Source organism: Granulicella mallensis, from assembly GCF_014203225.1.
GTDB classification, from domain to species: domain Bacteria; phylum Acidobacteriota; class Terriglobia; order Terriglobales; family Acidobacteriaceae; genus Granulicella; species Granulicella mallensis_A.
Genome location: NZ_JACHIO010000011.1, coordinates 173,014 through 220,547, shown reverse-complemented (window position 1 = coordinate 220,547; position 47,534 = coordinate 173,014). Strand labels below are relative to the sequence as shown.

Sequence of the window (47,534 nt, the reverse complement as noted above, 5' to 3'; positions counted from 1 at the left end):
TACGTGGGTCTGCATGGCGTATCTTCCTCCGGATGGATTATCTGTGCCTCGAGCACGTACCAGGAAGGTACGCCGCTCTTCATACCATCTGAGCGGAGCGTCCCGCATTTGGGGACGCGTAGTCGAAGGACCCCCAGAGACTTGATATCACCCAAGATGTCGGGACCTTTCCCGCACGAGAGCTCAGGCTCGAGCGCTTGAGGTAGAAAAGGTGCAAAAGGCTCGGGCAAGATGGCAACTCTCGGGGTCCTTCGACTTCGCGTCCCCAAAAGCTGGGACGCTTCGCTCAGGATGACGATTCTGTGGTGAAACATAACAAAGAGCTATGAGTGCATCGATTTTGGCTGCGATCTAAAACAGGATCTCCGATTCGGCCTTCAGCATATTCCAAGAGGCAATCCTACTTCGCGCTGTCTCCTTCTAACGCTGCTTCGGGCCACCCGTCTTTCCAACCCAGAGTTGAGATGTGCAAGGCGGGATGGCCATCCGTTGCGCTATAGGCGTGAAAGACGATTAGGTCTTCATGATCGAGATGCAGCAGAGACTCACCACCTGGTCCAAGCCATTGTCCGTTAGCCTGCAGCAGCGGCGATCCTCCGCCTTCCAGCATCGGCTTTCCGTCGCGATCTACGTAAGGCCCGGTAACCGAAGTAGATCGCCCGACCATCGTGCGGTAGGTGCTCTTCAGGCCTCGGCAGCATAGATCCCAGGAGACGAAGAGGTAGTAATACCCTCCGTGCTGAAAGACAAACGGTGCTTCGATCGCTTCCGTGTCAGGAGGGAGGTTGGGGTTGCGGGGTTGAGCCAGAGAGCCTGGCCGGCGCGAAGCCAATGAGTAGAGCTTCTCATCTGTCTTTGAGAGCAGTCCGGTATGGCGGTCCAGGTGGCGCATCTTTATGCCGGTCCAGAAGCTGCCGAACGAGAGGTACGCCTCACCCTTGCTATCAAGAATGAGATTGGGATCGATAGCGTTGAAGTCATCCGTCGCGAGCGAACGGAGTACCAATCCGCGATCTACCCACTTGTACTTAGGGCTTGAGGGATCAAGCGTTTCATTGGTCGCCAGCGCAATGCCGGAGGTGTTTTTCCCGAAGGCCGAAAACGCGTAGTAGAGGTGATACAGGCCATCGAAGTAGGAGACATCCGGAGCCCATAGCTCCTGCGTCTCCGGGCTCATCTGCTGAATCCATGTGGGAATCGAAGGAAAGATCGCGCCACATCGCTTCCATACCTTCAGATCCGGCGAGCAACGAATCGCTAGTTGCGGCAGTTGGGCTGTCGAGGGGCGTGCGGCTCCGGGAACCGGCGGTGTCGGAGGAGCGCTCTCGACACGAGGTGGCCGCACTGCGCCCGTCGCAAAGACATAGTACTTTCCATGATCGACGGCGATCGATGGATCATGCGTTCCCGCGTACTCTCCCGAAAGAGTCAGCGCCTGCGGAGCACTCCCCTTCTCTTGTGCGAGTGCTCCCTGCAGTGCAAGCGAGGCGCTCGCAAAAACGATCAAGGTACCAAGAATTCTGTTCATGCTCATTCCTTTTCAACGAGGTAATCCAAAGAAGAAAAACAGTACGAGCAGGCTGAACAACAGCCTGCTCGTACTACCCTGTTAGTAACGGATCTTCAGCACAACCTGCATGCTTCTTGGCGCATCGTTCAGGCTGGTGACCTGCCCGAAGTTGATATCGTTGATGCCCGAATCAGGCTTCCCCCATCCATGCCGATTGAAGACGTTGAAAGCCTCCAACCGCAGGTCGGCACTGATCTGATTATGGATCGGAATGTGCTTATTGAGGTTTAGATCTTCATTGAAGAAGGCCGGTGTGCGCACCTCCGCCGTATTGCGAGGCAGGTCGCCGAAGTGGAAGGGACCGGTTCCGCGGTGCGCTGCATCGTTGACGTCGATGAACGCATTGCGGTTCCAGAAACCGGTGGGGTTGTAGAGGTTCGTATTATTTCCGGCCGGAGACACATAGGCCAGTGGGTTATAGCGTCCGCTTGCTGCTGCTGGCGTCTCGATATCGGTGCCTACCGCGCGGCTGAACCGGATTGCGCCATCGAAGTACGGGACTCCCAGCGCACCGAAGAAACCGATGGGCTGCCCGCTCAAGTAACGCTGAACTCCGCCGACACGGTATCCGCCGATCAAAGCATTGACCAATGGGTTTGAGGTTCCAAGAAACCGTTTGCCCTTGCCGACCGGCAGCTCATACAGGTAGCTGATTACGAAGTTCGTAGGCACATCCTGCGTGCTGAGTGCCCGCTCGGCCTTGAGGTTATAGGGGTTTTGCGTTCCACTCTGTCCCAGCACCGTGGCCTGGTAGGGCTGAATGGAATCGGCGTCTGTATAGGTCTTGGACCACGTGTAGGACATCAGCAAATTGAGACCATCACGGAACCGGCGCTCCAGTTTTACTTCCATAGCGTTGTAGGTCGACTGCCCACGGTCCTGCAGGTAGCTATCGTTATTGAGATAGCCATACTGCGGGAACGGCAGCAGTGCCTGGCCTACCACCCCATTCGTGATGTTGAAGAAGTTAGCGTAGGGTGCGGTAATTCCAGCCGCAACCCCTGCAGCGGATTGCACCGGCGCGGTGATGGTATCTCCCAGGCCAAAGTTCGACGGGTTGATCGAGTTGGCCCAGTAGACCAGCGACCGAAGCCGCGTTCCACGTTCTCCGAGATAGCCAATCGTCAGGATGAGGTCGGGAGCGAGCTGGGCTTGTGTCTCGAGTGTCCAGTTCTGCACCATCGCCGGCTTGCCATCGGTCTTCGCCACATAGTCAGCAACGGAGGCACCGCCAACCAGGAGCGCTGGATCAATCGTCGGCGTCAGTGACAGTGGAGGAGGACCCGCATCCAGCGCGCCGGAAGGAACAAAACCATCCGTAGTTTCACCAGGAGTTACGGTCGTAAAGCCCGCGCTCAGGCCCTGCCCGTAGTCGGCATAGATCAAAGGACCGTACATGATCGAGTAAGCTGAGCGGATCACAAAGCTATCGTGCAACCAGCCCGGAGCATAGGAGAAGCCGACGCGGGGCTCGAAATTCTTATAGTAGGTAGAGGCAAACTGCTCATTTTTGTTGCCATCGCGTCCCGGGCCAACACCGCCGAACCTCATCGCACCGAGAATGCCGTTTGCCGCAGGGTTAGGGATCGTCGGATCGAAGCTGGAGATATCGCCGTCGGCCTCGTGCCGTGGAGTGTCGATGCTGTAGCGGAAGCCGAGGTTGACTGTCAGGTTCCTCCGCGCCTTCCAGTCGTCCTGCGCATAAGCCGCGTAATAGTGCTGAATCCAGCGCGGAAAGTGAATCTGCAGCGAGCGGCTGGTATTAGTCGGCGCCCCCAGCAGGAAGCTGGCGATACCGTTGCCGCTATCCGCCTCGGCATTCACCTGATTGGTACCGGCTGTCTGTGAACGAGCGAAGTTGAAGGTTCCCGCGGCCGGACCGTTATTGATGTAGCTGAACTGCTGCCACCGGTACGTACCGCCAAAGCGGAGGCTGTGTTGCCCCTTCTGCCAACTTACGTTGTCGTCCAGCAGAAGAGCGTTGTCGACGTTGTCGTCAAAGTTCGGGCTTCCCAGTGCGGGCAGGTTCTCGCCAATGTTGAAGGTCGGGAACGTGGTCCCCGGAGAGGTGGTGTTTGGAATACCTAGCTGTGCGTCGTAGTTGATCCCCAGGAGAGAAGCCGGAGCGCTATTAAAACTGTTGATGCGATTGCCGCCAAAGGTGACCTGGTTGATGAGGTGCGGCGTAATCGTGAAGTCGTATCCGATACGAATCAGCTTGGCATAGAAGTCCTGCAACTGCGATCCGCTGTTCACCGGCCCCGGAAGATCCGCAACACCGGAGTCGAAGTTTTCACGAGCGCTGCCGAAGGCGAAGAGGTGATGGCGCGTGCCGAAGTTCTGGTCGATACGCAGTGAATCGGCAACCTGATTGACTACCTCATTGGTCGCGTAGGAGTAGTTCTGCGTTCCGCTGCCGACATAGTTCTGGCGCGGAATCAGAGCGAGGACCTGCGTTGCGATCTGGCTGCGACCGATCGGCACCTGGTTATTGACGAAGGGCATACGGCATTCCACGCCATTCACACGCGTGGTCGTCGTGGGGTCGAAGATCTGTCCGGAGAGAATGGGATTCCCCGTGCAGGGATTCGTCAGACCGGCGACCGGAGCGCCGAGCGTGGCGGAAAAATCACCGATCGCTCCGTTGCTGCCGTTGAGCAATCCGCGTTGCGCATCGGTCGGAACCGTGGAAAGAACGGTATGGCCAAAGCTGCTGGGAACCTGCTCAAAGCTGAAGAAGAAGAAGGTCTTGTCCCGGCCGTTATAGACGTGCGGGATATAAACCGGGCCACCCAGGGTCACACCATAGTCCTGGTGCATGTCGGAGGGGCGGCGGAAAGCCACCAACGAATCCTGGGTACCGCCATTGATGATCGCGTTGCCCTTATTGAACCAGTTGTTCGCGTCGAAGATAGTGTTCTTGAAGTAGTCGTACACCGTACCGTGATACGAGTTTGTGCCTGACCGGGTCTTGAAGTTGGCAATACCGCCAGTGGTGCGTCCCAGGTATGAAGGCAATGCCAGGGTCTCTACGCGAAACTCTTCGATGGCGTCGAGAGAGGGCGTCATCTGGTCGAAGAACCCGGTTCCATTCTCGGAGCGCTGCGTGCTGATGCCATCGAGCAGGTTATCGCTGCCAAAGGTCTGGCCGCCACCAATCTTGACATAGGTTGTGCCGCCATTCGTACCCGTTCCCACCGCTCCAGGAGTCAGGAGGGTGAGCGCCACCAGGGAGCGCATGGCACCGCCAGCAAGAGACGGCAGATCCTGCACCTGGGCTTCTGTCAGCACCGTGCCGACGTCCGAGGTCTCCGTCTCCAGCGACGGACCGTTGGCGACCACCGTTACGGTCTCGCTGACCGCTCCGGCCGACAGCATAAAGTCATGCGAGGCACGCGTGGTTACATAGACCGGCAATCCGGTGACCTGCGCTGCCTTGAAGGTGGGAGCGGTAACGCTGATGTCGTAGTTGCCTGGACGCAGCGAGGTGAAGACATACGCACCCGAAGACGAGGTCGTGGTCTTGTAGACCGAACCTGACTGTCGCTCGGTCGCAGTCACCTGGGCTCCGGGAATGACGCCGCCTCCGGAGTCGGTCACGGTTCCTGCCATCGATCCGGTGTTGATCTGGGCTACAGCGATCATCGAGCCCAAACAAAGGAGGATCAGGAACACTCCTAATTTCACTGTGGTTTTATAAAAAACAGTCATAACGCTCCTCTAAAAAGTCCTTGCCACGCAGCCCAGTGCCCTATGGGAAAACATTTACTCAGGTAAGTTTCGGATTGAATCCCAAAAAGACAGTCATGTTTCCAAACCCTTAAGTAAACCTTTTCTTAAATGACTGGAGATGTTCTCTCGATGGAACATTTCCACGTTTCTTCCAGCGCGATTTTTATATCGGCTGCCAACTGCGAGTGTCAAGCGGGTTTCGAAAAGCCTGCAAAATCGTGCTTTGGGGTTCCCTTCTTCACGGTCTACAGCGAGCGAACCACGGCAGTCGAGACTGGCGCAAATATACTGAAAGCACCCATGCCAACCACAGTGATCGTCGTAGAGTACGATCCAAGCTGGCCCGCACTCTTCCGGTTCTTTCGCGAACGGCTGGCGAGGGCGCTTGGCAGCATGGCCGCCGCCATAGAACATGTCGGCAGCACTGCCGTTTCGCATCTGGCAGCGAAGCCCATCATCGATATCGACGTGCTTCTGGCGGATGAGGCAGACCTTCCAGCAGCTATCGATCGGCTTGCAGACATTGGCTATGTCTACCAAGGGGACCTTGGCATTCCAGGACGTGAGGCTTTCCTGGCTCCTGCGCAGGATTCTCCTCATCATCTCTATGTCTGCCCACCACAAAGTCGAGAGTTTCAAAAGCATCTGGCCTTCAGAGACTACCTTCGCGCCCACCCTGAAGAGGCAAAAGAATATGGCGATCTAAAGCAGGCACTTGCGTTGGAATTCAAGGACAATCGCTCTGCCTATATTGACGGAAAAACCGAATTTGTAGCCAGAATGACCGACCGAGCGATGGCGACCAAGGCAAGAGTCTAGCGATTTCGAGTTGCGTGTAATTTAGCAGCGGCGATAACTTCCCGCAAGCCGACTTCCCGTTACCAATCAGTCGCTCGAAGCGTGGTCAGGAACGAGAAGTTGGCTAGTCGATGTTGCGAATGGAACAACAACAGCAGCCTTTCATGATTGCAAGAAGTCCATAACGAGATTCGTGGTTCCTTCTGGGTTCTCCTCCATAATCCAATGTCCGGAGTCTGGAACAATTGCCTCCTGCACGTTGGTGGCGACAACGCGCATCACAGCCGCCATCATCGGACCGAATGCCGCTTCGCCTCCAATCGCGAGCACGGGCATGGTGAGTTTGCCCTTGGCAAGATATGTCTTGCTGTCGAGTGCGTCCTGTCCGAAGGCAGCGAACTGTGCGAAGCCCGCTCGAATCGCGCCGGGCATCGCATAGAGCGCCGCGTAATGCTGGCGTTTCGCTTCATCGAATCGCTCGGGGTGGAGGGAGAATTCATTCCAGAAGCGGTCGAGATAGATGCGTTCACGGCCAGCGACAAGGCGCTCCATGTCGGGGCCGCCGAAGCCAAACTGCCACATGCGGGGGTCTTGAACGATCTGCTCCCAAGGCCCGACTCCGGGAAGAGGTGCGTCGATGGGCACGAAGCGGGTCACCCGATCGGGGAATCCTACGGCGAAAGCATAACCAACCATATTTCCGATGTCATGGGTTACAAAATCGGCGCAAGACACGCCAAGTGCATCCATCACGCCTGCCACATCGTTGCTTTGCGTCTTCTTGTCGTATCCTCCCGACGGCTTGGAAGACAATCCAAGTCCGCGCAAGTCGGGCACGATGACAGTATGGTCTGCTGCAAGTACCGAGGCCAGCGGAACCCACATATCTCCGGTTGTACCAAAGCCGTGCAGTAGTATCACCGCCGGTCCTTGACCGCCCACACGCGTGTGGATTGTCGCACCGTTTGTTTCGATTTTGCGGGTCTCGAAGGTTGAGGGAAAAGATATCGAACCGGTACTAGAGTCGCTGAGGCTCATGATGTACTCCTGATTTGAGATGAGGACAGACCAGTTCTTCCATTTACAGATCAACTGGTCTATAAATACATACATGGCGAAACGCGAAAATGCAAATATACAGATCAATCGATCTACAAATAGTGCGGGCAGCTCCAGACGTGATCGTGGCAGACCACGTGAGTTCGATCGAGATCACGCGTTAGGGAAAGCGATGCGCCTCTTCTGGTCGCGCGGTTACGATGCGATCTCGATGGCGGATCTGCGTGCCGAGTTGGGGATTACGCAAGCAAGCCTCTATGCGGCGTTTGGAAGCAAAGAGCAGTTGTTCCGCGATGCCGTAGATCTCTATCGTCAGACCGCAGGCTTCAGCACGACGGATGCTCTTGCAAAAGGAGCAAATGCTCGCGAAGCCATGCATGCCATGTTGCAGGCTGCCGTGGATGCATTTTCAGCGCCCGATGCACCTGGAGGCTGCTTACTGATTCTGGGAGCCACCAATTGCGCCGTGGAGAACAAAGCGGTACAGGATCATCTGTTATTCATACGTCGCCAGATATCCCAAGCCATCCTTAATCGCCTAAAACAAGGACAACAAGATGGGGATGTCCCGAAAACAGCACCTGTCGCTGCTCTGGCCGCGTACTACACCACCGTTCTTCACGGACTCGCCCTCCAGTCCAGGGATGGTGCTTCTCGCAAGACGCTCACGCAGATCGTAGAGCTTGCCATGGCAAGAGATTAACTCGTCAGTTAAAAGAGTCAGTTCCAAAGGATTAGTGACCGTAAACGCCGTTATCGTCAGCAATAAATTACTGATGAGAAGCCAACTTGTGAGGGCTCACAGCAAGGAGATTTGCTCTAGTTCGCGGTAGGGGTCTCCTCCATGTGGTCGATCACCAGGACTGGGTAGGGGCGTTTGGTCTTTTCTAATTTCAGGCCCAGCTGTCTGCTAATAGCGTCGAAAACGGAGAGGGCGCCATTGGGATCGGAGCTGTTGGGGTCGGCACTTCCGCCGGTATTGGGAAGGATCTTGTCGGCGGAGCTGAAGCTGAGGGTGAAGTCGTAGGAGCCCTTGAGGCCGGTGCCGTCGACAACGGGATTGTAGATGTACCCACCTGCAACGTGCTGAAGCTCGTCGCCGATCTGGGGGATAGTCATATTCTGGCAGGTGATGAGCCGGTTGAGGACAGGACTCTCGACCCGAGGGTCTTTGCCGTCAGGGCCTGGGCCCTCCTTACATCTGGTACGCTCGGTCGGGTCGAGGGTGGGCTTGAGTCTGGGCTTAATGGCTATCAGAGTGTAGGCGGTGACCGGGCGATCCTCCATGTGCCATTTCATCTGAAAACGCTCGCTGATCAAGGCCCGAAGCATACTGCGAAGGTCTTCAAAGTTGATCAGGTTGCCGGAGGCGAATTTGTCGACGCGAACGTTGGTTCCAGCCTTGGCGAGAAAGTCGAACTTAGCGGTGTCGAGCCATTTGGGAGCGTTAGCGATGCTCTCTTTGTTGTTCGGATTGAGGTCCCAGCCGAAGGTCAAGAGAAACAGGAGAGGAATCGCGCGGGTCTCGATCTGGTTGCCGGTGATGCGGGCATAGCCCTTCTCATCGGGGGCGCTGGGTTTGATCACGGCGACTTCGAAGGGTGCCGCGGGCGGCTCGGGAAGAGCTTCGGCTATATTGGCGGCGTTGGAAGTAGGAGTTTCGTCAACGCTCGCAACCTGAAAGACAGGGCGGGGCGCCGTTTTGAGTTCCAGCTTGAGGCCTAATTGCTTTTCTACGGCGGCGAAGATGGAGATGCCGTCGGCACCCTGCTTCTCAAGCTGGTCGCGCCCCGTCCACTTGATGGTGAAGTCCCAGGCTCCGGCAAGATTGGTTTCATCAACAACAGGTTGATCGAGATATCCGCCTGCGAAGGTATGAAGGGTATCGGCGAGAGACACCATGGTGAGGTTCTTGCAGCTGACGGTGATATAGGACGGAGCTCCGGAGGGAGGGTTTTGCTGCGGCGGGAGAGGGACGCAGGAGCTTTCGCCGTTCCCTTCCGACCCGGTCATCTTCGGCTTTCCGGAGCCGGCAGAGAGGATGTAGGTCGGCATAGGAGCAGTACCGGTTTTGACGATAAGGTGAAAACGGGTGGCAAGCAGGGTACGAAGCATGAGCTTGACGTCGTCCTGTGTCGTCTTGGGAGGGACTGTGGCACGGATATCATAGCGATCGCGCTCGAGCCAGGTGGGACCTCCGTTCACGTTGACGGCATCGACTCCATAAGCGGTGGCAATGAGATCGACCATGGTGGCCTGGGTGAGAAAGTAGCGGTCGCCCTGGATGGAGTTGCCGTGCATGAACGGGTTGGACGTGAACGGACTCGTGTGGACGTCGGCGATGACGAAGGATTTGGAGACGGCAGCGGTCTGGGCTATCGACGAGACCGAGACTGAAAGAAGCGCGAAAAGGGCAAAGGCTGCTCTCATGGGAACCTCAGGGCGACGCAAATTGAAGACTGAATGCAACCGGACCAAACGCGTAAGGGGGCTGGGTTAAGATTGCCCCCGGTAACAGTGGTGTTGAGTTTATCCCTATAAGTAATGTTTTCGGCGACTGTACTTGGTGATAGACGCTGAGGGACCGGATTCGTCTTGAGAAACGCCCTTCTTCTCAGTAGGTATAACAGAGCTTGAATTCTTTTTGATCAGCGGCTCTACGGCTTCTCCGGCCAGGAGTGCCTTGGGTATCGACGCATCAGCTCGCGGCGCACTTCGGGATAGAGCCGCTCCCAGAATCCGGCCAGGTCGGTTGTTGTCTGCACGGCCCGTTGATTCGGCGCGAGCAGATGAACGACCACCGGCGTTCTGTTCACTCCGATCCTTGGAGTCTCATGCATACCGAAGAAGTCCTGCAGGCGCGAAGCGATCCAGGGAGGTTTGCCGCGTTCGTAGTGAATCTTCGTCTGCCGCCCACCTTGCAGCCGAACGCTGACAGGCGCAAGCTCACGAAGCGCGCGTGCATCTATTGTCTGTTCGAGTGCTGGTATGAAATCTTTTGCGGCATCTTTCAGTTCCGCAAAGCTCTTCAGTCCGAGGCACAGGTTTTTTAATGCCTGCTGCAGGTCCGGCGGCTCCAGACCTGCGAACTCGATACGCGCCATGAAATCGGACAGCACGTCTCCCTCGACAAAACGGTCGAGGCCAACCTCCATCGCCTTTTCAGAGAGCAGATCGGCGGCGGCTTCCACTTCAGGGATCGCGTGGCGAGACTCCTGGATCGTCAGCTCGTCATAGAACAGAGCACTGACCTCCTCCACCCTCTCCGACGTACGATTCCACGTCACGCCGGATTGCTCGCGCACACGATCCGGAAACAGGTCGATCAGCCACTCCGGCTCAATGCGTGAGGTCATGCGAACCAGCGGCAGCGGCTTCTCTTTGCGGTCTTCGACATCGATCGCGACCATGAATTCATAGCCCGGAGGTTCGCCCGCGACCTCGGCCGAGACTCCCGTTGAAAGCTGCACCTGGTTCCCTGCCCGTCTGCGGGCCACACGGTCTGGAAAGCCAAGCAGCACGGACATCAGGAGAGCATCGTCCTCATGGCTGCTCTGTCGCGGAGGACGAGCAATTCTGCGAAGTTGCTGTATCTGTTGTGTGGTCCGGTAGTCCATCGGCTGCTCCATTGCAGCGAGGAGATCGTTCTTTTCGGAACGCGCTCCAGAGCCAAGCAGGGCCGCCACAGTACAGCCGTCTTCCCCTGCGTTTCGTTCCATCGACTCGACGAGGACGCGCGACAATCGTGGCGACAAGGGATAGCGCGACAATCGTCGAGCCATCTCTCCGCTAGCCCCGAGGCGATCGAGCAGCAACTCGGCGTTTTGGACCGCTGCCAGAGGAGGAGCATCAAGCCAATCCACCTGTCTGAAGTGATCGATGCCCAGCACCCGCAACGACAGGCAAAGCTCGGACAGATCGCTGCGCAGAATCTCCGGCGTATCGTGCTCGGGCCGTCGCAGAAAGTCTTCCTCCGGATAGAGCCGCAACACGCGGCCCGGACCTGTGCGTCCAGCGCGGCCGGCCCGCTGCTTCGCCGATGCCCTGCTGATCCTGCCGATATGCAGGGTCGGCAACCCTGTCCACGGAGAGTACGTCGCAAAGCGCGCCTGTCCACTATCGATGACCGCACTGACGCCCTCTACCGTGACGGAGCTCTCAGCGACATTCGTGGCCAGGATTAGCTTTCGCTGCGGACTGGGGGAGATGGCTCGATCCTGTTCCGCAGGAGAGAGGTCTCCCTGCAATGGAAGCACCACTAACTCATGCTTGCGTGCAAGGAGCTCGCACTCGCGCATCGTTCGCCTGATCTCGGCGACACCAGGCAAAAAGGCCAGAATGTGGCCCTTTTGCCCGCCTGCCAGCAATAGGTCCATGGCGTTCCTTACCTGCGCAGGAAGCGGCTCTGCAGAATAGGCCAGATGTTGGATGGAGAGCTCGAAGAGTCTTCCCTCCGACCGCAAAGAGGGACAGCCCTCCAGATATCGGGCGATGGGCGCGGCATCGAGAGTGGCGGACATCACTACGATCCGCAGATCGGGACGTGTGCGCTGCAGTCGCTTCAGGAGTGCGAGCGCGAAATCGCTATCGAGATGCCGCTCGTGGAACTCGTCGAGTACGACTGCGTCCACTCCCTTCAGGCTGGGGTCGGAGAGCAGACGCCGGATCAGGATTCCTTCGGTGACAAATCGCAGCCGTGTGCGTGGCCCGCTGACGTCTTCAAAGCGGACCTGATAGCCGACGGTTTCGCCAGCCTGCTCGCCAAGCTCCGCCGCTACTCTCCGCGCAGCCAGACGAGCCGCGATCCGACGCGGTTCCAGGACCACGACTTCTCCCTTTACGGAGGCGAGAATCGCAGGCGGGACGCGGGTCGTCTTGCCCGCGCCCGGTGGGGCTTCGATCACGAGGTTAGGATTTCGCTCAAGAGAGGCGATAATCTCCGGTAAGAGAGCGTCTACCGGAAGAGAAGGTCTGGAGTTCACTGATTTCATCGAACCACGGCGCTACGTCGCCGTCAATCTATCGATGGACAGCGGGCGAGTTCGTGCAGAGAGGAACATCGTGCAAGGGCAAAGCGCGAAACACCAACTGTACTTCGGTGCTTACTTTCTCCCACCAGGAGTACTTTGCTTGTACAGGTTGGCATAGAGATGCTTGGTCACCTGGTAGCAGTCGCAAGCTGCGGCTTCGAGGTTTTCGCGATTGAGGATCTTCACCCGTCCACGCTGGTATTCGATCAGCCCGCTGCGTTGAAGAGATCCGGCCACCAGGGTAACGGTCGAACGCTGCGCTCCAAGCATCATCGCGAGAAACTCCTGAGTGAGGTTCAGAACATCGGACTGGGTCCGGTCCTGCACCATGAGCAGCCAACGCGCCAGCCGCTCTTCCGCTTCATGAAAGCGATTACAACCGGCAAGCTGGCTAAGGCTCAGAACCTGCTCCTGGATGAATTCGTTCGCACGATCCCGTACGTCTTCGGACGAGCGAAACGCCTTCTTCAACTCCGAGAAAGGGATCTTGAGCCCGGTTCCATCCAACTGCATGAAGCAATGGGTGGGAACGAGCCCAGGCCCCAGAAGCTGCAGGCTGCCCGCAATCCCCTCTCGTCCGATGATTCCCACCTCTGCCGTCGCCCCGCTCGACATCGTGCTGACAACGGAGGCAATGCCTGAGGTTATGAAGTAGGCATGCGAGGGGACTTCCTCCGCGTTGTACAAGACCGTCCGCAGGGGAAGAGTGACAGGGGTAGAGCGTTCCAGAAGAAAATCTCGATTTTTAGAAGAAAGTGAAGCCAAAAAGAGGTTCGCCTGAGATGAAATCATTTCAATCCTTTGAGTCAATTCGCAAAGGACGGCCCTTTCGAGGAAGGGGGGCTGGTTACCTCTTTGATTTGGAACGAGTTAGTCTCGCTGACTTGTGATTGACCATATACCTCGGAAGATGGAAACTCTGTTCGATACCAGACCAACCGACGCTCGAAAGAGAGGTAAATCCAAAGAAAATGCTTTTAGCATTTGCGGCAATATTTCGTCTGTTCGATATGCAACATAATGCAGCTTCAGGCCGTCCTATTTGTAACGAAGCCTCACTGGTCTGCGGAGAAAAGGTTCTCCAATTCAGACACCGTGACTACCGGTGTTCTTACCAGCGCATCATACGTGGGAAGAACGGTGGGAGAACCGTAATGGATGTAGCTACTATTTCGGGCCTGCAGTCCAAGCTGGTGCTACTAGCCGATGTCTTGCAAAAGGTGGAAGAACGAGCCACGGCCGGTCAACTGGCTCTTGAAATGATCCACGAGATCAAAAATCCTCTCGAAGCGTTGGGTCACCTGACATACCTTGCCTCTCAGGAGGCCGATGATCCGGATAAAGTGCGAACGTACATGCGGCTGGCTGAAGAACAGATGATGACACTGGATCATGTCGTCGGACAGACTCTCGGCTTCGCGAGGTCTTCTCAGGCTCCAAAACCCATTGACCTGGCGATCCTGGCAGAGGCTGCACTTCGCATCCATCAACGAATGATCGATACCAGGAAGATACGCCTGGTGAAAGAACTGCCCCAAGGCCTGGTGGCTGAGGTCTATCGTGGGGAAATCCTGCAGGTCATCTCGAACCTGATCGTCAATGCGCTCGATGCCCTGCCCGCTGACGGTGTTGTGTGTATCCGGCTTCGCAAGCGCCGGGGCGAGATTCATGTCCTCGTTGCCGATAATGGTCACGGCATTCCAGCCGAACACAGGAATGAGATCTTCCAGCCCTTCTTCACGACAAAAGCCGATCGCGGCACAGGACTGGGCCTGGCGCTGTCCTGGAAGATTATCGAACACCACCATGGCAGGATCTGTATGCGCAGCAGCGTGCACCCGGGCAGAAGCGGCACGATCTTCAAGATCTGTCTTCCGGCGAAAGCCGAGTCCATCTGCTGATCTAGACCGTAATTCCACTTTCGAACTCGGCGTAGTTATCGAGATGGTCCTTGATGATGCGGTAGCACTCGCAAGCTTTCTTTTCGAGTCCCTCAACATTGAGGATAGAGATTGCCCCCCGGTTGTACTCGATCAATCCTTCCTCTTTAAGATGACCGGCACCTAAAGAGACCGTAGGCCGGGTTGTTCCCAGCATGTCGGCGAGAAATTCCTGCGGCATCTTGAAATGGCTCGTATGCGCTCGGTCCGCGCAGAGCAGCAACCAACTGGCCAGGCGCTGCTCCAGGTTGTGCTTTGCATTGCAGCCCGCCGATTGGGCCGTTTGCACCAACTGTGCCTGAACATATCTCAAAGCCAGGAATTGGAAGGTTCCACCAGCACGAAACTCCGCTCGCGCAACCTCGACTGGAGAGGAGTATCCGTGACCTGCGATCTGCGTATAGACGCGATTGAGGCTTCGTTTCGTTCCCATGAGAGCGGAGACGCCGATTACACCTTCATAGCCGAACATGCCGACCTCAACCTGCGAACCGTCCTTGAATGTTGTCGTCATGGACGCCATCCCCTCCTCCACGAAGAAGAGATGATGGATCGGCACGCCCGGAAACTCGATCTCGTGTCCCAATTCAAAAGTGACTGGAGACAGACAGAGGCGAGCGATTACCTCTGCTTCGAGGTTTCTCAAAAGCGAGTTCTTGAATGTGTAAGAGCGCAAGCTAGAGCCTCGCAGCCGGATAGACCCGTTCCTTAGTATGCGCTTCTATGGTTGAACGCGAAGCTTCAGGCTTAGAGCCCGGCGATGAGGAAACGCGGATCCAGAGAAATCAGGCCAATCTCTTCCGCATAAGCCGATATCAATGTCTGCGGAGATCTCTTGCCAAGTCGCTTCTCCACCCAGACGATTCGCCCCTTACGTAGAACCCCACCATCTGAAGATAGCCCCTTGAGAGAGCCTTCTTCCACCTGGTAGGGAGTATTCCCCATGACTGTATAAATCTCGCGATACTCTTGTGGTTTCATAAGATTCGTCACGCCTACTCACCCTCTTTTAAACGTAGATGTAAGTCACTATCACTAAGGATGCCCGTTCTTCGAGCGTCCTTTTCGAAAATGTTTCTACAGAGAAAAGACAGTCTCTAAAAAGCCAACGTCTGGTATCGTACAGACACTAACTAAATTCGATTGATATCTTGGCGTGCAAGGCACGGCGTAAAAATCCCATCTAAATCTGTCCGAAGCTTTACAGAAGTTTCGGGAAAATGCAATGAAAAAGCTCGAAGATTTCTTGCAATGTGACTATTTATTCGGAGGCCCAAGATGGCTGAGCCTATTTCTATTCTGCTATACGGTCAGGATTCACTCCTTCTCCAGACCAGACAATGGGTGCTGGAAGCGGCTGGCTACCAGGTGCGGACGACAACGGAGTTCTCAGAAGTTGCGCTCGTGCCCGACCCTGTCGACCTTCTCATTTTGTGCCACTCCCTTTCACTTGAAGAGTGTGGGCGCGCCTTTGCCTTAGCATCTACCCGGTGGCCCAAGATACGGTGCATCGTTCTTCCTGAAGGTGCTTCAGCCTGCTCCGAGCAAATGTTGTGCTCCGTGCTGGATGCGACCGGAACCCCGGCAACGTCTCTTCCAGAAACACGCCCTCACCCTGAAACCTACCGCAGACAACTCTCGCCTCAGTTCTGGAAATTACCTCTAAGCCGTTGAGCGAGGTAGTTGGCGTTGCAGAAGGTTTACTAACGCAATCTCTTCCTGCTTCAATCCACGGTATTGCGTAGCAAGCTTCTTTTTCATAGGCCTCGTCGTTGCTTCGATCAGAGCTCCTCCCATATAGCAATCAAGAACGGTGGGATGCACATAGCACTTCCGGCAAATGGAGGGCGTATTGCCAAGTTGCGCCGCTACAGCTTTGATCGTTTGCACTACGTTTCTTTTAGCCTCTGTCTCCGATTCAAACGCCTCGCACTTGCAGAGCAGACTGCAGGACAACACGGTTCCTGCCCATGTCCGGAAGTCCTTCGCGGTGAAAGGCTGGTCGGTGATCTCCTGCAGATACGCGTTCACATCCGCTGAATCCACCGTATGGTGCATCCCTTCGTGGTCGAAGTACTGAAACAGCTCATAACCCGGAATATCCTGACACCGCTGAACGATCTTCGCCAGCCTGCGATCGTGGATGTCTACGGTGTGATGGATTCCACTCTTGCCCTGAAAATTAAACGTAATCGTCGAACCATCTACCCGCACATGCTTCTCACGCAGAGTAGTCAGCCCATACGATTTATTTTGCCGCGCATACTCGGAATTTCCGATACGGATCAACGTAGTTTCCATCAACCGTACAAGGGTAGCCAGGACTTTTCTGCGCGGTAACCCCGGCAATGCCAGGTCTTGTTCTACCTGTTTGCGAATCGTCGGCAAAGTCGAGCCAAAGAGGAGCATCCGTTCGTATTTGGTTTCATCCCGCACCTCTCGCCAATGCGGATGGTAGAGGCTCTGTTTTCTGCCTCGAGCATCGCGGCCCGTGGCCTGTAAGTGCCCTTTTGCATGAGGACAGATCCAGACCTCGGACCACGCGGGTGGAATGACGAGTGACTTGATACGCACCAGAGTTTCAGCGTCGTGTATGACGCTGCCAGTGGTGTCGATATAGCGAAAACCGTGATGCCCCTGTTTCCGTTGCAGGCCCGGCCTGGTATCGGAGACATACCTCAGCCCTGCGGCCCTCGCTGATTCAGCCGGATCCGCCAACACCTCTGTTTTTTGTTTTTTCGCTGGCAATGGCTTTATCCTGCCGATCCCTTGATGCAGCCTTTTAGCTTTGTTACGAGGCCCTCTACATTGGTATGGATGCTTGAAGACTTTGCTGGGTAGCCCTTGTACTCGACTTCTACGATTCGCATCTATGAACATACGCAGCCGGTGCCGACCAGGCTAACGGCGCTGGAGAGATCATGTCTGAGATACGCGTACTGGATATGTCAGAGATTCCCTTGGGGCAGAAGAAGACCGTCAAACTGGGCGAAACCGAGATTCTGCTCATTCACTACGAGAAGGGTCTCGTTGCAGTCCAGTCGCAGTGCCCGCATGCCGGAGCACCGCTGAAAGAGGGCGCTGTCTGCAATGGTCGGCTGGTGTGTCCCTGGCATATGGGCACGTTCGAACTTTCTACAGGTGCCCTGGTGGAGCCTCCTCCGATGGAGTCGCTCAAGATGTATCCAGTGAGAGTGGAGGGCGAAGATATCCTGGTCAATCCCGAACCTCTTCCGACGGCCACAAGCACCCCCGTTCAAAAAGAGGAACTGGTCTTGCTGGCAGGAACGGGCGCCGCAGGCGCGATAGCCGCAACTACTTTACGGCAGGGTGGTTTTGCGGGACGCATCCTGGCTGTAGATCCAGTGGAAGAAGAACCTGTTGATCGGACGGTCTTATCCAAAATGGCACTTAGCGGCGAGATGCCCCTGGACCAGATCGGATTAAGTACCTTCTCGGCCACAAAGGTGGAACGCATCTATGCTGCGGTTCTGGAACTTAGCGCCGCTCAAAAGGAGGCGCGCCTGAGTGATGGCAGCATCGTGAAATTCGATAAGGCGCTCGTAGCTACCGGAGGCAAGCCAAAGCAGCTAGAGACTCCAGGCGCTGAACTGGCATATACGATTCGTCATCCTAGGGATGTCCAACGCATTCTCAAGGCAGCAGAAGGCAAGAAGGAAGTCGTCATCGTTGGAACCAGCTTCATCGGACTCGAAGCGGCCTCGGCCCTGGTACAAAAAGGTCTTCGGGTTACGGTAGTTGGTAAAGAAAAGCTACCCTTTGCGAAGTTATTCGGCGAGGAGGTCGCCCACGCGCTGAAGGCATTGCATGAGAGCAAAGGAACTCGCTTCCGGCTTGAGGTAGAAACCTCCAGCTTCGACTCTTCGGGGGTAACGATTCGAGCAGGAGAGAAAGACGAACGGCTGCCGGCAGATTTGATCATCGCAGGGGTCGGTGTTCTTCCAGATCTCGAGTTCAAGCACGATCTGCCCCTGGCTGAAGGCGGGGGCATCGCTACCGATGCATCGCTGCAGGCAAAGAATGAAGTTTGGGTAGCCGGTGATATTGCCAGCGTCTCAGGCACGCGCATCGAACACTGGCGGCTCGCACAACAACATGGCAGGGTGGCCGCACTCGCGATGCTGGGGCAAGATTCAAGATATAACGGCGTACCGTTCTTTTGGACCTTCCACTACGGGAAGCAATTGGAATATCTCGGTCACACAGAAGACTGGGATGAAGTGGTGATCGATGGAGATCTGAAAGAACTCAACTTCATGGCCTTCTATATCAAGCAGGCACATGTAGCTGCAGTGTTGAGTTGCGAACGCGAGACACAGACAGCGATGCTTGCTGAAGTGATGCGAAGCCATCCAACTCTCGAACAGGCACGTCAGGCTATCGCTTGACCGAGCCGGAGTTATAAGAACTACCCGAGAGGGGCCCGAATCTTATTCGGGCCCCTCTCGGAAACAACTAGTCTTCTTCGTTCGTCTTCCAGATATAGAGAAAGTCGTCATCGCTTGAAGTGGCGAGATTGATCTTTCCTTGCCGCGCGGCCCGGCTTAGCGCGGAGCGAATGTTCTCCTTGGTATCCGGCAACTCAGAGAGGGGAACCTTTAGAGCTGTACCTTCGCCTAGCTGGGCGATGTCACTCAATAGCTGAGTGATGATCGCTTTATGCTTCCCGTCCCGCCCTTTTGGAACATTTACCTGGAGCACCGATTCGAACTTCATCGGCTCTGAAACTGACTCATCGTTTTCCACGATTCCTCCTAACGCAAAGGTGACGCTAAACTAACGCTAACGAGATCATAAACTGATCCTCCAATCAGTTGTCAAGCCAAGGCGCTCTACAGAAGCTAAACCCCTCTTCATCTGACAGATGCAAAAGAGTTAACCCGTAAAGACAGAACAGGTCTACGGTCGTTACAGAGGTATTTTAGATGGCTGCCAAATCAAATTTCCAAGTCGTTCCGCTCGTCGAAGTACCCAAAAACGACGCGGATTTTTACACCAGCAACCGTCGACCGGTTGTCTTAATTGTGGACGACGAGCGAGTCATCGCGGATACCCTCTCCATCATCCTCAAGAAGAATGGTTTCGCGACGCTCACTGTCTATGACGGAAAAGCTGCCCTGGAGTTAGCCAAAGCGGAGTTGCCCGACCTGCTGATCTCCGACGTCGTCATGCCTGGGATGAGTGGGATCGAACTGGCCATTTCCCTGACTCAAAACGTCCCGGAGTGCAAGATTCTCTTGTTCTCGGGACAGGCTGCCACCGTCGACCTGCTGGCAAAGGCCCGTGAGATGGGCCACAACTTCACCACCCTGGCCAAGCCGGTGCACCCTAAAGACATGTTGCGGCGCATCTCGGAGTGTCTGGAGGTGTCAGATCATATTCCTGACCTGGAACCGGCCCCCCACCAGCATGCCTATCCCTTGCAGTAAGGAGTAATAGACGATGGCGCGGTCGTGCTGCAAAAAGATGTGGCACCAACGCGCCGTGGCTATACTCCGCAGATCAGTATCGTGCGCGAAGATGGCAGCCGCCCTGCCTTATTGCCCCTCCTGAAGACATCCAGCCTTCAACGTGCGACCATCCGCTCGCCTCGGAGAACCGTGCATAAAGCGCTCCGATATATTGTCTAGAAAGATTCTGACTGCATCGCGTGCCCGATAGCGCAGAGGTGCGTTCCAGCAATCTTGAGAACCTACAGGCAAGGCGGGATTGGCTTGAACAAAGAATATCGCTCAGAGAAAACCGGCTTTCGGCTTCTTTCTTCGTGGCTTGCGGCTTTCGCGCTGCTTCTTTCACCGCTATCCGGGTATGGAGCAGATTTGATTAAGCCGAAGGTTCTCGTTATCGCCACCTACGAGACCGGCAAAGACCGCGGAGATGTTCCGGGCGAGCTGCAGTACTGGGTGGAGCGGGAAAACCTCGATCAGCCGATCAAAGTTCCTGGGATCGATCATCCGCTATTGACCAACGGAAAAGGCCTCTATGCCATGATCAGCGGGACGACCTCGCGTTCCGCCATCCAGATGATGGCTCTGGCCATGGATCCACGATTCGACCTGCGGCAGACTTACTTTCTACTCAGCGGAATTGGCGGCGGCGATCCCCATCGAGTCACTGTGGCAAGCGCTGTGTGGATACGGCAGATCGTCGACGGAGACCCCGCCTTCGAGATCGACAGCCGGGAGACGCCCGCTTCGTGGCCCTATGGAACCATCGCCCTGGGAGCGACCGAGCCAGGCAAGGTTCCTGACAACGTCGATTCCGCACCCGCAGCAGGAGTCTCCGATGATGGGGCCGGAGGCGTGGGAAGAATTGTCTATCGCCTCAACCCCTCTTTGGTGGATTGGGCCTATCAACTTACAAAAGAGATAAAGCTTCCGGACAATGATGCGCTGGCAACTCAGCGTGCTCTCTTTAAGGATTTCCCAGGAGCGCAGCAGAAGCCTTCGGTCATGGAGGGCGATAGTCTCGGGACGGATCACTTCTGGCATGGAGCCATCATGACGCGCTGGGCCGAAGACTGGGTGCGCCTCTATACAAAGGGCACTGGCTCCCTGGCCGTATCGGATTGCGAAGACCAGGGAGTCGTACTTGCGATGCAGGAACTGGATCGACTCGGACGCGTCGACATGAAGAGGTTTCTGGTTTTACGGACGACGAGTAACTTCGTTATGCCTCCGCCGGGCGTCCATGCGGAGAAGAGTCTCTTTGATAACCTGGCGAGTTCGCCAGGTTATCTCCCCGCATTGGACGCCAACTATCGGATTGGTAGCATCGTGGTATCGAACCTACTGCAACACTGGGACCGATACGAGAATCAGGTGCCGTGATTCACCCCACAGGCCTCATCCTGCTGACCACGACCTGTTGAACGATGGAGATAACGTTGCCGAAGGACCAGTAGAGAGCAAGCCCAGCGCCGACCTTCCAGGTCATGAAGAAGCCCAGGACAGGCAACACAAGAGCCATCATTTTTCGTTGCACAGGATCAGTTCCCGATGAAGGGGTGAGAAGCTGCACCAGAAACATGGTGACCACAAAGAAGACGGGAAGAACATGGAGTGGGTCAAGTGATGAGAGATCATGCAGCCAGAGCCATTCAGCATGCCTGAGCTCGATTACGTTCTGGAGCATCCGATAAAACCCATAGAGCAGAGGCATCTGCAGCAGAAGAGGCAGCATTCCGCCGAACACGTTGATGCCCTCCTTCTTTTGCAGATCGAAGATCTCCTTGTTCATCTCCAGAAGGTGCGGGTCTCCCATCTTGCAATCTTTGAAACGAGCCCTGATCGCGTTGATCTGTGGCTGAATACGCTGCATCTTTAGCTGGGAGCGCATGGTCTTGATCCGCGTAGGCATGAGCACCAGATTGATGAAGAGCGTTAATATCAGAATCGCCCAACCCCAGCTATGAACAAGGTGAACATAAATCCAGTTAAGTGCCAGGAAGAGTGGCTTGGCAACGATGCGTAAAAAGCCAAAACGCACAAGCGGCTCCAAGTCGGGTCCGGTAGGCGACCCATCTGGCGCCAGCGCGTGTACGGAGCTGAGAAGCTCGATGGCCTTGGGTCCGGCAAAGAGTCGCAAGCGAATATGTCCCTCTCCATTACCAACAGCCACGCCTGGAACAGAGACTACATCGGAGAGGGTTGAATGGGTTCGGCCATTCGTTCTCGGAATACTGATCTCGTTACTCAAGTTAAGAACAGTTGTCTCTGTGGAGTGCTCGGGCAGGAAGATCGCCGCGAAATAAAGGTCGCTAACGCCCGCATAGTCGTAACTGCCTGTTTGTACGACGCCGGTGGCAATCGACTTCACAGTTTGGCTATCGAACTTCCCATTCAGGCTGGCATCGAACCGCCCGTCCACGTTGTAGTTTTGTAATGTCTCCTGATCACCCAATCCAGAAGGCCAGCAAAGAGAGGCGGCAACGGGCATCCCGCGATCTGTAACGAGGACATCGGCTCCCACGATGTAGCTCTGATCAAACGTGAATGTCTTGATGACACTCACCCCTCCTTCTGAATAGGTAAAGGTGAGCTTTCCGGGAGCGGCAAGTCTTCCGGTTGCAGAGGGTTCATAGAGAGCCTCGGCAAGTTGCCTCGTCAGCCCAGCTTTCTGTATGTAGAGTGAAAGCGGATAGCCATGCAGGGATGCAGCCCGCTGATTGACGAGATCCAGCGGTTGACCGGAGTCATCCGTATATTGCTTCAGTATCCACGACAGAACCTGTCCACCGCGATTTGAAAAGCGGATTCGGTAAAACTTGTTTTCGACGATGATTTCGCTTTCACTTGAGGCCTTCATGCTCTCCTGATTTGCCTGCACTGCGGCCACAAGAGTATTTGGCGCTGCAGGAATCACGGTGCTGGATGGCTTCGATTTCGGCTCAACAGGTTTCTTTTGCTGGAAAGCCTGCACTCCGAAAAGCGCTAGAAAACAGACTAAAGACAAGGCGAGAAGCGTGTGCACGTTCTGCCGGCCAGACTGCTGATTAGGATTCTGTAGTTCTGCCAATGGAATTCTCCTGGATATCGACGCCCAGAGTCTGGGCGATACCTGCTGGATCAATGGATCGCAGACGATCAAAGCCACCTGCATTGCCAGAGCTTCTACAGAGCTGGCAATGCCCCGCTAATTCCACTCGATGCTGGAATGCGGTCATCAGGAAGCAAATAGAGGCATGGCAGTTCTGATGACTGCATGCACTTGAGATCGATAGGGATTAGAGAAAGGAGACTGGCGGAGGAAGTTGAAAGCGAAAAGGAAGAGTCGGCTTCCGAGGAACGATAAGCGACGCACTAGACCGTTTTACGTATCCAAAATCGAGAACCGGTTCAAACAGATTCAGGCAGAGCGCCTGAAGACCGGCTATTAAGTGCCGATAGATATCCGCTGATCGTACGACCAGGAACATCAACAGGCTGGAAAGCAGGAGCAGAAGTATTACTTTGCCAATACCCAGAAATACGGAGGAAAAATAGTGCCTCGCATTGATGATAAACAGAAAGCAAAGGAAACTTAGACACGCTTGTCTGTTGCGACGGAATACCATGAACGCCTCTGCCGGACAAGTATACAGCTGACAGGGGATAAATCCAGAAAGACCTTGCCAAAGGGTGGAGCAGAGGGATGGATCACCTCGACTGACTAGAGCCGAAGTGATCCTCTTTTGAAGGGATATTGCAGGATGAAGACAATAGGTCACAAAAGCTCGGGGCTTTTGACATTGCGCTATTCATGCACGAGCGCACATTGCCGTTTACTTCGTCTCTTTTCGCCACTTCCGAACGGTCTCGAGCAGTTCGGCCTGGGTCAGCTTGGAGATATTTATATTCTTCTCACCTGCTTTGGCGTTCATGGGACGTACAGCGATCGCTTCCTTGATTCCAGGACGAACTCGCAGGAACACGCCGCTGGCTCTTCTTGGCCCCGGAATGGGAGGCGCCGAAGCCATGCGCAGCTCACCGTTCGGCTTCATGTTGCGTAATGCGTAGACGGCGCAATTGCCATCCTTCAGCAATTCGCGAATGACATCTTTGACTAGCTCTGACTGATTTGCGTTGAATTCAATACCATGTACATTAGGCATAAAACTACCCTTCCTCAGTGCAAATAGTACAAAGAACTTCCTTAGTAACTCGTAAAGATCTATCCGAGAAAAGACTGGCCATCCTTAACAAAAGTACCCAGCGTGTCGTAAATTCAGAGGTACTCTCAGCAAAGATTCGAACTGCACGAAGAACTGGATCGGAGATTTAATGGACACCACACTTACCCCGGCGCATAAGCCCATCAACTCCCCGCGCCAGGTTCTGTTCGCCAGCCTGATCGGCACGACCATCGAGTTCTTCGACTTCTACATCTATGCCACTGCGGCAGTGATCGTCTTTCCACAACTATTCTTCTCGGCGGCCGATCCTGCTTCCGCGAAGCTGGCCTCGCTGGCGACCTTCGGCATCGCCTTTCTGGCGCGGCCCATTGGGTCAGCGCTCTTCGGTCACTTTGGCGACCGCATTGGCCGCAAGACCACACTGGTCATCGCTCTGTCGACCATGGGAATCTCAACCGTTGCCATTGGGGCATTACCCACGTATCACACGATTGGTATTGCGGCGTCGCTGCTGTTGGCGCTATGCCGCTTTGGACAAGGAATCGGACTAGGCGGCGAGTGGGGCGGTGCCGTGCTGTTGGCCATTGAGAACGCGCCACCGAACAAACGTGCATGGTACGGCATGTTTCCGCAACTTGGCGCGCCGATTGGCTTCTTCCTCTCCGGCGGCGTCTTCCTTGTGCTCTCCCGCTGGCTCACCGATAAACAGTTCTTCTCGTTTGGCTGGCGGCTTCCGTTCCTCGCCAGTGCGGTGCTGGTCTTTCTCGGACTCTATGTCCGATTGACCATTACCGAGACTCCGGTCTTCCAGGAGACCCTGGATCGAGGCGAACAGGTAAAGCTGCCCATGCTGACGGTGTTTCGCGACCATACCCGGGCACTCATCGCCGGCATCGCGGTATGCCTGGCGACGTTCGTGCTCTTCTATCTCATGACCGTCTTCACGCTGTCCTGGGGAACCAGTGCGCTGGGCTATACCCGCGGTAAATTCCTGCTGATGCAGTTATTCGGAGTCATCTTCTTCGCAGTGACCATTCCCATCTCAGCGTTGCTCGCGGAACGTGGAAGAAAGACAGTCATGCTCTGGGTTACCGCTCTTATCGGAGTCTTCGGTTTGATTATGGCCCCGATGTTTTCGGCCGGCACCGTCGGCGCAGTCGCCATGCTGGCCTTGGGTCTGGCACTGATGGGGCTTACATACGGACCACTCGGCACGGTCATCTCCGAGCTCTTTCCGACGCGCGTGCGTTATACCGGAAGTTCACTGGCCTTCAGTCTGGCGGGCATTGTGGGCGCTTCACTGGCACCGTACATCGCCACGTCACTGGCCAAGAAGTACGGCCTGCCCTACGTCGGCTACTATCTCACCACAGCGGCTGTTTTGACGTTCCTGGGCTTACTTTCGATCCGGGAGACCAAGGATGACGATCTCTCTACGACGAGGGGGTAACGCACCTGCACCTTCCATACAATCGAGATCATGCGCACTGTCGTTATTACCGGCCCACCACCAGTGCAGATTCTGGATGTAACCGGGCCGCTTGAAGTCTTTTCTCAAGTACCAGGCTATGAGGTCGTCCTGGGAAGCCCGGACGGGAATACTGAGCTGCGTACAAACCGCGGCATCTCCCTGACCGGCGCAAAGCCGCTCGCGGAGATCGACGGGCCCATTGACACACTCATGATTGTGGGTGGTCCGGGAGCGGAGAGCGGCCAGTATGACGAAACCTTTCTTGCGTGGACCACAAGGGCAGCCGAGCGTTCAAGACGCGTCGCCTCCATCTGTACAGGAGCTTTCACGCTGGCTGCGGCAGGGCTTCTCGACGGGAAAAAAGTGGTTACACACTGGGACTTCTGCGATCGACTTGCAAGAGAGTTTCCAGATGTAATGGTGAGACCCAATCCTATTTACTTGCGCGATGGCTCTATCTACACCTCAGCCGGAATCACCGCCGGCATCGACCTGGCCCTGGCGCTCGTGGAAGAAGATCATGGGCATAAAGTCGCTCTCGATGTAGCGCGCAGACTTGTGATGTTTCTGGTTCGTCCCGGCGGCCAGGCACAGTACAGCCATATGCTGTCGCATCAGGCGGTCACGTCCAAGCCGCTGCGTGAACTTCAGATATGGATGATGGAAAACTTACGCGAGAATCTGACGGTCGATCGCCTGGCCGAGCGAATCGGGATGAGTCCCCGCCACTTTACTCGCACCTGTCTGCGGGAGACAAAGATGAATCCAGGGCAGTTTGTCGACCGCATGCGGGTAGAAGCTGCTCAGCAGATGATCGACAGTTCCGCTATGGGTCTCAAGGAAATCGCCGACGCAAGCGGTTTTCAGAACGCCGACTCGATGCGCCGCACGTTTCTTCGCATCCTCGGAGTCACAGCAGGAGAGTATAGCCGCAGATTCAATCGCAAAACACCCGCATAGGATTTGTGGCACGTTTCAGAAGCACATTCCCTTCGGGAATGACAACAAGAAAAGCAAAGGCAAAAACATGGAATTGCTGTTGCTTTTGTCTTTCTTGTTGTCATTCCCGAAGGAAATCTGCTTCTGGCTAGCGCCGAGCTCCTGCGACAGACACAACGCTCCAACCAGCCTTGCGAACTTAGTGACGAATCGAGTTCGGGAACGGAGAGTTCGCGATCAGGTCACAAAAGTTAGGGCTCTTGTACCCCGAAATAAATCGCTCACAGACATCGGCCTTGACCGTCCCCCAGGTCGAGCCCGGCTTGTGCGCGAAGCCGCCAAAGAACGCCTTGACGATGCCCTCCTTGAAATCAACGCGCGGGTAGGCTGCGACGATCTCCTCGCGAACCTCTACGGGAAAAGTGTCGAACCCTTCCCCCAGCACATCGAGCCCTACACCGGAGAACAGCAGGGCCACCTCGGGCTCCATATACTGCGTTACGCCCGGCGTGGTGTGCAGTGCAATCGCACGCCACGCGACCTGGATCTGGTCCTCAGGAATCTTGTGAGTGGTCAGGAACTGGCGCACCGCGTTCGCGCCATCGACTTCAAAGCGCTCAGTCGCGCTGGAGAAGGCCTTGATCAATCCGAGATCGTGAAACGCCGCACTGACGTACAGCAGTTCCGGATCGAAACGCAGCTTCGCCTGCCGCCCCTGTTCCGCTGCGAACAGGTAGACACGGACAGAGTGGTTGTAGATCAAGTCCGTTCCATGCTCGCGAAGAATATCGGTAGCTTCTTTCGCGAGCGTGGTATCGGGAATCAGAGTCGGGGTTTGCGTAGCAGTCATAGCTGGATCCTCCTTGCAGTTGCTGTACGCTCTTCGCGTTACAGCGTCTGACAAGTACGAATCTAGGAGGATTGCAGCCCTGACGCCACGACATAGATCCAGCAAAAACGGACACCCTTACTTGGGGTCCTTCCCTCTGCTGGTGAACTTGCTCAGGATGAACTCCTGGGCCAGCGCGCTGATCATACGGCCGCCCGTGGTGGTCAAAGCACTGCTAAAGACCAGGCCCGGGCCGCGATTGGAGGGAGGATAGTACACATTGGTCAGCGCAGCCGCGGCAAAGTCGCCACCAATGCTGGAGTAGTTGAACTCCTCGCGGCCGTTGTCACCCTTGGCGATAAAGGGACTGGCGAGGGCGTGCATGACACGAGACTTTGTCGTCCCCGTGCCCTGGTAAAAATAGCGCGGGTCCTGATGCAGCAGAGAAGGCAGTACAGCGCCGCCGATCATGATGTCGGAGGCAGCGTCAGCGTAGGCAGCACCAACGCGCTGACCATAGCCTTTTGCACCCTGAACGTAATCGGGCGTGTCTCCAGCCTGGTTGATACCCGCCAGAAAGATCGCCGTACCGAAGGTAACGACATCGGTGGAGGTTTTAAACGCGAGCTTGTACTTCAGCTTCGTCGACATCGGCACAAACCGATGATCGTAGGAGACATAAAAGTTGGGAATGATGCCCAGAACGCGCTGCTGCTCCTCCGCCTTGATCTGCTCCACGGCAAGCTCCGAAGCGCTAATCGCATCTACCGTCTGCACCGTCGAGACCGTGAGCTTGATGTCGGCGATCTCAGACTCCTGTCCCGGCGTAAGCACGAGAGCAGGCGAGGTCCAGTCCGCAAATCCCTTTGCGGTGACCGTGGCGTGATAGGAGACGGACGGATGGAGACCGATGAGCGCGAAATATCCATCCCCGTCTGCCGTGGCCTTGTGGTGATCGCCGGGGGAGGGCCCGTCGACGCTGATCGTCGCTCCGGGGATCGCACCGCCTTCAACATCGGTCACGGTTCCGGTCACACCTGCAGCCTGCGGCTCAGGAGCCGAAATTAACTGCCCAGATGCGTAACCAGATGCATAAACTGCAGAGAAACAGAAAGCAAAAATACAGATAAATTTCCTAATGCCCATAGTTAAAAAGAACGTCCTCCATAACAGACGCCTTAGGCCCCCTAAACGGTTCAAACATTGACAATTCTCGACAAAGATAAATCTCACAATCCACAGCGGATAGAGCTTGACTCCGAGGCCCTGCATGTTGTTCTTCAGCAAACATTAAGGTGGGGGCGATAGGCTTTATGCGAATGATGTCTCGCCGCTCCATCAGCAACCTTCGCGCGGGCCTGGCTCTCTGCCTCGCTTTGCCCCTCTGTGCAAAACCGTTGACGGCACAATCCGCGTCAACCCGAGCCGCAACCACGGAGGCTGTCACAACGATCTCGCTGGACGAGGCGATTCGCCGTGCCGAGGCTAACGAATCCGGGTTTGCCTCAGCCTCGGCCGAGAGCCGTGCCTCCCAACTGGACCGCTCCATCGCGCGTGCAGGCCTGCTGCCCTCGGCAAGCTTTCACAACCAGTATCTCTTCACCCAGGGCAACGGGTCGGGTGACCGCATCGGCCAGACGGCCAATGCCCCCGCGCCGCGCTTCATCGCTAACAACGCCGTGCATGAATATGCCAGCCAGGGAGTCGTCAACGAGACGGTGGGCCTGCAGCAGTTCAGCGCCGTAAGCCTGGCCGATGCCAACGCCGCAAAGGCAGCCGCCGAGATGGAGATCGCGCGACGGGGCCTGGTGTCGGCGGTGGTGACGCTGTACTACGGACTGATCTCGGCGGAGACGAAGCTCACCGCTCTTCAGGGCGCCGCCGATGAGGCCAATCACTTCGTAACGCTTACCCAGCAACGCCAAGAGGCACGGGAGTCGGCCCACGCCGATGTTGTAAAGGCTCAGTTGCAGCAGCAGCAGCGTACACGCGATCTGGCCGACGCGCAGGTGTCTGCGACACGAGCCCGGCTGGAGCTTGGCGTGCTGCTCTTCCCTGACCCGCGTACAGCTTTCAAGACCGAAGCCACCGCGGTACCAGTGCTTCCCGATCGCAGCGATATCGAAGCGGACGCCGCGAAGAACAACGCCGAACTAAAGAGTGCCCTGGCCTCGCTGCACGCGAGCCAGGCGGAGGTTACGTCGGCACGTGCAGCGTATCTCCCTGACCTCGGCCTGAACTTCACCTATGGCGTCGACGCCCCTCAGTTCGCCGCTAAGGGCCCGGATGGGGCGCGAAATCTCGGCTACTCGGCCAGCGCCACCCTGGACATTCCTCTCTGGGACTGGCTTGCGACGCAGCACAAGGTGAAGCAGAGCGAGATTCGCCGCGATGCCGCCAAGGTGGCGCTCTCCGCGGCGCAGCGCCGGTTGATCGCAAACCTCGCTGAGTTTTACGACGAAGCCGCCGCTGCACGCGATCAACTGGCCTCACTCGACCAGAGCATCATGACCGCGCAGGAGAGTTTGCGCCTGACACGGCTCCGTTATACGGGCGGCGAGGGCACGGTATTCGAAGTCGTCGACGCACAGAACACGCTCCTCTCCGCCGAAGCCGCGCGCGCCGATGGCGCAGTTCGCTACCAGGTTGCACTCGCTAACCTCCAGACACTCACGGGAAGGTTTTAACCCATGCTTCTTTGCTCACGAAATTTCATTGGCTTTGGCGCCGTGTTGTTCTGCCTCAGCACAGCAGGTTGCAAGAAGACCGAGCCCACACCTGAGGTCGCGGTTTCAGTAGAAGCTGCCAAACCCGAGACCGGTCCCATCTCAGAGCAGATCACCGGCGATGCCATCCTCGCGCCACTGGCACAGGCGGCTCTGTCGCCGAAGATCAGCGCGCCGGTCAAGGAGTTTTACGTGCAGCGTGGAGCTCATGTCCATGTGGGACAACTTCTGGTGTCTCTGGAAGACCGCGACCTTGCGGCGACGGCTCTCGACAATCGCGGCAGCTATACGGCAGCCGAAGCCGCCTACGACCAAACGACCAAGGCACAGATGCCAGAGGACACCCAGAAGGCCGAGCTGGATCTTGCTCAGGCCAAGGCGAATCTCGAGCTCAATCGCAGCATTGTGAGCGGCCGCAGGCAGTTGCTCAAAGAAGGCGCGATTCCAGGACGCGATCTCGACACCGCAGAGGCAGCGCTGGTGCAGGCACAAGCCGCGTACGACTCCGCGGCCAAGCACCTGCAGTCTGTGCAGAGCGTCAGCCACGCGGCCGCAGGCAAGAGTGCAGAGGGCCAGTTGACCTCCGCCAAAGGCAAGTTCCAGAACGCCGAGGCACAGTTGAGCTATGCCTCACTGCGCAGCCCCATCGACGGGGTTGTGACTGACCGTCCTCTGTTCGCTGGCGAGACCGCCCAGGCAGGCGCGCCGCTCATCACCGTGATGGACACCTCATCGCTGCTGGCGAAGGTCCATCTCTCGCAGGCAACAGCGCAGCGGATGAAGGTCGGCGATAAAGCGCAGGTCACCGTGCCCGGCATGGACGAACCGGTCGAGGCCACCGTCTCCCTCATCAGCCCGGCGCTCGATCCAGGCTCGACGACCGTCGAGGTCTGGGTGAAGCTCAAGAATCCCGACGGCAAGCTGAAGGCGGGCACTCCGGTTCATCTCGCCATTGCGGGACGAACCGTGCCGGATGCCTTGCAGATTCCAACCCAGGCCCTGGTCCCAGCGAAAGACGGCAGCCTCGGCGTCATGGTCATCAGCGACGGCGCAGCGCATCTGAAGCCGGTCCAAATCGGCATTCGACTTCCCGATAAGGTGCAGATCACGAGCGGCATCAGCGCGTCGGACATGGTGATTACATCGGGCGGGTATGGCCTCGACGACAACACCAAGGTCACAACGGCAAAGGCTGAAGGCGCGGCTGGGGACAAAGACTAATGGCCGCTCCCGAATCCTCTTCTTTCTGGCTGGCACGCTCGACGCGCACCGTCTTCTTCTTCGTCTTCGCCCTGACCATGGCTGGAGTCTGGGCCGCATTGCGCGTGCCGATCTCTGTCTTTCCCGAGACCAACTTTCCACGCGTGGTCATCGGCGTCGACAACGGCGTGATGCCGGTTGAGCAGATGGAAGTCACGATCACCAAGCCGATCGAGAGCGCGGTGAATAGCGTTCCGGGACTGGTTACCGTGCGCTCCAACACCAGCCGAGGTTCGGCAGAGATCAGCCTCTTCTTCGATTGGTCCGTGGACATGTTCCACACTCTGCAACTGGTGAACGCGGCCCTGAGCACCGTGCAGCAGAACCTGCCCGCCACGGCAAAGATCACCACCAACCGGCTGACCTTCGCGACCTTTCCCATCCTGGGCTACAGCCTTACCTCCGATACCGTCTCACAGACACAGCTCTGGGAGCTGGCCACGTACGATCTCGCGCCGCCGCTAAATCGCGTGCCCGGAGTCAGCACCGTAACCGTGCAGGGAGGCAAGGTTCCCGAGTTCCACGTCGTCCCCAACCTGGCGAAGCTGCAGGCTGCAGGGGTCACGATCCTCGACCTTACGAATGCCATTCAGGCCGCGAACATTATCGACTCGCCCGGCCTCTACGAACAGGACCACCAGCTCGTGCTCGGCCTCGTCGGCGCACAGGTGCACGACATCGACGGCCTGCGGCAGCTCGTCGTAAAAACCACCGCCAGCGGTACGGCCATACGTGTTGGAGACATCGCTCAGGTGGTGGACGCCACGATGCCCGTCTACACCGTGGTGACGGCCAACGGCAAAGCTGCGGTACTGATCAACATTACCCGCCAGTCTTCAGGCAACACCGTCGCCGTCGCAGACCAGGTTGCGGCGGAGATCGCACAACTACAAAAGAAGCTGCCGCCGGGCGTCACGCTGAAGCCCTACTACGATCAATCGCAGCTGGTGCGCGAGAGCATCTCCAGCGTGCGCGACGCGATCTTCCTCGGACTCATTCTCGCCTGCGTCATCCTCTTCGTCTTCCTGCACGACTGGCGCTCGTCCTTGATCGCCGGGCTGGTGATTCCGGTCACGGTTGCGGTCACCATTCTCTTTCTCTGGGTCATCGGCGAGAGCTTCAATCTCATGACGCTCGGCGGCCTGGCTGCGGCCATTGGCCTGGTCATCGACGATGCAATTGTGGTCGTCGAAAACATTGTGCTGCATCGTGACGCAGGCGAGCATCGCGTTGAGGCTGTACGCAAGGCCCTGCGCGAGATCATGCGCCCGTTGATCGGCTCCACGATTACGCCGGTCGTCGTCTTCCTGCCGCTGGTGGCTGTCACGGGCGTGACGGGCAGTTTCTTCCGGGCCTTGGCTATCACCATGACGGTCTCGCTGCTGACCTCGCTGGTGCTGGCGCTCACCTGGACGCCAGGCCTCGGCATCGTGCTGCTGCGCAGCCATAGCGAAGACACTAAACCCAAAGATGCCAGCGGCCATCCGGAGCCGGGCCGCATCCTGGCGCGCGTAATGCAGTGGCATTGCTCCGCGCTGGAGTGGTCGCTGCGGAAACCGCAGATACTCGGGCTTCTCTGCATAGTATTGGCTGCCGGTGCCTTCTTCGCTTATCGCTCGCTCGGCTCGGACCTGTTGCCCGAGATGGACGAAGGCGGCTTCGTGCTCGACTACATCATGCCGGCCGGCAGTTCGCTCGCAGAGACCAACCGCGTGCTAACCCACGTGGAAAAAATCCTGCACGACACTCCCGAAGTCGAAAGCACCTCACGCCGCACAGGCCTGCAGATGGGCCTCGCTGCCGTCACGGAGGCGAACACCGGCGACATCACCGTCAAGCTGAAGGCCAAGCGCAACCGTGCGATCGACGACGTGATGAATGATATCCGCGACGAGATTAAATCTACGGAACCGGAGTTGGACGTCGAGTTCACGCAGGTGCTGCAGGATATGATCGGCGACCTCTCCAACGCACCCGAGCCGATCCAGATCAAACTCTTCTCCAACGACTCGAAGCTGCTCTACCAGCTTGGGCCACGCATAGCGGATGCTATCGGGAAGATAAAAGGCGTCGTCGACGTGCAGAACGGCGTCGACAATACGATCAGCGGCCCGGCCACCAACTTCCAGGTCGATCCTGTACTGGCGGCCCGCATGGGCTTTACCCCAACCGAGGTCGCCGAAGATGCTACCTCGATCCTCGACGGCGTCACGCCGAACGATCCCCTGATCGCAAATGGCAGACCCTATACGATTCGCGTGCGGCTAGGCGATGAGACGCGCAGCTCGCTTGACGCAATCGAAAACACGGTCTTCAACAGCAGCACCGGCCACACCGCGACGCTCGGATCGATGACGGAGATTACGCAACTGCCGCCGCAGAACGAGATCCATCGTGAAAACCTGGAGCAGACCGTTGTCGTGACTGGAAGACTTGAGGGCTCCGACCTCGGCACAGGCGTGGCTCAGGTGCAGAAGGTCGTCGCGGCGATGCACCTGCCGCCAAGCATGCGTGTGGAGTACGGCGGTACCTATCAGGAGCAGCAGAAGTCATTTGCAGACCTGCTGCGCGTGCTCTTGCTGGCGCTGGTGCTGGTCTTCGGTGTGCTGCTGGCGGAGTTCCGCAATCTCTCGGCGCCGGTGGCGATCCTCGCCTCTTCGGTGCTGTCGATTGCGGGCGTCGTCTTCGCGCTGCTGGTCACGGGCATAAGCTTCAATGTGGCCTCGTTCATGGGGCTCATTATGGTGATCGGCATTGTGGCGAAGAACGGCATCCTGCTGCTCGATGCGGATGAACGGTTCCGCACAGAGGGTGCCAGTGCGCGCGATGCCATGCTGCTCGCCGCACAGCGGAGATTGCGGCCGATTCTGATGACCGCGGTCGCGGCAGTCTGTGGGATGTTGCCGCTGGCCTTCGCCTTCGGAGCCGGGTCGCAGATGTTGCAGCCGCTTGCGATTGCGGTGATCGGGGGATTGGCGCTTTCGATGTTGCTGAGTTTGGTGGTGACGCCGGTGGTCTATTACCTGCTCACGCGTAATGAAGAGCGTGAGATCGTCCTGTAGCGCACCAAAACAAGCCCCGAAGGGGCGACGCCATACCAGCCAAGGGCAACGCCCTGGGCCACGAAACCACATAAAAATATAGAGGGCTGAAAGCCTGACCTATCGTGGCATAACCGATAGATCGGGCCTTCAGCCCTCTGCCTTTTATTGGTCACCTAACCCAGGGCGTTGCCCTGGGCTGGTATGGTGTCGCCCTTCGGGGCTCGGCTTTGTGAGGCTTCCAATGGCATGTTCGCCATTGGACTATGGCCTGTTCTCCATTCAACCAAGTCAGTGCGTCAATGAGGCAATAGAACCCAGACTCAACTACCGCCCGATCACAATCACCTGGAAGCTATCCGGGATCACCGAAGGCCGGGGCCGTGGAGTCTGTGCCGTCGGTTCAGGACGCGGTCCAAGCTGTGCCGTCACCACATAGATGCGGTCCTTACCAGAGTCGTACGCCATCGTTCGTGCGCCCTTCTCTGTAGGCAGGTCCTCGATCACCTTGAAGCCATGTGCCGCATCCACCACCGTCAGAGTGCCCTCACCATTGGAGCTGAACGCCAACCGATGCTTCGCGCTGAAGCCGGCGGCATCGGGGCTATCGCCGATAGCAGGCGATGCCAACTGCTTGCCGCTGTCGGCGTCGACCACGGCCATTTTCTTGCCGTCGCACACGGCAAAGAGCTGGCGATGATCTTTGTCGAGCGCCAGTCCTGAGGGCGATTCACAGTTCTCGAGCTTCCATGCCGCCGTCTGCTTCTTCGCGCGCGCGTCGAAGCGGACAATTTGATTCGTGCTCTCGATGTTGTCGTAGACCGAGCCCTGACCGTCTGCTACAGGAAACTCGGGCTTGCCGGGAACAGGGAGCGTCGCGACAACCTGGTTGGTCGCCGTGTCGATGACGGTGACGTTGTTACTGCGGCCATTGAACGCCCACACCGTCTTCGTGGCCGGATCGAACACGATGCCGTCGGGATTGGTGCCGGCAGGAACCGTCGTCACGGTCTTGAAGCTGTGGCGATCGAAGACCAGCACATCGTTGCTGCCGCCATCGCTGATGTAGCCGTACTTGCCATCGGCATCGAGCGCGATGCCATGCGTTCCCTTCAGGCCAGTAATCGCTGCAACGGGCTTGCCAGTTTCGGTATCGAGCACCTCAACGCGCGGGCCGTGCGTAACGTACAGCAGATGCGCTGCAGGGTCGGCGAGCAGGTAGTCCCAGCCACCCGTACCGCCGATCTTCCAGTGGTCAAGAATTTTGTAAGGCTGCTGAGCCTGGGCGAGGGTGCAGCAAAGCGTCGCAGCGCCAAGGACCATAAACAAACGAGCGCCGATACGGGAAGGCAAGAAAGGCATAGATTTCTCCTGAACTCGGCAGACAGGGGTCTGCCCACATCTGATCATCGTTGGGAATGATTAAGCGTCGCTGAAGATGTCTTTGTTTGTCGTCGATGCCGGCAGGATCACTCTCACCCGGGTGCCCGTTCCGGGGATGCTCACGATCTCAATGCTTCCCCCGCAGCGCTCGGCAATCGCCTTGCACATCGCGAGTCCCAGGCCCGCGCCACCGCTATTGCGGCTTCGCGAAGCATCGGCGCGATAGAAACGATCGAAGACATGCGGCAGCGCCTCAGCGAGGATGCCCTCGCCATGGTCTTCGACCATGAGGGCAACTATGCCTGTCTGGTTTTCCACGCTTGCCATAACGTGGCTGCCACCCGCGCTGTGCTGCAGTGCGTTCAAGATCAGGTTGGAGCAAAGGATCTCCGCATCGTCCAGAGAAAGAGCAACCCTGCTTGAGTCCTGAACAGCCGTGCCGAGAAGAACCTGCCGCAGCTCCGCCACCGGCCTCAGACGCTCTGCAACGGCCTGCACCACCGAGGACAGGTCCACGCTCTCCTGACTCTTCGAGGGAGCCTCTTCAAGGCGTGCCAGCGCGAGCATTCGCTCCGTGAGCTCTTCCATGCGCTGCGTATCGACGAGCACGCCTTCGATGCCGCTCTCGTACTCCTCCGCCGTTCGCTGCCGCAAGGACAGCAGTTGCAAGCTGGATTTCAGTACCGCAATCGACGTCTTCAGCTCATGCGCGGCGTCCCCTGTGAACTGGCGCTGGCGTTCAAAGGACTGCTGCAGCCCGGCGAGCAGCTTCTGGATCGAGGAGGCCATCGGCTCCAACTCGCGGGTGTGCAGCGCAGCTTCTGGCGGCACAAACTCCCAGGCCTGCACCGAGACATGGCTGGCACGCTCGGCTAGCTCGTGCAGGGGCGCCAGCCAGCGCCGCAAGAGCCAGACGAGCGCCAGCGCCGTCAGGGCCAGCAGCAGCGCTCCTGTCGCCATGTAGAAGCTCACAGCCTCCACAGCCTCGTGCCACAGGTGCGCGGTCGGAGCAGCGTAAAGAACTGTTACGGGAATGCGCAGCGCCCCCGTCTTCTCTTCCCGATCAATCACGCGCATACCCGGCGTGCGAATAGCCCGGTACTGTTTGTCCCCGATCGCGAAGTTGAAGTACCCCTCTTTATGCGGCGACTCCAACGCCGCAAGCAGCTCCGGAGAGGACTTCGGAGAGCTCCCGAGCACGTGGCCTGCGGGAGTCGCCACAGCATAGGCATCCTCGGACGGCAGCGATAGCTCCGTCGGGTCGACCATGACGTTATCTTCGGGGTCTTCAGCGTCCTGCACCGCGCCCATCAACGAGTCCGCACGTCCGCGCAGCATTACGTCGAAGGCGCGTCTGCGCCCGTGCATCTCGTGCGTAATGGCCACGGCCGAAAACAACGCCGCGCACAGGAACTCCGCCAGCAAAACCCCGGCGATCAACCTGTGCGTCAGCGAACGCGACTTCATTGGGGGCTCTCCGGTGCAAACAGCCGATAGCCTCGGCCGCGAATGGTTTCAACCGTAGCCTCTTCGCCCATGGCGCGCAGCTTCTTGCGCAGGTTGGAGACGTGCGCCTCAATCACGTTGGAGTGGTGCTCCCAGCGATAGTCGTAGAGGTGCTCCAGCAGCTCTCGCTTGGACACGATGGCGCGGGGGCGGAAGATGAGGTATTCGAAGATCCGGTACTCCGTCGGCGAGAGGTCGACGAGGAGATCCGCACACCTCACCGTCTGCTCGATGGTATTTACACGCAACCGCCCAAAGGTGATGAGGGGATGCGCCACGCCCTTACCGCGCCGGATCAGCGCCTTGACCCGTGCCAGCAACTCGCCGAGGTCGAACGGTTTGGTCAGGTAGTCGTCGGCACCTGCATTGAGCAGTTCGACGACCTTCTCACGTTCACTGCGGGCCGTCAGCACAAGGATCGGGGTTGAGTCGCCGCGAGCCCGCACCTGGCGAACAATGCCCATCCCATCCAAACCGGGCAGCATGAGGTCCAGCAACATCAAGTCATAGTGCCCCTGCGCCGATAGGGTCGCGCCGTCGGCGCCATTGTCAGCACAATCTACCGCAAAGCCAGAACCTTCGCGCAAGGCTGTCGCGATGTTATGGGCAATCCGAACTTCGTCTTCAACGATGAGTACACGCATGTCAAAAAGCAATCTACCATCTCATCGTTTGCAGGAGGAGAATCCGCCAGAATCACTGGAATCTTGTAGTTGCGTTTCAGCAACATCGAAAAAAGAGAGGAGCAAGTTGGAGGTTGTCATTCCGAATGAGACGAGAAATGACTGTCAGAAAGGCAACGACAAAGGCCTGAGTTCTAAGGCCTGAAATTCAAGGTGACAATAGAAAATAGCAGCACCAAAAGTTTTTAGACTGGTACACATCATGACGCTTCGCTTTTCTGCTTCCCTGCTAGCCGCCACATTCGTTCTCGGCGCACACGCGCAGGTAGTCCACGTCTCGCCCACCGGCAACGATAAGGCACACGGAACGCAGACCGCGCCGGTGCGATCTCTGGCGACCGCCCTCGCACTCGCACGGCAGACGCACGAGCACACGGTTGAGCTTGCTGGCGGCGTCTATCGCCTTTCAGCTCCTTTGATACTGACATCAGCGGACTCCGGGCTTACGCTCAAGGCCGCGGCCCATGAGAACGTTACCCTGAGCGGCGGCACGCGCATCACAGGATGGAAGCTTACCGACGCGCGGCAGTCTGTGCGGTCCGCACGTATTCCCGAGGAGATTGCAGCACCACGCCAGATCTATGTCGATGGGGTTCGCGCAAGCCGTGCGCAGGGACGTTCGCCTGTGAAGCTGACGATGACCGAGACCGGCTATACCGCCGATAGCGATCTACTCTCGCACTGGCGACACCCTGACGATCTCGAGTTCGTCTACACCGGCGGCAATGCACTTTGGGGAGAGCCCTCCGTCGGTCTGGGCTCCTGGACCGAACCGCGCTGCCCCATGTCCGCCATCCACGGTAGGGAGATCGAGATGGCCGAGCCCTGCTGGCAGAACTCCACCAAGCGCGTCATGCTGCCGAACGGCGCACGCAGTGCGAACCTCGTGGGTCCAGCAAGTGTGGGCAAGCAGCCCACCTACATCGACAACGCCTATGAACTCCTCGGCACACCAGGCGAGTTCTACTTCGACCGCACAACCCACATGCTCTTCTATACGCCTCGCAAGGGAGAAGACCTGCACAATGCGGACGTCGAAGTGCCAGTGCTCGAATCGCTGCTTGAACTGCACGGAAGCGTGGAAGAGCCGGTACAGCATGTCACGATCTCGGGCATCACCTTCGCCTACGCCGCGTGGCAGGAACCCAGCACCTCGGAGGGCTTCTCCGAGATCCAGGCCAACTACCGCGTCACCACCTATAACGGCGCAGCGAAGCAGGCACTCTGCACGCTCGTCCCCGGCGGCACCTGTCCCTTTGCCGCCTGGACACCTGAGCCTGGCAATGTCTCTGCAACTTTTACCGATGACCTCCACTTCACGCGGGACACCTTCACCCATCTCGGCGCAGCGGGCCTTTCGCTGAGCGGTGGCGCGCATAGAGATGTGATCGAAGGCTGCGTCTTCACCGACATCTCCGGCAATGGACTGGAGCTCGCGGGCGTCGACAAACCGATGGCGCCGGATGTCGAATTCGCCATCAAAAACCGGATCGAAGATAACCTGTTTCGCAATGTTGGAGCGGAGTTCCACGGCGGCATCCCCATCGTCGTAGGCTATGCCCGCTTCACCCACATCGCGCACAACCAGATCGACCATGTTCCCTACGCGGGCATCTCCATTGGCTGGGGCGGATGGCCGGATAAGATCGCACTGCCCGGCGTAATGAATCGTTCCACCGGGAATGTAATCGAGCGCAATCGCATCACGCACTTTATGCTCAAACTCTCCGATGGCGGCGGCATCTACACCCAGGGCCGGACAGGAGTAACGATTGCCGACGGCGAACACGTGGAGAGCAACGTAATCGACGATCAGTTCAGTACGGGGCACGCTATCTATACTGACAACGGCTCCGCCATGATCACGGTTCGCGGCAACGTGATGTTCAACACCAATCACGACAACTGGGGATCACGCCATAAGGACTACTACGATGGCGGCAAGGGAGACAGTAACGATCCCCTCGCCATTGAAGGCAACTGGTGGGAGCAGGGCGATCCCGACACAGCGGCCAAACAGGTCATCGAGAAGAATAATCACACGATCACCGCGATAAACCAGGCTCCTGCCGAGTTACTCGAGGACGCTGGACTCGAAGCGGGTTTCCGTGACCTGATCACTGCTCCTACGCCGAGGACGGCCCCTGAGGCGCCCACGGCGGTCTCAGCCTTCGAGACATCCACTGAGGCCTACATCACGTGGCGTCCTCCGGTCTTCGAAGGCGGCGCGCCAATCGATCACTACACCGTCCGATCAAGCGATGGTCTTCAGGTCACACTCCCGGCCGAGAAGTTCAATAAACTTGCCTACGCCCGAATGCCTGTCAAACGGGCTTCAAGACCCCGCACCTTCACGGTCACGGCCTCCAATGCTCACGGCAGCAGCGTCAAGTCCCTGCCCTCTAATCCGGTGACCGCGTCTACTGCGCCGATCAGCCGTCCGGGCGTACCGCAGACGGTCAAAGCCTATGTCGAAGGCAGCCGCGCCAGCATCCACTTTGGAGATCCCAAGGACAATGCAGAAGGGATCACTGCCTATGCTGTCACCATCCGGCCGGGCGGCCGCAGGCAAGTCTTTACGGGACGCCGCACGCTGACACTGGAAGGCCGCCACGTTACCTTCGTCACAATGGATGGCCTGACACCAGGCACAAAGTATACGTTCGGGGTCTCTGCGGTAAATCCGTTGGGAGAGGGCGAACCTGCGTGGTCGAATGATTCGGCAGATACCTCGCAGCCATAGCACCGAAGCAGGAATGTTAAATGAAAAAAGGGGGGCAAGAGATGAAATATCTCTTGCCCCCTTTCAATTGCTCTCTGAATCATCCTGCGCGTTCAGGATCAAGCTCAACAAGCCCCTACGGCATCACAGGGACGGTATGCACACTCGTCACCGGGCGCGGGCGCAGGCCATAGACAGCAACCACGACATAGCAGGCGATCACCACCCCATAGCCCAGTGCATAGCTGCCGAAGTGCTTCGCAATCAACCCCAGTAGAGGCGGCACAACGGCCGCACCCACCACCGACATCACGATCAAGGAACCACCCAGCTTGGTGCGCGGCCCCAGGCCCTTTACGCCGAGCGCAAAGATCGTAGGGAACATCACCGACATGAAGAAGCTCGTAAGCAGAAGAGCGCCTGCACCCACCAGTCCCGGATGCAGAATACCCAGGGAGATCAGCCCAATATTCACGATCGCATAGACACCCATCATCTTCGCGGGCGCAAACCACCGCATCAGTCCTGTCGAAATGATGCGGCCGGCGGCGAAGGCGATCAGGTTTCCGGTCAGGAACAAGGCTGCCGTACGCTCGGTGGCGTGGGTGTATTGCTTCACGTACGGAATAAACGCGGACCAGGTGCTTACCTGTGCACCGCAGTAGCAGAATTGTGCGACGATGGCGGCCAGAAGCCCGGGGCTTCGCAGCAGAGATAAAAGCTGTGAGCCAAGGTTGTGCTCCTCGCTCGCGTCATGCTCACGAGCATTCGCAGGAAAACGCGTCAGGCCAATCACCAGAGCAAGGAGCAGAACAACGCAGCCGAGTGTGACATACGTGGGCACGACTCGCATGATCTCGCCATGAAGGTAGGCAGCATAGGTGCCGGCAACCTTCATCTCCGCCACCTTACTGGCTGAAAGCTCAACGCCGGAGAAGATAAAGAAGGTACCGATCAGGACGCCCATAATGGTGCCGGGCGGGTTGAAGGCCTGGGAAAAGTTCAGGCGCTGCTCCGAGGTCTCGGAAGCACCGGTCTGGGCGATGAAGGGATTCGCCGCCGTCTCCAGCGTCGCCGAGCCGCAGCCCACGACAAACAGTGCCGTCAACATGAGCCAGTAACGCCCGATCACAGCCGCAGGCCAGAACATGAGCGTGCCCAAGCCGAACAGGCAGAGTCCCGCCAGAATGCCCGCCTTGTAGCCCCACTTCCGCATACCCAGCGCCGCAGGGAGCGCCATGAAGAAATAGCCGAGAAAGACTGCCGTCTGTACCAGCTGCGCCTGTAGCGGTGAAAGCTCAAAGGACTTCTTGAACTGCTGCACCAGGATGTCAGTGAGGTTGTTCGACATCCCCCAGATGAAGAAGAGCACCGTAACCAGTACGAACGGCACCATGTGCCCCACGGGAAAGAGACAAGGCTTTTGGCCGTTACTGGAGGGTCCGGTTGAAGAGGGCGTGTCGACGGCGATATTCACGATGGAACCTCGGGCAGAACGAGGAAGTTGAAAAGCTGATGGTAGTCGATCCACAACTCTGCTGTTGTTCTTGCTTTTCTTGTTGTCATTCCCGCAGGGAATGACAACAAGAAAGGCAAGAACAACAGCTACATCTCTATCTCTGAAGCTCCAGCCCAACGTCTACTTTTGAGCCAGGCTAGTTTCGGGTTCCTGCTCTTTCCATACCTCACCCTCGGGGAAGCTGAACTTGTTCAGAGATTCAGGCAACATCTCACAGCTATAACCGGGATCGGTGGGCGCCAGGTAGTGTCCCCGGCGAATCTTTACCGGGTACCGGAAGTGCTCATGCAGGTGATCGACATACTCGATCACGCGATTCTCCATCGTGCCCGAGACGCTCAGAAAATCGAAGATCGAGAGATGCTGCACATACTCGCACAGTCCGACGCCACCGGCGTGCGGGCAGACCGGGATGCCAAACTTTGCGGCCATCAGGATGATCGCCAGGTTCTCATTCACGCCCGCGACCCGGCAGCTATCGATCTGGCAGACATCGATCGCTCCAGCCTGAAACAATTGCTTGAACATGACGCTGTTGTGGCAGTGCTCACCCGTTGCAATGCGGGTCGGAGCGGCCTCGCGGCGGATACGGGCGTGGCCCAGGATATCGTCCGGGCTCGTGGGCTCTTCCATCCACCAGGGCTGAAGCTCAGCGAGCTGCCGCGTACGGCTGATTGCCTCCTCGACGCCCCACTTCTGATTGGCATCGACCATCATGCGGTTCTGCCAGCCGATCTCCTCGCGCACAATCCGGCCGCGCCGCAGGTCGTCCTCCGGCACGCCGCCCACCTTGAGCTTGAAGTGGGTCCAGCCGTCGGCAATCCCCTCGCGGCAAAGGCGCCGAATCTTTTCGTCGCTGAAGCCAAACCATCCGGCCGAGGTCGTATAGGCCGGATAACCGCCTGCCGTAATCTCCGCGAGCCGCTGCTGCTGGCCCTCTTTGCCCTTGCGCAGGATAGCGAGCGCCTCTTCGGGCGAAAGTGCGTCGGCAATATAACGAAAGTCGATAGCCGAGACGATCTGCTCCGGCGTCATATCCGCAAGCAGCCGCCAGACCGGCTTTCCTTCGGCCTTGGCATACAGGTCCCAGACAGCATTTACCAGCGCACCGCAGGCTAGATGAATCACACCCTTTTCAGGCCCAAGCCAACGAAACTGCGTGTCCCCGGTCAATTCCAGGTACATGGCGTTGAGATCGGAGGTCAGGGACTCCAACGTGCGTCCCTGGACAAACTGGGTCAAGTAGCGGAGCGCGCTGACACAAAGCTCCGTGCCACGACCCAAGGTAAAGGTAAGTCCATGTCCTTCTATCCCGGCATCGGTTTCAAGGATGCAGTACGCCGCGGAGTAGTCGGGATCTTTATTTACAGCGTCAGATCCAATGTGCTCACGCGATGTCGGGAACCGCACATCGATGACACGCGTGTTGGTAATTGTAATGGGCTTCAAGAGCGGCCTCGGAGTTCTGGAATAACGGTTAAATTGCTGTTCTGCATGATACCCAATTATGCTTCGCTCGAATCGTAGCGAATGAAATTATTTTTCGTCAATGAAACATCGATTGCACTAAAGAATACAACGGAATCTGCTATGAAAATAGTCCTAAAGATGTGCTTTTTCTCTTCTTTTTGTCATTCCTGAAAACACCTGCCTCGCGAAAATGAGATAAGAAACGCAAAAAGCCCGTCTGCCAGACCTCTTGGTATTCTGTCCGCATCCTATGATCTGGAGGCATCCATCCAGGAAAGGATATATTTCATCCATGATATTAGATTTTCATATTTGACAGATATCCACTGGACAAGTAAAACTCAGGCGGTATCGGTAACATCTTCGACAGGAGTTCAGACGTGTTTGATCTTAAGGGGAAACGGGCTGTTGTAACGGGCGCAGCCAGCGGTATAGGCCTGGCGATAGCCGAGCTATTTGCAGCACACCAGGCCGATGTCGTATTGCTCGATCTCGATGCGCAAAAGACGGCCGGAGCGGCCAAAGCCATTACGGAGAAGACATCGGCCAGCGCTACAGGCATTGCCTGCGATGTCTCCCGCGCGGACAGCGTCGCGGAGGCCTTCAGCCAGGCCGGCGACCAGCTCGACATCCTCGTCAACTGCGCCGGCATCGCGCACGTGGGTAACCTGCTCTCCACCACTCCCGAGGACATGGACCGGCTCTACTCGGTGAACGTGCGCGGTACGTACCTGTGCATGCAGGCCGCGATCAAGCCCATGCTCGAAGCCAAGCACGGCGTGATCCTCAACCTGGCTTCGATCGCCGCAACCGCAGGGCTCACCGACCGGTTCGCCTACTCCATGACGAAGGGCGCGGTGCTGTCAATGACGCTCTCCGCCGCCAAGGACTATATTTCGCAGGGCATTCGCTGCAACTGCATCTCCCCGGCGCGTGTCCACACACCGTTTGTGGACGGCTTTCTCGCCAAGAACTACCCCGGCCAGGAAGCAGAGAAGATGAAGGTCCTCGCCCAGGCCCAGCCGATCGGGCGCATGGGCACTCCTGCAGAGATCGCCGTGCTGGCACTCTATCTCTGCTCGGACGAGGCTTCGTTCCTGACCGGTGTCGACTATCCAATCGATGGCGGCTTCTTCAACCTGCGCTAAAGCTCAAAGGAACAATATGGATCTGGGATTGAAAGGTCACGTCATCGTAGTGACCGGCGGCGCCTCGGGCATTGGAGAAGCCGTAACCCGCGCCTGCCTGGACGAGGGCGCAAAGGTTGTCGTCGTCAGCCGCGTCTCGGAGAACGTCGAACACTTTATCGAAGAGATGCAGCGCGAGGAAAAGCCCTGCGATTTCATCGAGTCGCACCTCGAAGACTCCACACAATGCCGGCGGGCCGTCGAGTATGTGCAGCAGAAATATGGCAGGCTTGACGGACTGGTGAACAACGCCGGAGCCAACGACGGCGTCGGCCTGGCCAGCGGCGATCCGGACCGCTTCCTTGAGAGCCTGCGGCAGAACCTCGTTCACTACTACGCCATGGCCCACTATGCGCTGCCAATGCTGAAGGAGGCGAAGGGTTCCATCGTCAACATCAGCTCCAAGGTAGCGCTCACCGGCCAGGGAGGAACGTCAGCCTATGCGGCAGCGAAGGGCGCGCAGCTTGCGCTCACCCGCGAGTGGGCGGCAGAGCTGCTTCCCTTTGGCGTTCGCGTGAACAGCGTACTGCCCGCCGAAGTGCTGACCCCGCTCTACAAACGCTGGCTCGACACCCGCGACGACCCGGCGGCCGCGTTGAAATCGATCACAAACAAGATTCCGTTGGGCCATCGCATGACGGAAGGCTCTGAGATTGCTGCGATGACGGTATTTTTACTGTCTTCGAAGCAGTCCGGCCACACGACGGCGCAACACCTCATCGTCGATGGCGGCTACACGCATCTGGATCGCGCGCTGACCTAGCGCGTATCGACACGTGCCCTTTGTTGGGATTGCAATTTTTGTTGCAGCTGATACATGGCCCTAAAAGGTACGAGTGAGTGAGAAGCAGTACAGCCGCTTACTCGCCGCAGTGTTGAAGGCGACCGTGTGAATAGTGGCAGACGACCTCAGCAGCCCTCTTACTGAAACCACCATCACATGTCTGCCTGATCTTCAAATGTCTTGCTCGGTGTGTCAGTTATATTATATGGAAAGTCTCTATAGAGGAGATCTCTCTGAGTAACATCCTGATCTGCGCTCTCCCGAATCCTGGCCACGTAACGCCGATGCTATCTGTAGGCGTTCATCTCGCGAGTCTAGGCCATACAGTCATATTTCATACTGGAGATATTTTTCGCCGGCAGGTGGAAGAAACTGGTCTTCGATTCGCTCCAATGACCGGAAAAGCCAATATCGATTACAGAAATCCAGGGAATGCAGCCGAAAGGGAAACACTGACGGGAGTCGCACGGATTCTCAATAACATCAAATACTGGTTCATTGATCCCCTCCCTGATCAACATCGGGGCCTGCTGCAAGTCTTGAATGAAACGCAGGTTGATTTGATCCTGACGTCTTCCATGTATCTCGGATGCTTTCCGATGTTGTTAGGGCCAAGGGAGAATCGACCGCCAGTCATAGGCTGTGGAGTGACTCCCTTGATGCTGCGAAGTATCGATTGTGGTCTCGACTCGTATGACAACACCCCCGAAGGTCGCAAGCGTAATCAGGCAGAGCATATTCAAATGGAGAGAGGTTTTCAGCCGGTTGCCGACCTGCTGAATCTGGCACTCTCCGAATGCGGCTCTCCTCCACTTTCTGGCTTTTGGTTCGACGCCATCTACACTGTGCCTGATTTATTTCTGCAGTTCACCGGCGACGCATTCGAATATCCACGCAGCGACATGCCATCAAAAGTTCGCTATGTGGGACCAGTATTGCCGAATAAAACCTCCAGCTTCAAAGAACCTGCGTGGTGGAGTGAATTGGATGGATCAAAACCAGTGGTCCTTGTTACCCAGGGCACATTCGCCAACTTCGATTTACAGGAATTGCTCCAGCCCACTCTCATGGCTTTGAACGAAGACAACGCTCTTGTCATCGCAGCTACAGGACGCGCCAATATTGATGACCTTATTGCTCCCCCTAATTCGAGGGTCGAGACGTTTGTCCCATTTGTACCGCTGCTGCCAAAAGTCGACGTGCTTGTCACCAACGGTGGATACGGTGCGGTGCAACAGTCACTCAGCTTTGGCGTACCGCTGGTAGTTGCCGGTGACACAGAAGAAAAGGCATTTACCGCTAGCCGCGTGGAGTGGACAGGCACGGGAATCAATCTGAAGACGGGACGTCCCACCCCTGAGCAGATTCAAACTGCAGTGCGCGCCGTCCTGACAGATAAGCGATATCGGGAGCAGGCACAGAGAGTACAGAAAAACTTCGCCCAATATAACGCGCTAAACGAAATCGCCCGAACCGTTGATGCCGTGCTTGCAGACCCGATGAGAAGCTCGTCAATAGATGCTCCGCTAGCCGTCGTCTAAAGCGAGTTACCTGATTTGGTGGCGGCGAAGATGTCGTGGAACTTTCGCCGGGTAGCAGCTTAGAAGCTGGAGCAGTGGCGTCCCCGACAGGATTCGAACCTATGTTTCCGCCTTGAGAAGGCAGCGTCCTGGGCCACTAGACGACGGGGACTTTTTACGCGCAACTCCAGTGTAGATGCTGGGCCCCGTCTACACGGCAGGAAACGCATCCTGCAGAAGTCGCCGTCCGAACTCAAGCTCCTCCTGAGACACCGTATGCGGGTGGCCGGGATAGCGTCGTGTCGTCACCTTCGCGCCCATGTCCGTGAGCACCTCGGCGGACTCCTGCACCCGGCTCCACGGCACATGAGGATCGGGATCGCCGCTGCCAAAGAACGCGGGTGTTCCCGCCAGGTCTCCAACATGCGTGACATCGCTGCCCAGAGGCCCAATGAGGCCTCCGGTCAAAGCAATCAAGCCTGCATAGCGCCCCGGATGCGTGGCAATAAACTCCGTCGACAGGCAGGCTCCCTGAGAGAACCCTCCCACCACGATGCGCTCCCGGGGAATCCCCGCAGCGATCACGAGATCAAGGACGGACTCGACCTTACGCAGCGCAGAGCTGAGCCACGGCTCATTGCTCTCGCGCGGCGCGAGAAATGAGTTCGGATACCACGTGGAACCCGCAGCCTGCGGCGCGAGATAGGCCAGCCGAGGGTTGTACATCGCCT

Annotated in this window: 35 protein-coding genes and 1 tRNA gene (1 of these 36 running past the window's edge); 15 read left to right on the top strand and 21 right to left on the bottom strand. The window is 57.3% G+C overall.

Annotated elements, in window-relative coordinates:
• Positions 1-400: 400 nt before the first annotated feature.
• Positions 401-1,528, bottom strand: coding sequence for an arabinan endo-1,5-alpha-L-arabinosidase (locus HDF15_RS14315; RefSeq protein WP_184256650.1), 1,128 nt, complete (start codon positions 1,526-1,528; stop codon positions 401-403).
• Between the two features lie 81 nt (positions 1,529-1,609).
• Entirely contained in the window at positions 1,610-5,281 is a 3,672-nt protein-coding gene (locus HDF15_RS14310; protein WP_184256648.1) for a TonB-dependent receptor, read from the bottom strand.
• 321 nt (positions 5,282-5,602) lie between these two features.
• Here HDF15_RS14310 and HDF15_RS14305 point away from each other — a divergent pair, with 321 nt between their 5' ends.
• Positions 5,603-6,121 carry a GrpB family protein gene (locus tag HDF15_RS14305; RefSeq protein WP_184256646.1) on the top strand — a complete coding sequence of 173 codons (519 nt, stop codon included), beginning with the start codon at positions 5,603-5,605 and terminating at the stop codon, positions 6,119-6,121.
• A 141-nt stretch (positions 6,122-6,262) separates the two neighbouring features.
• Here the strand turns inward: HDF15_RS14305 and HDF15_RS14300 are convergent, their stop codons facing one another.
• On the bottom strand, positions 6,263-7,138 hold the full coding sequence (locus HDF15_RS14300; protein ID WP_184256644.1) for an alpha/beta fold hydrolase: 876 nt from the start codon (positions 7,136-7,138) through the stop codon (positions 6,263-6,265).
• 193 nt (positions 7,139-7,331) lie between these two features.
• Between HDF15_RS14300 and HDF15_RS14295 the strand changes: the two genes are divergently transcribed.
• Positions 7,332-7,862 (top strand): TetR/AcrR family transcriptional regulator, encoded by a 531-nt coding sequence (locus HDF15_RS14295; RefSeq protein ID WP_221314427.1) that lies wholly within the window; start codon positions 7,332-7,334, stop codon positions 7,860-7,862.
• 116 nt (positions 7,863-7,978) lie between these two features.
• Here HDF15_RS14295 and HDF15_RS14290 read toward each other — a convergent pair whose 3' ends face one another.
• The 3 genes from HDF15_RS14290 to HDF15_RS14280 all read right to left on the bottom strand — a co-directional run bounded on the left by HDF15_RS14290 (position 7,979) and on the right by HDF15_RS14280 (position 12,954).
• Positions 7,979-9,589, bottom strand: a complete 1,611-nt coding sequence (locus tag HDF15_RS14290) for a TIGR03435 family protein (RefSeq protein WP_184256642.1) — start codon at positions 9,587-9,589, stop codon at positions 7,979-7,981.
• 227 nt (positions 9,590-9,816) lie between these two features.
• Positions 9,817-12,150 carry an ATP-dependent helicase HrpB gene (hrpB, locus tag HDF15_RS14285; RefSeq protein ID WP_184256640.1) on the bottom strand — a complete coding sequence of 778 codons (2,334 nt, stop codon included), beginning with the start codon at positions 12,148-12,150 and terminating at the stop codon, positions 9,817-9,819.
• 111 nt (positions 12,151-12,261) lie between these two features.
• Positions 12,262-12,954 (bottom strand): Crp/Fnr family transcriptional regulator, encoded by a 693-nt coding sequence (locus tag HDF15_RS14280; RefSeq protein WP_260331091.1) that lies wholly within the window; start codon positions 12,952-12,954, stop codon positions 12,262-12,264.
• 389 nt (positions 12,955-13,343) lie between these two features.
• Here HDF15_RS14280 and HDF15_RS14275 point away from each other — a divergent pair, with 389 nt between their 5' ends.
• Positions 13,344-14,090, top strand: a complete 747-nt coding sequence (locus HDF15_RS14275) for a sensor histidine kinase (protein ID WP_184256635.1) — start codon at positions 13,344-13,346, stop codon at positions 14,088-14,090.
• 1 nt (position 14,091) lies between these two features.
• On the opposite strand, the gene HDF15_RS14270 is transcribed toward HDF15_RS14275, so the two are convergent.
• The 3 genes from HDF15_RS14270 to HDF15_RS14260 form a co-directional block, all read right to left on the bottom strand.
• The gene (locus HDF15_RS14270) at positions 14,092-14,775 is read right to left on the bottom strand and encodes a Crp/Fnr family transcriptional regulator (RefSeq protein ID WP_311733107.1); all 684 of its coding nucleotides are present in this window, start codon (positions 14,773-14,775) and stop codon (positions 14,092-14,094) included.
• Between the two features lie 101 nt (positions 14,776-14,876).
• Complete coding sequence (locus HDF15_RS14265; RefSeq protein ID WP_184256631.1) at positions 14,877-15,110, bottom strand: hypothetical protein; 234 nt, start codon at positions 15,108-15,110, stop codon at positions 14,877-14,879.
• A 681-nt stretch (positions 15,111-15,791) separates the two neighbouring features.
• Positions 15,792-16,877 carry a DNA topoisomerase IB gene (locus HDF15_RS14260; protein WP_260331090.1) on the bottom strand — a complete coding sequence of 362 codons (1,086 nt, stop codon included), beginning with the start codon at positions 16,875-16,877 and terminating at the stop codon, positions 15,792-15,794.
• Between the two features lie 173 nt (positions 16,878-17,050).
• On the opposite strand from HDF15_RS14260, the gene HDF15_RS14255 reads away from it, so the two are divergent.
• Positions 17,051-18,538 (top strand): FAD-dependent oxidoreductase, encoded by a 1,488-nt coding sequence (locus tag HDF15_RS14255; protein ID WP_184256629.1) that lies wholly within the window; start codon positions 17,051-17,053, stop codon positions 18,536-18,538.
• A gap of 67 nt (positions 18,539-18,605) precedes the next feature.
• On the opposite strand, the gene HDF15_RS14250 is transcribed toward HDF15_RS14255, so the two are convergent.
• Positions 18,606-18,896: a hypothetical protein gene (locus tag HDF15_RS14250; RefSeq protein WP_184256627.1), complete on the bottom strand. Its 291-nt coding sequence runs from the start codon at positions 18,894-18,896 to the stop codon at positions 18,606-18,608.
• 179 nt (positions 18,897-19,075) lie between these two features.
• On the opposite strand from HDF15_RS14250, the gene HDF15_RS14245 reads away from it, so the two are divergent.
• Together HDF15_RS14245 and HDF15_RS14240 are read left to right on the top strand one after the other, a co-directional pair.
• On the top strand, positions 19,076-19,579 hold the full coding sequence (locus HDF15_RS14245) for a response regulator (RefSeq protein WP_184256625.1): 504 nt from the start codon (positions 19,076-19,078) through the stop codon (positions 19,577-19,579).
• 390 nt (positions 19,580-19,969) lie between these two features.
• Positions 19,970-20,980 (top strand): purine nucleoside permease, encoded by a 1,011-nt coding sequence (locus HDF15_RS14240; RefSeq protein WP_184256623.1) that lies wholly within the window; start codon positions 19,970-19,972, stop codon positions 20,978-20,980.
• Between the two features lies 1 nt (position 20,981).
• On the opposite strand, the gene yidC is transcribed toward HDF15_RS14240, so the two are convergent.
• Positions 20,982-22,751: a membrane protein insertase YidC gene (gene yidC, locus HDF15_RS14235; protein ID WP_260331087.1), complete on the bottom strand. Its 1,770-nt coding sequence runs from the start codon at positions 22,749-22,751 to the stop codon at positions 20,982-20,984.
• 661 nt (positions 22,752-23,412) lie between these two features.
• Positions 23,413-23,742 carry a CRISPR-associated protein Cas5 gene (locus HDF15_RS14230; RefSeq protein ID WP_184256618.1) on the bottom strand — a complete coding sequence of 110 codons (330 nt, stop codon included), beginning with the start codon at positions 23,740-23,742 and terminating at the stop codon, positions 23,413-23,415.
• Positions 23,743-23,911: 169 nt separating this feature from the next.
• Between HDF15_RS14230 and HDF15_RS14225 the strand changes: the two genes are divergently transcribed.
• Complete coding sequence (locus tag HDF15_RS14225) at positions 23,912-25,213, top strand: MFS transporter (RefSeq protein WP_184256616.1); 1,302 nt, start codon at positions 23,912-23,914, stop codon at positions 25,211-25,213.
• A 30-nt stretch (positions 25,214-25,243) separates the two neighbouring features.
• The gene (locus tag HDF15_RS14220) at positions 25,244-26,194 is read left to right on the top strand and encodes a GlxA family transcriptional regulator (RefSeq protein ID WP_184256614.1); all 951 of its coding nucleotides are present in this window, start codon (positions 25,244-25,246) and stop codon (positions 26,192-26,194) included.
• Positions 26,195-26,372: 178 nt separating this feature from the next.
• Here the strand turns inward: HDF15_RS14220 and HDF15_RS14215 are convergent, their stop codons facing one another.
• Positions 26,373-27,023, bottom strand: a complete 651-nt coding sequence (locus HDF15_RS14215) for an HD domain-containing protein (RefSeq protein ID WP_184256612.1) — start codon at positions 27,021-27,023, stop codon at positions 26,373-26,375.
• A gap of 117 nt (positions 27,024-27,140) precedes the next feature.
• Complete coding sequence (locus HDF15_RS14210) at positions 27,141-28,025, bottom strand: carboxypeptidase-like regulatory domain-containing protein (RefSeq protein WP_311733106.1); 885 nt, start codon at positions 28,023-28,025, stop codon at positions 27,141-27,143.
• Between the two features lie 290 nt (positions 28,026-28,315).
• Here HDF15_RS14210 and HDF15_RS14205 point away from each other — a divergent pair, with 290 nt between their 5' ends.
• Genes HDF15_RS14205 through HDF15_RS14195 form a run of 3 tightly spaced genes read left to right on the top strand, consistent with a single transcriptional unit; the run spans position 28,316 to position 34,050 of the window.
• Positions 28,316-29,689 carry a TolC family protein gene (locus tag HDF15_RS14205; RefSeq protein ID WP_184256608.1) on the top strand — a complete coding sequence of 458 codons (1,374 nt, stop codon included), beginning with the start codon at positions 28,316-28,318 and terminating at the stop codon, positions 29,687-29,689.
• 3 nt (positions 29,690-29,692) lie between these two features.
• A complete protein-coding gene (locus HDF15_RS14200; protein WP_184256606.1) occupies positions 29,693-30,949 on the top strand; it encodes an efflux RND transporter periplasmic adaptor subunit in 1,257 nt (418 codons plus the stop codon).
• Positions 30,949-34,050: an efflux RND transporter permease subunit gene (locus HDF15_RS14195; protein ID WP_184256604.1), complete on the top strand. Its 3,102-nt coding sequence runs from the start codon at positions 30,949-30,951 to the stop codon at positions 34,048-34,050. Before HDF15_RS14200 ends, HDF15_RS14195 begins: the two co-directional genes overlap by 1 nt.
• Positions 34,051-34,356: 306 nt before the next feature.
• Here the strand turns inward: HDF15_RS14195 and HDF15_RS14190 are convergent, their stop codons facing one another.
• From HDF15_RS14190 to HDF15_RS14180, 3 genes are read right to left on the bottom strand one after another with little or no spacing between them, the layout of a single operon-like run.
• Complete coding sequence (locus HDF15_RS14190; protein ID WP_184256602.1) at positions 34,357-35,391, bottom strand: YncE family protein; 1,035 nt, start codon at positions 35,389-35,391, stop codon at positions 34,357-34,359.
• Positions 35,392-35,451: 60 nt separating this feature from the next.
• On the bottom strand, positions 35,452-36,879 hold the full coding sequence (locus HDF15_RS14185) for a cell wall metabolism sensor histidine kinase WalK (protein WP_184256600.1): 1,428 nt from the start codon (positions 36,877-36,879) through the stop codon (positions 35,452-35,454).
• Positions 36,876-37,562, bottom strand: a complete 687-nt coding sequence (locus HDF15_RS14180) for a response regulator transcription factor (protein ID WP_014266122.1) — start codon at positions 37,560-37,562, stop codon at positions 36,876-36,878. Before HDF15_RS14180 ends, HDF15_RS14185 begins: the two co-directional genes overlap by 4 nt.
• 241 nt (positions 37,563-37,803) lie before the next feature.
• Here HDF15_RS14180 and HDF15_RS14175 point away from each other — a divergent pair, with 241 nt between their 5' ends.
• Positions 37,804-40,344: a fibronectin type III domain-containing protein gene (locus HDF15_RS14175; RefSeq protein ID WP_184256598.1), complete on the top strand. Its 2,541-nt coding sequence runs from the start codon at positions 37,804-37,806 to the stop codon at positions 40,342-40,344.
• A 115-nt stretch (positions 40,345-40,459) separates the two neighbouring features.
• Here the strand turns inward: HDF15_RS14175 and fucP are convergent, their stop codons facing one another.
• Both fucP and HDF15_RS14165 read right to left on the bottom strand, forming a co-directional pair.
• Entirely contained in the window at positions 40,460-41,800 is a 1,341-nt protein-coding gene (gene fucP, locus HDF15_RS14170) for an L-fucose:H+ symporter permease (RefSeq protein ID WP_184256596.1), read from the bottom strand.
• 162 nt (positions 41,801-41,962) lie between these two features.
• On the bottom strand, positions 41,963-43,291 hold the full coding sequence (locus HDF15_RS14165; protein WP_184256594.1) for an L-fuconate dehydratase: 1,329 nt from the start codon (positions 43,289-43,291) through the stop codon (positions 41,963-41,965).
• 401 nt (positions 43,292-43,692) lie between these two features.
• Here HDF15_RS14165 and HDF15_RS14160 point away from each other — a divergent pair, with 401 nt between their 5' ends.
• The 3 genes from HDF15_RS14160 (at position 43,693) to HDF15_RS14150 (ending at position 46,824) form a co-directional block, all read left to right on the top strand.
• A complete protein-coding gene (locus HDF15_RS14160) occupies positions 43,693-44,460 on the top strand; it encodes an SDR family NAD(P)-dependent oxidoreductase (RefSeq protein WP_184256592.1) in 768 nt (255 codons plus the stop codon).
• 16 nt (positions 44,461-44,476) lie between these two features.
• Positions 44,477-45,262, top strand: coding sequence for an SDR family oxidoreductase (locus HDF15_RS14155; RefSeq protein WP_184256590.1), 786 nt, complete (start codon positions 44,477-44,479; stop codon positions 45,260-45,262).
• Between the two features lie 413 nt (positions 45,263-45,675).
• Positions 45,676-46,824 (top strand): glycosyltransferase, encoded by a 1,149-nt coding sequence (locus tag HDF15_RS14150; protein WP_409254878.1) that lies wholly within the window; start codon positions 45,676-45,678, stop codon positions 46,822-46,824.
• A 75-nt stretch (positions 46,825-46,899) separates the two neighbouring features.
• Here the strand turns inward: HDF15_RS14150 and HDF15_RS14145 are convergent.
• Positions 46,900-46,975, bottom strand: a tRNA-Glu gene (locus HDF15_RS14145).
• Between the two features lie 38 nt (positions 46,976-47,013).
• A protein-coding gene (locus tag HDF15_RS14140) for an alpha/beta hydrolase (RefSeq protein ID WP_184256586.1) crosses the window boundary here: on the bottom strand, positions 47,014-47,534 show its 3' portion. 127 nt of this gene lie beyond the right edge of the window; the window shows 521 of its 648 coding nt (coding positions 128-648); its start codon lies off the right edge, out of view; its stop codon occupies positions 47,014-47,016.

Coding starts and splice junctions, on each gene's coding strand:
- HDF15_RS14315 (WP_184256650.1), bottom strand. CDS start 1,528: ATGAACAGAATTCTTGGTACCTTGATCGTTTTTGCGAGCGCCTCGCTT.
- HDF15_RS14310 (WP_184256648.1), bottom strand. CDS start 5,281: ATGACTGTTTTTTATAAAACCACAGTGAAATTAGGAGTGTTCCTGATC.
- HDF15_RS14305 (WP_184256646.1), top strand. CDS start 5,603: ATGCCAACCACAGTGATCGTCGTAGAGTACGATCCAAGCTGGCCCGCA.
- HDF15_RS14300 (WP_184256644.1), bottom strand. CDS start 7,138: ATGAGCCTCAGCGACTCTAGTACCGGTTCGATATCTTTTCCCTCAACC.
- HDF15_RS14295 (WP_221314427.1), top strand. CDS start 7,332: ATGCGCCTCTTCTGGTCGCGCGGTTACGATGCGATCTCGATGGCGGAT.
- HDF15_RS14290 (WP_184256642.1), bottom strand. CDS start 9,589: ATGAGAGCAGCCTTTGCCCTTTTCGCGCTTCTTTCAGTCTCGGTCTCG.
- hrpB (WP_184256640.1), bottom strand. CDS start 12,150: ATGAAATCAGTGAACTCCAGACCTTCTCTTCCGGTAGACGCTCTCTTA.
- HDF15_RS14275 (WP_184256635.1), top strand. CDS start 13,344: ATGGATGTAGCTACTATTTCGGGCCTGCAGTCCAAGCTGGTGCTACTA.
- HDF15_RS14265 (WP_184256631.1), bottom strand. CDS start 15,110: ATGAAACCACAAGAGTATCGCGAGATTTATACAGTCATGGGGAATACT.
- HDF15_RS14255 (WP_184256629.1), top strand. CDS start 17,051: ATGTCTGAGATACGCGTACTGGATATGTCAGAGATTCCCTTGGGGCAG.
- HDF15_RS14245 (WP_184256625.1), top strand. CDS start 19,076: ATGGCTGCCAAATCAAATTTCCAAGTCGTTCCGCTCGTCGAAGTACCC.
- yidC (WP_260331087.1), bottom strand. CDS start 22,751: ATGCAGGTGGCTTTGATCGTCTGCGATCCATTGATCCAGCAGGTATCG.
- HDF15_RS14230 (WP_184256618.1), bottom strand. CDS start 23,742: ATGCCTAATGTACATGGTATTGAATTCAACGCAAATCAGTCAGAGCTA.
- HDF15_RS14225 (WP_184256616.1), top strand. CDS start 23,912: ATGGACACCACACTTACCCCGGCGCATAAGCCCATCAACTCCCCGCGC.
- HDF15_RS14220 (WP_184256614.1), top strand. CDS start 25,244: ATGCGCACTGTCGTTATTACCGGCCCACCACCAGTGCAGATTCTGGAT.
- HDF15_RS14215 (WP_184256612.1), bottom strand. CDS start 27,023: ATGACTGCTACGCAAACCCCGACTCTGATTCCCGATACCACGCTCGCG.
- HDF15_RS14205 (WP_184256608.1), top strand. CDS start 28,316: ATGCGAATGATGTCTCGCCGCTCCATCAGCAACCTTCGCGCGGGCCTG.
- HDF15_RS14200 (WP_184256606.1), top strand. CDS start 29,693: ATGCTTCTTTGCTCACGAAATTTCATTGGCTTTGGCGCCGTGTTGTTC.
- HDF15_RS14195 (WP_184256604.1), top strand. CDS start 30,949: ATGGCCGCTCCCGAATCCTCTTCTTTCTGGCTGGCACGCTCGACGCGC.
- HDF15_RS14190 (WP_184256602.1), bottom strand. CDS start 35,391: ATGCCTTTCTTGCCTTCCCGTATCGGCGCTCGTTTGTTTATGGTCCTT.
- HDF15_RS14185 (WP_184256600.1), bottom strand. CDS start 36,879: ATGAAGTCGCGTTCGCTGACGCACAGGTTGATCGCCGGGGTTTTGCTG.
- HDF15_RS14180 (WP_014266122.1), bottom strand. CDS start 37,562: ATGCGTGTACTCATCGTTGAAGACGAAGTTCGGATTGCCCATAACATC.
- HDF15_RS14175 (WP_184256598.1), top strand. CDS start 37,804: ATGACGCTTCGCTTTTCTGCTTCCCTGCTAGCCGCCACATTCGTTCTC.
- HDF15_RS14155 (WP_184256590.1), top strand. CDS start 44,477: ATGGATCTGGGATTGAAAGGTCACGTCATCGTAGTGACCGGCGGCGCC.
- HDF15_RS14150 (WP_409254878.1), top strand. CDS start 45,676: ATGACCGGAAAAGCCAATATCGATTACAGAAATCCAGGGAATGCAGCC.